This window comes from Winogradskyella pelagia (assembly GCF_017581965.1).
In the GTDB taxonomy this organism is placed as follows: Bacteria; Bacteroidota; Bacteroidia; order Flavobacteriales; family Flavobacteriaceae; genus Winogradskyella; species Winogradskyella pelagia.
The window spans coordinates 1-57,671 of the sequence record NZ_JAGEVF010000010.1 but is presented as its reverse complement, the minus strand read 5'-3'; the positions used below and the strand labels follow the sequence as shown (position 1 = coordinate 57,671).

41 protein-coding genes and 3 tRNA genes (1 of these 44 running past the window's edge) are annotated in these 57,671 nt (G+C 35.3%); 30 read left to right on the top strand and 14 right to left on the bottom strand.

The genetic code is table 11. From position 1 onward, the window contains the following. The 10 genes from J4050_RS12255 to bshA form a co-directional block, all read left to right on the top strand. Positions 1-324, top strand: partial view of an N-acetylmuramoyl-L-alanine amidase gene (locus J4050_RS12255; protein ID WP_208154880.1) — the 3' portion only. It extends 798 nt beyond the left edge of the window; the window shows 324 of its 1,122 coding nt (coding positions 799-1,122); its start codon lies off the left edge, out of view; its stop codon occupies positions 322-324. A gap of 66 nt (positions 325-390) precedes the next feature. Continuing rightward, the gene (locus J4050_RS12250; protein WP_208154879.1) at positions 391-1,332 is read left to right on the top strand and encodes an MlaD family protein; all 942 of its coding nucleotides are present in this window, start codon (positions 391-393) and stop codon (positions 1,330-1,332) included. A 9-nt stretch (positions 1,333-1,341) separates the two neighbouring features. After that, positions 1,342-2,655, top strand: a complete 1,314-nt coding sequence (locus J4050_RS12245; RefSeq protein WP_208154878.1) for a 4Fe-4S dicluster domain-containing protein — start codon at positions 1,342-1,344, stop codon at positions 2,653-2,655. 22 nt (positions 2,656-2,677) lie between these two features. Next, on the top strand, positions 2,678-3,469 hold the full coding sequence (locus J4050_RS12240) for a (Fe-S)-binding protein (RefSeq protein ID WP_208154877.1): 792 nt from the start codon (positions 2,678-2,680) through the stop codon (positions 3,467-3,469). Positions 3,470-3,660: 191 nt separating this feature from the next. After that, entirely contained in the window at positions 3,661-4,176 is a 516-nt protein-coding gene (locus tag J4050_RS12235) for a PH domain-containing protein (protein ID WP_208154876.1), read from the top strand. After that, positions 4,163-5,665 (top strand): PH domain-containing protein, encoded by a 1,503-nt coding sequence (locus tag J4050_RS12230; protein WP_208154875.1) that lies wholly within the window; start codon positions 4,163-4,165, stop codon positions 5,663-5,665. The genes J4050_RS12235 and J4050_RS12230 overlap by 14 nt, the downstream gene beginning before the upstream one ends. A gap of 36 nt (positions 5,666-5,701) precedes the next feature. Beyond that, on the top strand, positions 5,702-6,187 hold the full coding sequence (locus tag J4050_RS12225) for an ABC transporter ATPase (protein ID WP_208154874.1): 486 nt from the start codon (positions 5,702-5,704) through the stop codon (positions 6,185-6,187). A 62-nt stretch (positions 6,188-6,249) separates the two neighbouring features. Then, positions 6,250-7,470, top strand: a complete 1,221-nt coding sequence (serB, locus tag J4050_RS12220; RefSeq protein WP_208154873.1) for a phosphoserine phosphatase SerB — start codon at positions 6,250-6,252, stop codon at positions 7,468-7,470. Positions 7,471-7,594: 124 nt separating this feature from the next. Continuing rightward, positions 7,595-10,552 (top strand): serine hydrolase domain-containing protein, encoded by a 2,958-nt coding sequence (locus J4050_RS12215; protein ID WP_208154872.1) that lies wholly within the window; start codon positions 7,595-7,597, stop codon positions 10,550-10,552. An 81-nt stretch (positions 10,553-10,633) separates the two neighbouring features. Beyond that, positions 10,634-11,770: an N-acetyl-alpha-D-glucosaminyl L-malate synthase BshA gene (bshA, locus tag J4050_RS12210; protein WP_208154871.1), complete on the top strand. Its 1,137-nt coding sequence runs from the start codon at positions 10,634-10,636 to the stop codon at positions 11,768-11,770. Here the strand turns inward: bshA and thrC are convergent. The 3 genes from thrC to thrA are packed head-to-tail and all read right to left on the bottom strand — an operon-like array spanning position 11,767 to position 16,442. Continuing rightward, positions 11,767-13,062 (bottom strand): threonine synthase, encoded by a 1,296-nt coding sequence (gene thrC / locus J4050_RS12205; RefSeq protein ID WP_208154870.1) that lies wholly within the window; start codon positions 13,060-13,062, stop codon positions 11,767-11,769. The two genes, bshA and thrC, sit on opposite strands and share 4 nt — an antisense overlap. Next, positions 13,059-13,988 (bottom strand): homoserine kinase, encoded by a 930-nt coding sequence (locus tag J4050_RS12200; RefSeq protein WP_208154869.1) that lies wholly within the window; start codon positions 13,986-13,988, stop codon positions 13,059-13,061. The genes thrC and J4050_RS12200 overlap by 4 nt, the downstream gene beginning before the upstream one ends. Positions 13,989-13,991: 3 nt before the next feature. Next, the gene (thrA, locus tag J4050_RS12195; protein ID WP_208154868.1) at positions 13,992-16,442 is read right to left on the bottom strand and encodes a bifunctional aspartate kinase/homoserine dehydrogenase I; all 2,451 of its coding nucleotides are present in this window, start codon (positions 16,440-16,442) and stop codon (positions 13,992-13,994) included. Positions 16,443-16,693: 251 nt separating this feature from the next. Here thrA and J4050_RS12190 point away from each other — a divergent pair, with 251 nt between their 5' ends. Further along, positions 16,694-18,247 (top strand): NAD(P)H-hydrate dehydratase, encoded by a 1,554-nt coding sequence (locus J4050_RS12190; protein WP_208154867.1) that lies wholly within the window; start codon positions 16,694-16,696, stop codon positions 18,245-18,247. A gap of 32 nt (positions 18,248-18,279) precedes the next feature. Next, complete coding sequence (hutH, locus tag J4050_RS12185; RefSeq protein WP_208154866.1) at positions 18,280-19,815, top strand: histidine ammonia-lyase; 1,536 nt, start codon at positions 18,280-18,282, stop codon at positions 19,813-19,815. A gap of 11 nt (positions 19,816-19,826) precedes the next feature. On the opposite strand, the gene J4050_RS12180 is transcribed toward hutH, so the two are convergent. Both J4050_RS12180 and J4050_RS12175 read right to left on the bottom strand, forming a co-directional pair. Next, positions 19,827-20,195, bottom strand: coding sequence for a hypothetical protein (locus J4050_RS12180; RefSeq protein WP_208154865.1), 369 nt, complete (start codon positions 20,193-20,195; stop codon positions 19,827-19,829). Positions 20,196-20,278: 83 nt separating this feature from the next. Further along, complete coding sequence (locus J4050_RS12175) at positions 20,279-22,831, bottom strand: ATP-dependent Clp protease ATP-binding subunit (protein ID WP_208154962.1); 2,553 nt, start codon at positions 22,829-22,831, stop codon at positions 20,279-20,281. 262 nt (positions 22,832-23,093) lie between these two features. Here J4050_RS12175 and gyrA point away from each other — a divergent pair, with 262 nt between their 5' ends. After that, positions 23,094-25,628 (top strand): DNA gyrase subunit A, encoded by a 2,535-nt coding sequence (gene gyrA, locus J4050_RS12170; protein WP_208154864.1) that lies wholly within the window; start codon positions 23,094-23,096, stop codon positions 25,626-25,628. 28 nt (positions 25,629-25,656) lie between these two features. Continuing rightward, positions 25,657-26,946, top strand: coding sequence for a tetratricopeptide repeat protein (locus J4050_RS12165; protein WP_208154961.1), 1,290 nt, complete (start codon positions 25,657-25,659; stop codon positions 26,944-26,946). 55 nt (positions 26,947-27,001) lie between these two features. Here J4050_RS12165 and J4050_RS12160 read toward each other — a convergent pair whose 3' ends face one another. Together J4050_RS12160 and J4050_RS12155 are read right to left on the bottom strand one after the other, a co-directional pair. Continuing rightward, entirely contained in the window at positions 27,002-27,751 is a 750-nt protein-coding gene (locus J4050_RS12160; protein WP_208154863.1) for a C40 family peptidase, read from the bottom strand. Between the two features lie 9 nt (positions 27,752-27,760). After that, the gene (locus J4050_RS12155) at positions 27,761-28,939 is read right to left on the bottom strand and encodes an acetyl-CoA C-acyltransferase (RefSeq protein ID WP_208154862.1); all 1,179 of its coding nucleotides are present in this window, start codon (positions 28,937-28,939) and stop codon (positions 27,761-27,763) included. Between the two features lie 112 nt (positions 28,940-29,051). Between J4050_RS12155 and J4050_RS12150 the strand changes: the two genes are divergently transcribed. The 13 genes from J4050_RS12150 (at position 29,052) to J4050_RS12090 (ending at position 46,598) form a co-directional block, all read left to right on the top strand. After that, the gene (locus tag J4050_RS12150) at positions 29,052-31,100 is read left to right on the top strand and encodes an HD family phosphohydrolase (protein WP_208154861.1); all 2,049 of its coding nucleotides are present in this window, start codon (positions 29,052-29,054) and stop codon (positions 31,098-31,100) included. A gap of 119 nt (positions 31,101-31,219) precedes the next feature. After that, positions 31,220-31,306: transfer RNA gene (locus tag J4050_RS12145), tRNA-Ser, on the top strand. A gap of 79 nt (positions 31,307-31,385) precedes the next feature. Continuing rightward, a tRNA-Pro gene (locus tag J4050_RS12140) sits at positions 31,386-31,460 on the top strand. Between the two features lie 151 nt (positions 31,461-31,611). Continuing rightward, positions 31,612-31,685, top strand: a tRNA-Arg gene (locus J4050_RS12135). A 489-nt stretch (positions 31,686-32,174) separates the two neighbouring features. Continuing rightward, positions 32,175-33,020: a hypothetical protein gene (locus J4050_RS12130; protein ID WP_208154860.1), complete on the top strand. Its 846-nt coding sequence runs from the start codon at positions 32,175-32,177 to the stop codon at positions 33,018-33,020. A gap of 69 nt (positions 33,021-33,089) precedes the next feature. Continuing rightward, positions 33,090-34,712, top strand: coding sequence for a type I restriction-modification system subunit M (locus tag J4050_RS12125; RefSeq protein WP_208154859.1), 1,623 nt, complete (start codon positions 33,090-33,092; stop codon positions 34,710-34,712). Between the two features lie 3 nt (positions 34,713-34,715). Beyond that, entirely contained in the window at positions 34,716-37,700 is a 2,985-nt protein-coding gene (locus tag J4050_RS12120; RefSeq protein WP_208154858.1) for a KAP family P-loop NTPase fold protein, read from the top strand. After that, positions 37,700-38,938, top strand: a complete 1,239-nt coding sequence (locus tag J4050_RS12115; RefSeq protein ID WP_208154857.1) for a restriction endonuclease subunit S — start codon at positions 37,700-37,702, stop codon at positions 38,936-38,938. Before J4050_RS12120 ends, J4050_RS12115 begins: the two co-directional genes overlap by 1 nt. Then, the gene (locus J4050_RS12110) at positions 38,935-41,937 is read left to right on the top strand and encodes a type I restriction endonuclease subunit R (RefSeq protein WP_208154856.1); all 3,003 of its coding nucleotides are present in this window, start codon (positions 38,935-38,937) and stop codon (positions 41,935-41,937) included. Before J4050_RS12115 ends, J4050_RS12110 begins: the two co-directional genes overlap by 4 nt. Positions 41,938-41,964: 27 nt before the next feature. After that, positions 41,965-42,777 (top strand): lipase family alpha/beta hydrolase, encoded by an 813-nt coding sequence (locus J4050_RS12105; RefSeq protein WP_208154855.1) that lies wholly within the window; start codon positions 41,965-41,967, stop codon positions 42,775-42,777. Further along, the gene (locus J4050_RS12100; RefSeq protein ID WP_208154854.1) at positions 42,755-43,729 is read left to right on the top strand and encodes a hypothetical protein; all 975 of its coding nucleotides are present in this window, start codon (positions 42,755-42,757) and stop codon (positions 43,727-43,729) included. The genes J4050_RS12105 and J4050_RS12100 overlap by 23 nt, the downstream gene beginning before the upstream one ends. A 134-nt stretch (positions 43,730-43,863) precedes the next feature. Then, complete coding sequence (locus tag J4050_RS12095) at positions 43,864-44,934, top strand: nuclease-related domain-containing protein (protein ID WP_208154853.1); 1,071 nt, start codon at positions 43,864-43,866, stop codon at positions 44,932-44,934. A gap of 776 nt (positions 44,935-45,710) precedes the next feature. Then, a complete protein-coding gene (locus J4050_RS12090; RefSeq protein ID WP_208154852.1) occupies positions 45,711-46,598 on the top strand; it encodes a phospholipase D-like domain-containing protein in 888 nt (295 codons plus the stop codon). A gap of 316 nt (positions 46,599-46,914) precedes the next feature. On the opposite strand, the gene J4050_RS12085 is transcribed toward J4050_RS12090, so the two are convergent. Beyond that, positions 46,915-47,967 carry a hypothetical protein gene (locus J4050_RS12085; RefSeq protein ID WP_208154851.1) on the bottom strand — a complete coding sequence of 351 codons (1,053 nt, stop codon included), beginning with the start codon at positions 47,965-47,967 and terminating at the stop codon, positions 46,915-46,917. Between the two features lie 583 nt (positions 47,968-48,550). On the opposite strand from J4050_RS12085, the gene J4050_RS12080 reads away from it, so the two are divergent. The 3 genes from J4050_RS12080 (at position 48,551) to J4050_RS12070 (ending at position 51,375) form a co-directional block, all read left to right on the top strand. Beyond that, the gene (locus tag J4050_RS12080) at positions 48,551-49,411 is read left to right on the top strand and encodes a toll/interleukin-1 receptor domain-containing protein (protein WP_208154850.1); all 861 of its coding nucleotides are present in this window, start codon (positions 48,551-48,553) and stop codon (positions 49,409-49,411) included. A 108-nt stretch (positions 49,412-49,519) separates the two neighbouring features. Then, positions 49,520-51,142: a hypothetical protein gene (locus J4050_RS12075; RefSeq protein ID WP_208154849.1), complete on the top strand. Its 1,623-nt coding sequence runs from the start codon at positions 49,520-49,522 to the stop codon at positions 51,140-51,142. A 14-nt stretch (positions 51,143-51,156) separates the two neighbouring features. Beyond that, positions 51,157-51,375 carry a hypothetical protein gene (locus J4050_RS12070; protein ID WP_208154848.1) on the top strand — a complete coding sequence of 73 codons (219 nt, stop codon included), beginning with the start codon at positions 51,157-51,159 and terminating at the stop codon, positions 51,373-51,375. A gap of 35 nt (positions 51,376-51,410) precedes the next feature. Here the strand turns inward: J4050_RS12070 and J4050_RS12065 are convergent, their stop codons facing one another. The 6 genes from J4050_RS12065 to J4050_RS12040 all read right to left on the bottom strand — a co-directional run bounded on the left by J4050_RS12065 (position 51,411) and on the right by J4050_RS12040 (position 57,521). Further along, a complete protein-coding gene (locus J4050_RS12065) occupies positions 51,411-51,989 on the bottom strand; it encodes a DUF6624 domain-containing protein (RefSeq protein ID WP_208154847.1) in 579 nt (192 codons plus the stop codon). A 91-nt stretch (positions 51,990-52,080) separates the two neighbouring features. Continuing rightward, positions 52,081-52,596 (bottom strand): GNAT family N-acetyltransferase, encoded by a 516-nt coding sequence (locus J4050_RS12060; protein ID WP_208154846.1) that lies wholly within the window; start codon positions 52,594-52,596, stop codon positions 52,081-52,083. Between the two features lie 177 nt (positions 52,597-52,773). After that, positions 52,774-54,120, bottom strand: coding sequence for an amidohydrolase (locus tag J4050_RS12055; RefSeq protein WP_208154845.1), 1,347 nt, complete (start codon positions 54,118-54,120; stop codon positions 52,774-52,776). A gap of 242 nt (positions 54,121-54,362) precedes the next feature. Further along, entirely contained in the window at positions 54,363-55,118 is a 756-nt protein-coding gene (locus J4050_RS12050; RefSeq protein WP_208154844.1) for a hypothetical protein, read from the bottom strand. Positions 55,119-55,286: 168 nt separating this feature from the next. After that, a complete protein-coding gene (locus J4050_RS12045; protein WP_208154843.1) occupies positions 55,287-56,621 on the bottom strand; it encodes a serine hydrolase domain-containing protein in 1,335 nt (444 codons plus the stop codon). Positions 56,622-56,858: 237 nt separating this feature from the next. Further along, the gene (locus J4050_RS12040; protein WP_243878633.1) at positions 56,859-57,521 is read right to left on the bottom strand and encodes a hypothetical protein; all 663 of its coding nucleotides are present in this window, start codon (positions 57,519-57,521) and stop codon (positions 56,859-56,861) included. Positions 57,522-57,671 lie beyond the last annotated feature (150 nt).

Below are 57,671 nucleotides of genomic sequence, written 5' to 3'. Positions count from 1 at the left end.
CTTGGTGTAGACTCAAATGCTTCAGAAGCATCTGAAGGCGCTTCAACTATTTATAAAGATATTACCTTCAAGGTGCAAATTGCAGCGAGTTCTAAAAATCTTCAAACGAAGGCTTATAATTTTAAAGGTCTCAATACTATTTCAAAACAGAGTGCAGGGAACCTTTATAAGTACTATTACGGAAACACTTCAGATTATAATGAAATCAAACGTTTGCAGCAGCAGGCTAGGGAAAAAGGTTACCCTTCAAGTTTTGTTGTCGCTTTTAAAAACGGTGAGCAAATAAGTCTTTCAGAAGTACTCCAAAATGATGCCAACAAATAACTTCTGCCTACAGTAAAAGGAATTAAAATTTATTCCTAATTTTGTTTCTAATCAAAGCAACAACGATTGAAAATTTCAAGAGAAGTTAAAACAGCAATATTGGTGCTGTCTGGTATTGCCCTTTTTATATATCTTTTCACATACCTCAAGGGAGAAGACCTGTTTACAAACACAGACACTTACTACACAGAGTTTGATTATAACGCTTTGAGTATGTCCTCCTCCGTTACCGTAAAAGGAAATAAAGTAGGCAAGGTAGAAGATATTAAATACGACTTCGAAACTGGGAAAACAATTGTTTCATTCTCCGTGAACCCAAAATTAGAATTTTCAAAAAACAGTATTGTTAGATTATATGAAACTGGAATCATGGGTGGTAACGCTTTGGCAATTGTAGGTGTCAATGACGGAGAGATTGCAAAACCTGGTGATTTTTTAAAGTCCGAAGTTCAGCCTGGCTTAATTACATCCTTAAAGAAGAATTTCTCTGGTCTTAGTTCTGATTTAGATGGTGCTATAAGAACGGCAGATACTTTAATGGGGAATCTTAATGAAATGGTCGTAGATGATTCCAACGAGGGTATTAAAGCGACCATTGCAGAATTAAACGCAACCCTAAAAGCATTTAAGAGTTTATCTGGTACCATTGAGGGAATGGTAAAACAAAACGAAAATAAAATAGCCTTACTGCTAGATAATTTTGAAGAGACCAGCAGTAATCTCAATACATTGTCTGCAGAATTAAAAGAAGCGGGACTTTCTAACACATTAAATAATCTAGATAATACTTTATTGGCTTTACAGGAAACTCTAGCCAAAGTAGATAATCCCACAGGAACTGTTGGTAAGCTGCTTAACGATGATGCACTGTATAATAATTTAGAATCAGCCACCAAGGAATTGGAGATGTTGCTTTTAGATATAAAATTGCACCCAGCACGATATAGGAGAATTTTATCGAAAAAAGAAATTCCCTACGAAGAACCAACGGAACAACAAAAGAATTAGAATTTCAATATGGAATACTTACCAAACATACTTTTTGCAATAGCCCTAGCATTGGGTGTTGGTTACTTTGCCAGAAATGTAAAAAAGCTAATAAGAAATATTAAACTTGGACAAGAAGTTGATGCCAGTGATAATAAACCGCAACGATGGCGAAATATGGCACGTATTGCCCTTGGACAAAGTAAAATGGTTAAAAGACCAATTGCAGGGTTGCTTCACGTAGTAGTCTATGTTGGATTTGTAATAATAAATATAGAAGTATTAGAAATTATTCTAGATGGCCTGCTTGGTACGCATCGGTTATTTTTAGATCTTATTGGGGAAAGTGTTTATGGTTTTTTAATCGGGACTTTTGAAATCTTAGCTGTACTGGTTTTAGTTACAGTAGTTGTCTTTTGGCTTCGAAGAAATGCAATCAAACTCAAGCGTTTTATGAGTGCAGAAATGACAGGGTGGCCTAAAAATGACGGTAATATTATATTGTATTTTGAGGTGGTATTGATGTGCTTATTTCTTACTATGAATGCTACTGATATTCCGTTTCAAGAAATGAATTCTGGAAATGTGATTTCTCAATTTATTGCACCTTGGTTTGATGGAATAAATCAAAATACTGTAACCATTGTAGAGCGTACCGCTTGGTGGCTTCATATAATCGGGATTTTGGTTTTTCTAAATTATCTTTACTTTTCAAAGCATTTACATATTCTATTAGCCTTTCCAAATACCTATTTCGGAAATCTTAAACCTAAGGGACAATTTAATAATCTTGAAGCGGTCACCAAAGAAGTGATGTTAATGATGGATCCCAATGCGGATCCTTTTGCTGCACCTCCAGAAGGTGAGGACGAAGAGGAACCTTCTAAATTTGGAGCAAGTGATGTTATGGATTTAAGCCGTATTCAGTTGTTAAATGCCTATACCTGCACGGAATGTGGCCGTTGTACAAGTGAGTGCCCTGCGAATCAAACAGGTAAGAAGCTGTCGCCACGAAAAATAATGATGGATACTCGCGACCGTTTAGAAGAGGTTGGTAGAAATATAGACGCTAATGATGGCGAATTTAAAGACGATGGAAAGCAACTATTAAACGACTATATCACTGCAGAGGAGCTTTGGGCCTGTACGAGTTGTAATGCATGTGTAGAAGCTTGTCCTGTGAGCATAGATCCCTTATCCATTATAATGGAAATGAGACGCTATTTAGTCATGGAGCAGAGCGCTGCACCTATGGAATTAAATAACATGATGACCAATATTGAAAATAATGGAGCACCTTGGCCTTACAATCAAATGGACCGATTAAACTGGGCTAACGAATAAAGAAATAAATCAAAACAAAAATATGAGCGAGCAACTAAAAGTGCCAACAATGGCAGAATCTATGGCGGCAGGAAAACAACCGGAGGTATTGTTTTGGGTGGGCTGTGCAGGAAGTTTTGATGACAGAGCCAAAAAAATAACAAAAGCTTTTGTTAAGCTATTAAATAAATCTAACGTTGACTTCGCGGTGTTGGGCGCCGAAGAGAGTTGTACAGGCGATCCAGCAAAACGTGCGGGAAATGAGTTTTTGTTTCAAATGCAAGCGGTGACTAACATCGAAGTTTTAAATGCCTATGAAATTAAAAACATTGTAACGACGTGTCCGCATTGTTTTAATACGCTCAAAAATGAATACCCATCACTTGGAGGTAATTACAAAGTAGTCCACCATACACAATTTTTAAGAGATTTATTGGAGGAAGGACGATTAACAATAGAAGGTGGTCAGTTTAAAGGAAAGCGCATCACTTTTCACGACCCGTGCTATTTAGGTCGTGCCAATAATGTGTATGAAGCGCCTCGTGAGTTAATCCGTAAACTAGATGCCGAATTGGTAGAAATGAAAAGCTGTAAGAGCCGAGGATTATGTTGCGGTGCAGGTGGTGCACAGATGTTTAAAGATGCAGAACCTGGAAATAAAGAGGTGAATATTGAGCGCACAGAACAGGCTTTAGATACAAAACCAGAAATTATCGCTGCTGGTTGTCCGTTTTGTAATACAATGATGACCGACGGTGTTAAGAATAAAGAAAAAGAAGGACAAATAGCTGTTATGGATGTGGCAGAGCTCATTGCTAACGCCGAAGATTTATAGTGGAAGCCTCAAATAGAAAGGCAATACTAATATCGGCACTTAAAAATGGATTGTTCTGGTCTTTCGTTTTATTAGTGCTAACCTATTTTAAAAATGGATTATTAAACTGGAATTACGCTCCGTTTTGGTTTCTGTTTTTTGCTGTCACAGGTGGGTTTAGAAGATACTACCTTATAAATAAAAGGAAATAAATGTTTTCTAATAATCAAATAGATATTAATACCCTTCCTAGTCTGGAGGAATTAGAATTAATTCCAATCCATAAAAATTTTCTCTATATTTTAATAATAAATATTGGCACCATATTCGTCGGTGCAGTTGGAGGTTTAACTTTTGCGAGATGGGTGTCAGAAGATGATGGCTTTAGTCATTTTGCATTTTATCTACAAGGGGTTTTGGTTGTTGTTGGGCTCATAGTCATGTTGATTTATTATTTAGGTTTTAAGAATCGTAAATATGCAATTCGGGAACAAGATATGACCTATACACATGGTTATTTGGTTACCAAAATCATAACATTACCATACAATAGAATCCAGCATTTAGAAATAAGGCGATCATTTTTAGCCAGGAAATTCGGTTTATCTACTTTGAAAATATATTCTGCAGGTGAATCAGGTGGAGACCTTGCCATTCGTGGTCTACCTATGGACATAGCAGAGCGTCAATATGCACATTTAACGCAAATCATAAATGACCGCGTTTAATTTTAACAATCCGTCTAGGCAATCTGTCAAGGGTATAGTTGTTATTTTTGGAGTAAGTGTATATAAAGTAAGTAAAGGAATACTTATTGCGAGTGCTGCCTTACTTCTAAAATACTTGCAGTCTGGTAAGGGCCCCGATTTTACACAGCCAAAATTTGTTTTATCTATTGCAGCTATAGTAGTTTTCTTTCTGTTTATAGCAATTTTACGTTTTCTGAATTTTAAGTTCTATATAAGGGAAGAGTATTTCTTTCTTAAAAAAGGAATTATCAATAAGGAGGAAATTTCAGTATCCTTTTCTAGAATTCAGAATGTATATATAAAGCAGAACCTGCTGCAACAGCTAATAGATGTAGTTTCACTATCCATTGAAACAGCTGGCGATGACAAAACAGAAATTGAAATTACAGCCTTGTCTAGACCAAAAGCTTTGGCGCTTAAAAAACTGCTATTGGTTGGGGCTAAAGAACAAGGTTTAACTGAAAGCAGTGAAGATTCTAATGTAGAAGAGGAAGTATATTTTAAAGCTTCCATAAAGAAATTATTGTTAGAAGGCATTAGTGAAAATCATTTAAAAAGCTTTATACTGATTTTTGCATTCTTAGTTGGGATATACCAAGACCTTAAGGAGTTTGTTGATAATGTAGAATTTGCTGAGCGCTTCAGAGAGTGGTTTCAGTTAGAAAGTGAGTCCATGATGGCACTTTTGCTTTTTAACCTTACGCTTCTAGGCATTTTGTTAGTGGTATCCTTTTTCTTTTCGATGATAAGAATGTTTGTCCAAAATTTTAATTTAACTGTATTGCGCAAGGCTAATGGATTAGAAATATCAAAAGGACTATTTAACAAAATAAATTTAGGTCTTACATCTAGTCGTATTCAGACAACGACAGTATCAACCAACAAGTTAAAAAAGGCTCTTGGATTGTATAAGCTCTCCTTTACTCAGGCGATGGCAAACAAAAAGCAGCAACTTAAGTTCAGTATCGTTGGACTTAATCACAGCCAAATCTATGAGTTGTTAGAACAGTTTTATCCTAAAGGTCTTAATCGCCTAGTAAGGCACAAGCCAAATATTTATATTGTATACAAGAGGTTATGGATAAACTCAATAATTTTACTTGTAGTCAATATTGGACTTTATTTTCTCCCTGCAGAGTTTTTACTTCTCAACCTTATATTTCTGCTTTACATTGCGTTGAATACCTACTATATGTATAAAAAAACTTACTACCACGTTGACGAAAATTATATCGTCCTTGGCGGTGGTGGATTGATAGAGACTATCTCAAAATATTTAGAGGTTCATAAAACTCAAGCTGTTGAAATTAAGCAGACTATTTTCCAGAAACGAAGACGACTGGCCTCGTTAACGGTGCATTCAGCCTCTAAGTCTATAACAATCCCACATATTGATAAAACAGAGGCTGTAGAAATTTCTAACTTTATCTTGTATTTGGTTGAGTCTCAAAACAAAAATTGGATGTAAATCTGTATTTTTGACGCAAATATTTTCTTCTTAATTATGTTAGTAGATTTTGAAAAATTACCGCTCGAGTCTAGAGTTTGGATTTATCAGTGTAGCCGTTCATTTACTGATGATGAAATAAAAGAAATAACAACGCATCTAGACGATTTTATAGCATCTTGGACTGCACATGGAAAGAATTTGCAGTCAGGGTATAAAATTGTTTATAAGCGTTTTATAGTGCTGGCATTAAACCAAAACTTAAATAATGCTACTGGTTGCTCAATTGACGCTTCGGTGCGCTTTATTCAAAACTTGGAACATAAATATAATGTGGATTTAATGGATAAAATGAATGTGTCATATAAACAAGGCGAGTATGTGGCCTACAAACCATTGAAGGATTTTAGAAAGATGGCCAAGGATAAGGCCGTTTCTAAAAACACCATTGTTTTTAATAATCTAGTAACAAATATCGCCGAGTTTAATGAGAATTGGGAAGTACCTGCGAGTCAGAGCTGGCATGGGCGATTTTTAAATTAAACTGGCTAATTTTTTTATATGTATTACGGAACACTCATTTTCATACTTCAAAAAAAATAATCTTGGGTACTGACATCTTTTTATTAAATATTTCCGGTCAAGATAAACCTGGCCTAACCTCTGGTTTAACAAGCGTTCTGGCTGAATACGGTGCTAAAGTTTTAGATATAGGCCAAGCAAACATTCACGACACCCTGTCTTTGGGTATTCTGTTTGAAATTAAATCCGGGAAAAAATCAGCTTCTGTACTCAAAGATTTACTTTTTAAGGCCTATGAATTAGGTATTACAGCAAAATTTACACCTATTAGCTCCGAAGGTTATGAAGATTGGGTTGGTCTTCAGGGCAAAGACCGTTATATAATTACTATTCTTGGAGAGCGCCTTTCTGCAGAGCAAATTTCCGAAGTCACTAAAGTAGTATCTGAAAAAAATCTAAATATAGACTCCATAAAAAGATTGACGGGACGTTTATCTCTAATAAAGCCAGAGGAATATCCGCGTGCTTCAATACAGTTGTCAGTAAGAGGAAGGATTGAAGATAAATCTTCTTTTACAGCAAGATTTGTTGAAATATCTAGAGAATTAGATGTGGATATTGCGTTTCAGGAAGATAATATCTTTCGAAGAAACAGGCGTTTAGTTTGTTTTGATATGGATTCCACCCTAATTCAAACAGAAGTCATAGATGAATTGGCCGAGTTGGCTGGAGTAGGTAAGGAGGTAAAAGCAATTACGGAAATGGCTATGCAAGGTGAAATAGATTTTAATGAAAGTTTTAAAAGGCGCATGAAACTTTTAAAGGGTCTTAGTGAAGATGTTCTTCATCAGGTTGCTGTTAATTTGCCAATTACTAAAGGTGCAAGGCGCTTAATAGATACTTTACATAATTATGGTTTTAAAACGGCTATATTGTCTGGTGGGTTTTCATATTTCGGAAATTATTTAAAGGAAAAATTAGATATAGATTATGTTTACGCCAATCAATTAGAGATAAAGGACGGTGTATTGACTGGCGGTTATGTAGGCGATATAGTCAATGGAGCCAAGAAAGCTGAGTACCTGAGGTTATTAGCAGAAAAAGAAGGCATTGATATTGCGCAGACCATAGCTGTTGGTGATGGGGCCAATGACCTCGAAATGCTTGATGTAGCAGGTTTGGGTATAGCATTTCATGCAAAACCTAAGGTTAAGGATAATGCTCAAAGTTCTATCTCGAGTATTGGACTAGATGGTATTCTGTACCTTCTAGGTTATCACGATCGGCATATCGATTTGTTATAAAAGCATAACCAGCTAAATTCTGTTGGTTACACGGTTAATAAAACATTCTTAAAGGTTTTTTACTTCCTCTTAAATATGCTAATTTGGCATTATATTCGTTAACCTACGTATATCTATTATGTCAATGCGTTACACAGCCCTCATTCTGATTTTTTCGTTTATCCAGTTTGGTTTTTCTCAAGAGAAAGCATTTAATCCGTTGTTAACCGACGATAATGTGGAACAGCAAAAATGGGTAGACAGTTTATACAATACTATGACCTTGGAAGAGCGTATAGGTCAATTGTTCATGATTCAGGCTTTTTCTAACAAAAGTGTTAACCATAAAAATCAAATTGTAAATCTTATAAAAAATAAACATATTGGTGGTATTATATTCTCAAAGGGAGGGCCGTATAGACAGGCTAAATTAAATAATGAATTTCAAGCTGCTTCAAAGGTGAAATTACTCATTGGTATGGATGCAGAATGGGGATTAAGCATGCGCTTAGATTCTACTTATGCCTTTCCATGGAACATGACATTAGGAGCTGTGACTGATGCTAAGCTCATTGAAAGAACAGGTCAGCACATAGGTGAGCACTGCAGGCGGTTAGGTGTGCACTTTAATTTTGCTCCTGTTGTTGATATCAATACCAACCCTAAAAATCCAATTATTGGTAACCGTTCTTTTGGTGAAGATAAAATTAATGTTACCCAAAAATCCCTAGCCTTTATGAAGGGGATGCAAAACGCTGGAGTTTTGGCAAATGCAAAACACTTTCCCGGGCACGGCGATACAGAAGATGATTCCCATAAAACACTTCCAACAGTTTCATTCAATAAAGAACGAATAGATTCCGTAGAACTTTATCCTTACCGCACTTTAATACCAAAGGGACTATCGAGTATCATGGTAGCTCACCTTAACGTACCTAGTTTAGAGACAAGAAGTGGTTTTCCTTCTTCATTGTCTAAGTATATAGTTACTGATATTTTAAAGGATAAACTTGGCTTTAACGGTTTAATCTTTACAGATGCATTAACAATGAAGGGCGCTGCAGATTACATAGAAAAGGATGTTGATGGTTTAGGAGCTAAATCACTCAAAAAAGGTGGTGAGATTGATTTAATGGCATTTTTAGCGGGAAATGATGTTATGCTTATGTCAGAAAATCCAGAAAAAGGAATAAACGCATTCATTGAAGCTTTTAAAAGTGGCGTTATTAGCGAAGAGCGCCTTTCACATTCTGTAAAGAAGATTTTAATGGCTAAATATAAAGTTGGCCTTAATGAGTACAGTCCAATTGGCTTGGCTAATTTGAGTAAGGATTTAAATCGTCTTAAAGACGATATTCTTTATGAGGAACTCATGGAAAATGCAATAACAGTGGTAAAAAACAAAAGTTCTTTGTTACCGCTCCGAGAACTAGAAACCAAGAATATTGCCTATGTGTCGTTAGGAGATGACGATGGGTCTATATTTTATAATGAACTCAAAAAATACACAAAGGTTCACCATATCAAAGCGGAACAGCTAGATGGTTTGATTACAAAATTGCAAAATTATAATACAGTGATTATTGGATTTCATAAATCAAATGAATCACCTTGGAAAGGTTATAAATTCACCCGTAAGGAAATGGGTTGGCTTTATGAAATTGCAAGAACCAATACTGTGATCCTTGATGTTTTTGCCAAACCTTACGCATTAAACGACTTATTGTCTTTAGAAAATGTAGAGGGTATTGTAATGAGCTATCAAAACAGTCCTATGTCGCAACAGAAGTCTGCTCAGCTTTTATTCGGTGCTATTGGAGCAAAAGGGAAATTGCCAGTTAGTGTTGGTCAGTTTTTCCCTGTCGGTTCGGGTGATTCGTTTACGGCAATAAATGCCTTAGGTTACACTTTGCCAGAACGTGTTGGAATGGATTCTAAAAAGTTAGCGAAACTAGATTCTGTTGCCGATTATGCGATTTCAAAAAAAATGACTCCAGGTATCCAGCTCTTAGTAGCAAGAAAAGGAAAGGTTGTCTATAACAAGAATTTTGGATTCCATACTTATGCTAAAAAAAACAAGGTTGATTTTGATGATGTTTATGACGTAGCATCATTAACTAAAATATTGGCCACCTTACCCGTATTGATGGAGTTGGAGCAACAAGGGTCAGTGTCCTTGGATTCCAAATTGGGTTCATTGATGTATGACTACAAGAACACCAATAAAAAGGACATAACATTAAAAGAAATGTTATCGCATTACGCACGTTTAAAGCCTTGGATTCCCTTCTACTATGCAACTTTAGATACGGTAACTAAGAAACCTGACGTAAAATATTACCGACAAAAACCTTCTAAAAATTTCAGTATTGAAGTTACAAACACACTCTTCATGCGAAATGATTACCAAGATTCTATTCAAAAAATAATTAGGGAAAGCGACCTTCTCTCAAGATTGAGGTATCGTTACAGTGATTTACCTTATTACATTTTAAAAAACTATCTAGAAGGATTCTATGATAAATCACTACACGAAATAACTCAAGATCGTTTTTATAAGTCGCTTGGCGCAAATTACACCACCTATAATCCAAGGGACAAATTTAGTTTAAGGGATATTGTTCCAACAGAGGTGGATAATTACTACCGATATAAAAAGGTGCATGGTTATGTGCATGATATGGGAGCGGCAATGCAGGGTGGTATTGGCGGGCATGCAGGAATATTCAGCAACGCCAACGATGTTGCAAAAATTATGCAAATGTATTTGCAAAAGGGATATTACGGTGGTAAGCGCTATTTGAACCCAGAAACTATAGATAAATTCAACGAATGCCATTATTGCCATGCAGATAACAGGCGTGGTGTAGGTTTTGATAAGCCTCAGTTGGGAGAGGAAGGTCCGACCTGTGGATGTATTTCAATGACAAGCTTTGGCCACTCTGGCTTTACAGGCACATATGCTTGGGCAGATCCAGAAGAACAAATTGTATATGTTTTTCTCGCCAACAGAACATTTCCTGAAGCGGGTAAAAACTTGCTGCTAAGAGAAAATATAAGAACTGAAATACAAAGAATGATTTACGAATCGGTGATTGAATAGCGAATAAGAATATTACGTTAAAATTTACTTGGTTTGTCAACATTTAAATAACTTGCTTCCGCATACACAGTAATAATTATTATGAAAATAGGTATTGTTTGCTATCCAACATTTGGAGGAAGTGGCGTTGTTGCTACAGAACTTGGACTTGAGTTGTCTAAGCGTGGTCATGAAATCCATTTTATAACCTACAGTCAACCCGTTCGTCTAGAATTATTGGGTAATAACGTTCATTTTCATGAGGTGCACGTGCCAGAATACCCTTTATTTCACTACCAGCCCTACGAATTAGCTTTATCTAGTAAATTAGTGGATATGGTAAAGCTTCATGGTATTGAACTTTTACATGTGCACTATGCTATACCTCACGCTTATGCGGCTTATATGGCACAGCAGATGTTGTTAGATGAAGATGTTTTGGTGCCAATAGTTACCACCCTTCATGGAACTGATATAACACTTGTTGGAAGTCATCCATTTTATAAACCTGCTGTTACTTTTAGTATTAATAAGTCAGATGCAGTGACCTCAGTATCACAGAGTCTTAAGGAAGATACAATGAGGCTTTTTGAGATAGAGCGGCCAATCCATGTGGTACCTAATTTTATCGACTTAGAAAAGCATCTGGGTAGTTTTACAGATTGCCAACGTGCCATGATGGCTGAAGATAATGAACGCATTATTACGCATATCAGTAACTTTAGGGAGGTTAAACGTATTCCGGATGTTATCAAGGTATTTAATGAAGTGCAAAAAAAGTTGCCTGCTAAATTGATGATGGTAGGAGAGGGTCCAGAAAAGGAAGCCGCAGAATTGCTAGTTGATGAGTTGGGCATAACGGACCGCGTAGTGTTTTTAGGAAATAGCACCGAAATTGATAGAATACTCTGCTTTAGCGATTTATTTTTATTACCATCTGAAACTGAAAGTTTTGGTTTAGCAGCATTAGAAGCCATGGCAAGCAGTACACCTGTAATTTCATCCAACACAGGTGGTTTGCCCGAGGTTAATATAAACGGATTTTCTGGTTTTTTAAGCGATGTTGGAGATGTTGAGGCAATGTCAGCCAATGCTGTTAAAATCTTAAAGGATTTAAAAACACTGGAAAAGTTCAAGGGCAACGCTAAAGCACAATCTTCCAAATTCGATATTCATAGAATAGTTCCTATGTACGAAGCTATATATGAGGAAACCTTAAAAAGTTTTCTTGTGGTTTAGCTTTCTAAAAGAAGAGCCTTTAATTCTTTGTATGTAGCAATTTTAATACTTGATTTAGGCTTATCCATTATTGCCCTAATTTGTACAGGTATTTCAACTTTGTTTTGTATAACACGTTTTACAACATCTAAAAATTTAGTTGGGTGTGCTGTTTCTAAGACAACGGTATGAGCTTTTGGATTCTTTTTTAGGTAAGCTTTAGCTCCTAAATAACCAATGGCGCCATGAGGGTCTGCGATGTAATTATGAGCATTAAATAATTCTAATATTGCTCCTTCGGTTTCAGTATCCGAAAAACTAAAAGTGGATAAATGCGATTTTAAATCTTCAAATGAATTGTTATATAATTCTTGAATTCTAACAAAATTACTTGGATTACCAACATCCATGGCGTTACTAAGAGTTGCCATTGAAGGTTTTGGATTGTACGTTTTTGTATCCATATACCTTACCACAGCATCGTTGGCATTATTGGCTGCTACAAAGTGCTCTACGGGTAAGCCAAGTTTTTGGGCCACCATGCCGGCGCAGATATTACCATAATTGCCACTTGGCACACAGAATACAATATCATCGTATTTTGGTTTTAATGCTTTATAGGCAAATAAATAATAGAATAATTGAGGTAACCACCGAGCGATATTAATGGAATTTGCTGAGGTTAATTGCATGGTAGAAGTCAGGTCTGTATCAACAAAAGCACGTTTTACCATATCTTGGCAATCATCAAATACACCATCTACTTCTATAGCGGTTATGTTTTTACCCAGAGTGGTTAATTGTTTTTCTTGAATTTTACTGACCTTACCACTAGGATAGAGAATAACAACATTAACTCCTTTTACGCCTAAAAAACCATTGGCAACAGCACCGCCTGTGTCGCCTGAGGTAGCAACTAACACAGTGACTTCATTATTGTTATTTCGGTTAAAAAAGCCAAGACAACGCGCCATAAATCTTGCTCCTACATCTTTGAAGGCCATAGTTTGCCCATGAAATAACTCTAAAATAGATATTTGGTCGTTAAGGTTTATGATTGGGAAATTAAAATTTAGGGTTTCTTCAATTATTGATTTGAGAATAGGTTCGGGTATTTCTGTACCAACAAATTGCTTAATAGCTTCAAAGGCTATTTCATGATTAGTTTTATGTGCAATAGTTGCGAAGAAGGCTTTAGGAAGAGGACTGATTTCCTTAGGGAAATATAAGCCTTTGTCAGGGGCTAATCCTCTTATAACTGCATCTTTAAATGTAGTTTCTGGTGCTTTTCTATTTAGAGAGTAATAGGTCATTTTATAATTTTAATTCCTTCCGTATTGATTTTTGAAACATGGGTATCAAATGGAATTGATGTTGATTCATATATCATAAACATAGCATCTTCCACTTTTTCTGCAACTTTAATGCCTTGGCTTAGTGTATAGATTGATGGCCCAGAACCAGATATACCGCAACCCAAAGCACCTGCTTTAATGACTTTTTCCTTTAGAGTGTCAAAATCAGGGATAAGAGACTTACGGTGAGGTTCAACGATGACATCGTTTAAACTCAAAGCGATTAAATCATAATCTGAGGTATGCAACGCATGTACTAAACTTCCGAGGTTGGCCCATTGGGTAATACTATCACGTAATGGTACTTTTTGTGGAAGTAGAGCTCTCGCATCGGAGGTTTTAATTTCAATTTGTGGATGAATTATAGTAGCATATAAATCTTTTGGTGTCGGCAGTTCAATGATATGAAGAGGATGTATTGATTTTACTATGGTAAACCCTCCAAATATTGCAGGAGCCAAATTGTCAGCATGTTCTGCTTTGCTCGCAAAAGCTTCCCCTTTCATGGCAAAAGATGTTAGCTCTGTTTTATTTAACGGATCTCCTAAGAGTACATTCATGCCAAAAACACTACCCGCTGCACTGGCAGAACTGCTTCCTATACCACTGCCAGGCTTGATTTTTTTATGTATTTCAATTTCAAAACCACATTCTGGTTTAAGTGTGTTATACATGGCTAAAGCAGATATACCCGCTACATTTTCTGTAACCTTATAGGGTAAATCATATCCTGTTATTTTGGTAATCCTTATACCTCTTTCGTCAGTTTTTCTTATCACCATTTCATCACCAACGGTATCTAAACAAAACCCTAGGACATCAAAACCACAGGACACGTTTGCCACAGTGGCTGGAGAAAATAGTCTTATCTCGTTAAGCTCCATTATTTAGTTATTAGCAATTCTAATAATATCTGCAAATAAACCAGATGCCGTAACATCTGCTCCGGCACCAGCACCTTTTATTATCATCGGTTGTTCAGGATAAAGTTCTGTATAAAACATTACAATATTGTCTTTTCCCTCTAAATTGTAGAAAGGATGTCCTTTAGCAATTTCTCTTAGACCAACTTTTGCTTTTCCATTTTTAAATTCTGCTACAAATTTAAGTTGTGCATTGTGGTTAACGGCAGAATGGTATAAGGCTTGATAATGCCCTTCATCTTCGATTAGCGTCTTAAAAAAGTCTTCGACACTGCTAGCGTCCATAGCATTTTTTGTTAAGAAATTTTCTAAACTAACATCTTCCAGCTCCAACTCATAGCCACTTTCCCGGGCTAGGATTAATATTTTTCTAGCTACATCAACACCGCTTAAGTCAATCCTTGGGTCTGGTTCTGTGTAACCTTCTTCTTTAGCTTGTTTTACGACATCATGAAAAGCGGTTGTGGCGTTGAAATTATTAAACACAAAATTTAAGCTACCAGATAAAACCGCTTGTATCTCATTTATCCTATCTCCTGACGTAATTAGATGATTAAGGGTATCAATTACCGGAAGGCCAGCTCCTACATTTGTTTCAAATAAGAAGGCTGCATTATATTTTAAAGAAAGTGCTTTTAAGCTTTTGTAGTATTGTAATTTTCCAGAGCATGCAATTTTGTTACATGCAATTACAGAAATACTTTGCCTTAAATAATCAGGGTAAATTTGTGCTACTTCACTATTTGCTGTAATATCTATGAATACTGAATTACGCAGATTTAATTGAGTAGCATAATCTAAAAAGCCTTGTAGACTTGCTCGTTGTCCTTGATCTAGTTGCGTTTTCCAATCCTCTAGTTTTATTCCATCGTCATCAATTAGCATAGTTCTAGAATTTGATAAACCAACCACACGAAGGTTCAGTTTAAGATGTTTTTTAACGTAACTATGTTGTTGCTTAATCTGGTTTAAGAGTCTTTCTCCAACATTACCGACTCCAGTTATAAATAAGTTGATCTGTTTTGTTTTAACTTCAAAGAAGGTTTCATGTAAACTGTTCAGTGCCTTTTTTACATCAGCCTTAGCAATTACCGCTGATATATTTCTTTCTGAGGCACCTTGTGCTATTGCTCTAATATTAACATTGTTTTTACCTAATGTACTGAACATTCTACCGCTAATGCCCTGATGGTTTTTCATTTTATCACCAATAAGGGCAATAATTGACAGATCGGTTTCTACAATTATAGGTTCAAGTTTATTAAGTGCAATTTCATATTCAAAGGCTCCGTCAATAGCTGTTTGAGCTTGGTCTGCATCCTCATCTTTAATACCAAAACATATAGAATGTTCTGATGATGACTGCGTAATTAAAATAATATTTATTTTTTCTTGCGCGAGTGTTTCAAATAACCGCTTGCTAAAGCCTGGTACACCAACCATGCCGTTGCCTTGAAGAGTCATTAGTGCGATTCTATCAATATTGCTGATACCTTTTACGGGCAAACCGTCATTTGCAGAATTGTGCGTAATCGTTGTACCAAGAGCTTTTGGCTCAAAGGTGTTTTTAATGGCTAAAGAAATTTCTTTCTGAAGTACGGGCAATACCGTTGGAGGGTATAATACTTTGGCTCCAAAATGTGATAATTCAATAGCTTCTTGATAGGATAATTCCTTAATAGGTTTTGCTTGTTTTACCAATTTTGGATTCGTGGTGTACATGCCACTAACATCGGTCCATATTTGTAACTGGGTTGCATTTAGTGCTGCGGCTAAAATAGCTGCAGAATAATCTGAGCCTCCACGACCAAGGGTCGTAGATTCTTTATGTACTGATTTGGCAATAAAACCTGGTAGTACAGTAATATCTGCTTTATTTCTTTTAAAACAAAGGTCTATATTTAAATTTGTGAGCTCAAAGTCTACATTAGCATTAGTAAAATTATCATCGGTTATGATGAGCTCTTGAGCATTTTTAAATTCAGCGTTAAAGCTTCTTGATAAAAGGGTGTGATATATTATTGTAGATGATAATAATTCGCCAAAACTCAATAATTTGTCAGAGGTTTTTGGTGAGATTTCATTTATTAAAAATATACCATCAAGTAATTGTTTGAGTTCGTTGAGCTTAGCATTTACCAATTTTTTAATAGTGTCGCTGTCCTTTTCCTTTAAAAAAAGTTCTTCTACTACCTTGTGATGAATACTTGAAATTTCAATAAAGTCATCTTCATAAGACGCTTTACCGTCACATGCCTTTTGAGAAGCACGTATTAATTTATTGGTAATTCCACCAATTGCAGAAACAACAACCACAGTCTGAGTTGATGGACTCTCTAATTTTAAGATGTCTAAAACCTTATTGATATTTTCTGCGGAACCTACTGAGGTCCCACCAAATTTGAGAACTTTCATAAGAATAATTTAAAAAAAATACGAATAGAAAAGGGAACGACGGCAACTTAACGAATAACCCATCGGGTTGTCATGGTCGTCATAAAATACATCAAATCAGTAGAAAAATTTGACGTAGTAATGGTATTGAAGGTTATGTTTATTTTTTTCTGCATTACCTGTCAAATGTATTATTTTTACGAGAATAAAAAAATATTTCTGTACCTAAAGTTTCAACTTTATTACCAGCAATTTAGAACCTTATTTCTTGCATGAAAGTATTCTCAAAAGAACAGATTTACGAAGGAGATCGATTAACTACAGAGCGCCAAAATATTTCCTCTACCGACCTTATGGAAAGGGCAGGAACTCAGATTTTTAATTGGATGCATTTGAGGATGCAAGGAGCTCAGGTCCCTATCCATGTCTTTTGTGGTATTGGTAATAATGGAGGGGACGGACTAGTTTTGAGTCGTCAATTAATTATTCATGGCTACAACGTAAAAACTTACATTGTAAACTACAGTGAAACACGATCTAAAGATTTCTTAATCAATTATGATCGAATAAAGAATACAACTAAGGATTGGCCGACGGTATTGACTTCTTCCAATGATTTTCCGTTAATCAATCAAGACGATATTATTGTAGATGCAGTATTTGGTATAGGCTTAAATCGTCCGCCAGCCGATTGGGTCAAAGACCTCTTTCTTAAGTTTAGGGCATCCAAGTCTTTTACCTTGTCCATTGATATACCTTCTGGTTTATACACAGACAAAGTCGTTAATGATACTGAAGCCGTAGTCTATGCCAATTACACCTTAAGCTTTCAATCACCCAAATTAGTTTTCTTTTTGCCCAATACGGCCAAATATACAGTACAGTGGGAGGTCTTAGATATTGGTATAGATAGAGATTACTTAATCCAAACAGAGGCAGCTGTTGAACTCATTTCTAAATATGAAGTTTTACCCTTTTATCAACCAAGGGATAAATTTTCACATAAAGGACATTTTGGCCATGTTTTAATGATTGGTGGTAGTTTTGGTAAAATTGGTGCCGTACATTTAGCAAGTCGCTCGGCATTAATAGCCGGTGCAGGCATGGTTACGGCGTATTTACCTACTTGTGGTTATACAAGTTTACAGTCTGCTTTACCTGAGGTTATGGTAGTCTGCGATAAAGGCGAAAAGCAAATAGAATCTATAACATATGACTTTGATGCAACAGTTGTTGGAATTGGAGTAGGTATAGGAACCTCAGAGGAAACTATGAAGGCTTTTGAAGCTTTTTTAAAAACCAACAAAAGACCATTGGTAATAGACGCTGATGCTATTAATTTATTGGCGCAAAATAAAGCACTACTAAAATATCTACCCGTGCAGACGGTATTAACACCACATCCCAAAGAGCTCGAACGATTAATAGGAGAGTGGCATGATGATTTTGATAAGCTCAACAAAGTTGTTGAATTCTCAAAAGCACATAAGGTCATAATCGTTATTAAAGGGGCACACACAATAACAATAAACGGAAATAAAAAATACGTTAATACCACTGGTAATCCTGGAATGGCAACAGCTGGAAGTGGAGATGTCTTAACAGGTATCATTTCAGGATTAATAGCTCAAGGCTATGAGCCTTTAGCGGCTACCCTTTTCGGTGTTTACTTACATGGAAAATCAGGAGACATAGCTGTTGAGAGTTACGGTTATCAAAGCCTTATTGCGGGACATATTATTGATTCTTTAGGTGAAGCTTACATAGACCTATTTAAGCAACCAGAAGAATCTTCTGAATCGGCTGAAAACGACGAAAACAATTAATAATAATATTGAATAACTAAATCAATCGTATAATGGATAATTTCCATAGTATTTCATCAGAACCGTTAGATATTGTAACCATATATAATATTTTCAACGAGAACAAAAAGCTGAGATTGTCCGATGAGCTTACTAAAAAAATAAAAGATTGTAAGACTTATTTAAACAATAAATTAGCTAATAGCAAAGATCCAATGTATGGTATAAATACAGGCTTTGGGTCTTTATATAACGTAAAAATATCTAATGAAGATTTAACTAAACTTCAAGAAAATTTAGTGATGTCGCATGCTTGTGGCACAGGTGACCGAGTGCCTGAATCTGTTGTAAAGGTTATGCTTCTTTTAAAAATTCGTTCTCTGAGCTTTGGTCATAGTGGCATACAGTTAAAAACTGTGGAGCGTCTCATTGATTTTTTTAATAATGATATTTTTCCGTTTGTTTTTAAGCAAGGTTCCTTGGGTGCTTCTGGAGATTTAGCGCCATTGGCACATTTAGCTTTACCGTTATTGGGAAAGGGAAGGGTAGTGCACAATGAAACCGTTTATGAGGCCTCGGAAATTTTAGAGAAATTTGGATGGGAACCAATAAAATTAGAAGCCAAAGAAGGTTTGGCATTATTAAACGGTACCCAATTTATGAGCGCCTATGGTGTGTATCTTTTATTAATGTCACATAAAACCTCATATTTGGCTGATATTGTAGCTAGTATTTCATTAGATGCTTTTGATGGTAGACTCGACCCTTTTCACGACTTAGTTCATGCTATTAGGCCTCACCCTGGTCAGCGAAAAGTTGCACGTAGATTTAATGAATTGCTAAAGGGAAGCGAATTAATTGCAAGGTCAAAGGAACATGTCCAAGATCCTTATTCATTTAGATGTATCCCTCAGGTTCATGGAGCCACAAAAGATACTTTAGATTTTGTTGAGAAAGTTATTTTAACGGAAATCAATTCTGTAACTGATAATCCTAATATCTTCTTTGAAGAAGATTTAATACTATCTGGAGGTAATTTCCATGGGCAACCCCTAGCGCTGGCCTTGGATTATTTAAAGATTGCGATGGCAGAAATTGGTAATATATCTGAGCGGAGGATTTTTCAATTGGTTTCAGGTTTAAGAGGCTTACCACCTTTTTTGGTTGATAATCCTGGATTAAATTCGGGATTTATGATTCCACAATATACTGCTGCAAGTATAGTTAGTGCCAATAAGCAATTAGCGACTCCTGCAAGTGTAGATAGTATAGTTTCTAGCAATGGACAAGAGGATCACGTTAGTATGGGAGCCAATGCTGCAACCCAAGCTTTTGATGTTATTAGAAATGTAGAGCGCGTCATTGCTATTGAGTTAATGAATGCTTCTCAAGCTATAGAATTTAGAAGACCTCATAAAACATCACCTTTATTAGAATCATTCATAGAAGAATACCGAAAATTAGTTCCTTTTATCAAAGAAGATGAAGTTCTTCATGATGCTATTGAAGCTTCTATTCAGTTTTTAAAAGCTATAGATATTGAAATTGAAGAATTGTTTCTAAATAATTATGGACTAGACTGTTATTAAAAGAGAGATGCTTATTGTTTTACTAAGGCCTCTGCCCATTGTTTGGCCTCATCCAAGTCTCCGAAGATTTCAAAAGGTTTGCTAAAGAACATTTTTTCTATTTCAGCGTTGACTTTTGCCTTATAATCCTTTGAGACTACAGCAAAACCTCTTAAGTTTTTAATTTTTGCTGTTTCAAAATAGATTTTAGGATTAACAGAATAGGAGTTTATTCTATGTGTAATATATACAAATGGTGTATTCTTAAAATATTGATTAGTAACATCTACTAAAACATGGTTATGTTCTGGCGTAATGTCAACCCCCTCTTTCATAACTACAATGACGTAATTAGTATGAATGGTCATTTCGCAGAAATCATATGTTAGGGTTTTTTCCATGATTTTAGCCTTTAAAACTATTATTAAGATAAAAAAAACTCCTCATATAAAAAAGAGGAGTTTGAATTTTATTTTTATCTGTTCTAAGATTCTGTGGGTTTACTAGAACTTTTTACCTTAATTTTCAGTTCTTCATTTTTAGAATCAAGGTCCATGGTTATGGTATCACCTTCCTGGATTTTAGAATTAATAATTTCTTCAGCAAGTGCATCTTCTACGTACTTTTGGATAGCACGTTTTAGAGGTCTTGCACCATATTGTTTGTCAAATCCTTTATCTGCAATATATTCTTTGGCTTTAGCTGTTAATTTAAGCTCGTAGCCAAGGTCTTTGATGCGTTCTATTAATTTAACTAATTCAATATCAATAATTTTATTAATATCTTCTTTTTCTAAGGTATTAAAAACAATTACATCATCTATTCTGTTTAAAAACTCTGGTGCAAATGCTTTTTTGAGAGCATTCTCAATAATCCCTTTCGCATGATTAGACTCTTGAGCTTCTCGTGCAGCAGTACCAAACCCAACACCAGTACCAAAATCTTTCAGTTTTCTAGCACCAATATTGGACGTCATAATGATTATAGTGTTTCTAAAATCAATTTTTCTTCCTAAGCTATCCGTGAGATAACCGTCATCCAATACTTGAAGCAACATGTTAAAAACGTCGGGATGCGCTTTTTCAATTTCATCTAAAAGTACCACGGCATATGGCTTACGTCTAATTTTTTCAGTTAACTGTCCGCCTTCCTCATAGCCTACATAACCTGGAGGTGCACCAATTAATCTAGATATAGCAAATTTTTCCATGTATTCGCTCATATCAATTCTAACAAGCGCATCGTCACTATCAAACAATTCCTTAGCTAGAACTTTAGCGAGTTGTGTTTTACCAACGCCAGTTTGACCTAAGAAAATGAAAGATCCTATGGGTTTATTTGGGTCCTTAAGACCAGCTCGATTTCTTTGAATGGCCTTTACAACCTTAGCTACTGCTGTATCCTGACCAATAACCTTGCCTTTGATTAGCTCTGGTAACTGTGCTAATTTATTTATTTCAGTTTGTGCAATTTTATTCACTGGGATTCCTGTCATCATAGAAATAACATCAGCCACATTGTCTTCCGTGACAATTTCTCGATGTTGTTTTGTTTCTTCTTCCCATTTTTCTTGGGCAGCCATTAATTCTTTCTCTAAACGCTTTTCGTCGTCACGGAGTTTTGCCGCCTCTTCGTATTTCTGTTTTTTTACAACACTGTTCTTAGTTTCCTTTACTTCCTCTAACTTTTTCTCTAGTTCTATAATCTGTTTAGGAACATCTATGTTAGTAATATGAACCCTAGAGCCTGCTTCATCGAGGGCATCAATGGCTTTGTCCGGTAAGAAGCGCTCCGTCATATACCTGTTTGTCAATTTTACACAGGCTTGAATTGCCTCGTCTGTATAATCGACATTGTGGTGCTCTTCGTATTTACTTTTAATATTGTTAAGGATTTCTATTGTTTCTTCAACCGAAGTTGGTTCTACTATTACCTTTTGGAAACGACGTTCAAGAGCGCCATCCTTTTCAATATATTGTCTATACTCATCAAGAGTTGTGGCACCTATACATTGAATTTCACCTCGTGCAAGGGCAGGTTTAAACATGTTAGAGGCGTCAAGACTTCCTGTGGCACCACCTGCACCAACTATGGTATGAATCTCATCAATGAATAAAATGATATCGTCATTTTTTTCTAATTCGTTCATTACCGCCTTCATGCGTTCCTCAAACTGACCTCTGTATTTTGTTCCGGCTACCAAACTTGCCAAGTCTAAAGTTACCACACGCTTATTAAATAATGTACGTGAGACTTTACGTTTTACAATACGCAGGGCTAAGCCTTCTGCTATTGCGGATTTACCGACACCAGGCTCGCCAATCAATAAAGGATTATTCTTTTTACGCCTGCTGAGAATTTGGGATACACGCTGTATTTCTTTTTCTCTTCCCACTACAGGGTCTAATTTACCCTCTTCGGCTAAAATGGTTAAATCCCTACCAAAGTTGTCTAAAACTGGAGTCTTAGATTTTTTATTCGATTTACCTGTTTGGCTTCCGCCAAATGGGTTTTGCTTCGCATCATCTTCGTCATTTATATCATCGTCTGAATATGATTCTGATTTAGGTGCTTCTAGATAGTCGTCTTCGCTTGTTATCATTGATTTAAATTCTTCTTTTACATTATCGTAATCCACTTTTAATTTATTTAAAAGTTTTGTTGTTGGGTCGTTCTCGTTTCGCAAGATACAGAGTAATAGATGTGCCGTATTTATTGATGTACTCTGAAATAATTTAGCCTCAAGAAATGTTGTCTTGAGGGCACGTTCTGCTTGTCTTGTGAGATGTAAGTTCTTTTTTTCATTTGAGGCGGTAACAATATTGGGATTAGCAGGACTTAAAATCTCAACTTTACGTCTTAAATGGTTTAAGTCTACATCTAATGCACCTAAAATATCTATTGCTTTACCACTGCCATCTCTTAAAAGGCCAAGCATTAAATGCTCGGTTCCAATAAAATCATGGCCAAGTCGCAACGCTTCTTCTTTGCTGTACGCTATTACATCTTTAACTCTTGGGGAAAAATTATCATCCATATCTAAATTGCCTTTCTGCATTAAAAATAATAAAACATATGGTACTATATGTCAAAAACTATACCTTAAATATAAGGATGCAACTAATAGACTAAAAAACCTAAGTAAATCAAAGTGATTTAGCATTTACTTATTAACTAAAAAGATATCAAAAATTGTTAATAAAAAGTCTTAAAAAGACGGGTATGAGTTCCCTTAAACACTACTAAAATAAGTATATTAGCACGTTATGAAAACCTATAAAAATTAATATAATTAATATATGTCAGAAGGAGAGAAACTGATTCCGATTAATATTGAAGATGAAATGAAATCTGCCTACATTGATTATTCAATGTCGGTCATTGTGTCACGTGCTTTACCGGACGTAAGAGATGGTTTAAAGCCAGTGCATAGACGTGTACTTTACGGAATGCATGAGCTAGGAGTAAGATCAAATACAGCTCACAAAAAGTCTGCAAGGATTGTTGGTGAGGTCTTAGGGAAATATCACCCTCATGGCGATACCTCTGTTTATGATACTATGGTGCGTATGGCGCAAGAGTGGAGCTTAAGATACATGTTAGTTGACGGTCAAGGAAACTTTGGTTCTGTTGATGGAGACAGTCCTGCAGCTATGCGTTATACAGAGGCCAGAATGCGAAAGATTTCTGAGGATATGTTGGCAGATATCGATAAGGAAACCGTAGATCATAAATTAAACTTTGATGATACGCTAGAAGAGCCTACGGTGCTACCAACAAGAATTCCTGGATTATTAATCAATGGAGCATCAGGTATTGCAGTAGGTATGGCAACCAATATGCCACCTCATAACCTTGCTGAAGTTGTAGATGGGACAATTGCTCTAATTGACAATCCAGACATAGAGATTGATGAATTAATGCAACATATCAAGGCGCCAGATTTTCCTACCGGAGGAATTATTTATGGTTATGATGGGGTAAAGGAAGCATTTCATACAGGTCGCGGCAGAATTGTGATGCGCGGAAAAGCAAATATTGAGGAAGTTAATGGTCGTGAATGTATAATCGTTAATGAAATTCCATATCAGGTTAATAAGGCTGATATGATAAAGAAAACGGCAGATTTAGTTAATGATAAGAAACTAGAAGGTATTTCCACAATTCGAGATGAGTCAGATAGAAAAGGAATGCGAATCGTATATGTTTTAAAGAGAGATGCTATACCTAATATAGTACTTAATAAGCTTTATAAATATACGGCATTACAATCTTCCTTTAGTGTAAATAATATAGCACTTGTTAAAGGAAGGCCAGAACTTCTTAATCTTAAAGACTTAATTTATCATTTTGTTGAGCACAGGCATGATGTAGTTGTAAGACGCACAAAATACGAATTACGTAAAGCAGAAGAGCGCGCACATATTTTAGAGGGATTAATAATTGCCTCTGATAATATTGATGAAGTCATTGCCTTAATAAGAGCGTCTTCTAATGCAGATGAAGCACGAGAAAAGTTAATAGAGCGCTTTAAACTTACTGAGATACAGGCTAAGGCGATTGTCGAAATGCGATTGAGACAATTAACCGGTCTAGAGCAAGATAAATTAAGAAGTGAATATGAAGAGTTGATGAAAACCATAGAAGACCTCAAGGATATTCTCGATAAAAAAGAGCGTCGAATGGATATCATCAAAGATGAACTTTTGGTGGTTAAAGACAAGTATGGTGATGAGCGTCGTTCAACAATTGAATATGCTGGTGGTGATTTAAGTATTGAAGATATGATACCTAATGAGAAAGTAGTAATTACCATTTCTCATGCTGGCTATATTAAACGAACGTCACTGACTGAGTATAAAACACAAAACAGAGGAGGGGTTGGTCAAAAAGCCTCTACTACTAGGAATGAAGATTTCTTAGAGCATTTATTTGTTGGTACAAACCATCAATATATGTTGTTCTTTACACAAAAAGGAAAATGTTTCTGGATGCGTGTTTATGAAATCCCAGAAGGCGCTAAAACATCTAAAGGGAGAGCGATTCAAAATCTAATTAATATTGAGCAAGATGATAAGGTAATGGCCTTCATCTGTACTCAAGACTTAAAAGATGAAGACTATATTAATAGCCATTATGTCATTATGGCAACTAAGAAAGGTCAGGTAAAGAAAACTTCGTTAGAGCAGTACTCTAGACCTCGCACCAACGGTATTAATGCAATTACCATCAAAGAAGACGATACTTTATTAGAAGCTAAGTTAACAACTGGAGAGAGTCAAGTAATGCTTGCCTTAAAATCTGGTAAAGCCATTCGTTTTGAAGAAGCTAAGACAAGACCAATGGGACGTAATGCATCTGGTGTAAGAGGAATTAGATTGCAAGACGAAAAAACTGATGAGGTTATAGGTATGGTTGCTGTTGATGATATGGAAAGCAATATCCTTGTAGTCTCAGAAAATGGTTATGGAAAACGCTCTAGTTTAGAGGATTACAGGATTACCAATCGTGGAGGAAAAGGGGTTAAGACCATTTCTATTACCGAAAAAACAGGTAATTTAGTGTCCATTAAGAATGTAACGGACGAAGATGATCTTATGATTATCAACAAGTCTGGTATTGCCATTAGAATGGCAGTGTCTGATCTTCGTGTAATGGGAAGAGCAACTCAAGGTGTTAAACTCATTAACCTTAAGGGTAATGACTCTATAGCTGCTGTTGCAAAGGTTATGAAGGATGATGAAGAAGATTCTATTGAAGAAGACGGATTAAATGACAATCCTACTTCTGAAAAAGATGGCACAGCTATTGATACTAACGAAACTGAAAACTAAAATTAACATATAAATTATTATTAAAGTGATGAGAAAATTAATGACATTAGTGTTACTCTTAACCGTCACAGCAATGTCCTTTGCACAAAAAAAAGAAATTAAGGCCATTGAGAAAGCTATTAAAAATTTGAATTGGGCAGACGCACAATCTGCGGTAGCTGAGGCGGATAAGTTAATCGGTAATATGGACGACAAGACTAAAGCAAATTACTACTATGTGAAAGCTCAAGCGTTGTATGCAAATGGTGCAGGAACAAATGATAATATTGACAAGGCCATTGAAAGCTTAGACCAATTAAAAGAGGTAGAAGCTAGTATGGGTAAGTTTAGATATACTAAAGATGCCAATGAAATGAAGACTACAATGGTCAATAACTTTTTAACCAAGGCAAACGCAGCTATTGGTAGAAAAGATTATACAAGTGCAGCTTCAGGGTTTGAGAAGGCTTATAAAATGTCTCCAAAGGATACGACGTATCTGTATTATGCAGCATCCTCTGCCGTAACGAGTCAAGATTATGATACGGCTCTAAATTATTACACGGAACTTCAAAATTTGGGCTATACAGGTATTAAAATGAATTATTACGCCACAAATAAAGAAAATGGCCAAGAAGAATCCTTTAACGATAAGAAGTCTAGAGATTTTGCAGTAAAAACTATTAAAACCCACTCCAATCCAAAGGATGAAAAAGCGACATCTAAAAGAGGAGAGATAACTAAGAATATAGCCTTGATCTATGTTTCTCAAGGAAAAGATGAAAAGGCTTTGGCAGCGATGTCAGATGCGAGAGCAGAAAACCCAGATGATATGGGATTAATTCTTTCTGAGGCCAATGTTTACTTAAAAATGGGCAATAAAGAGCGTTTTAAAGAATTAATGGAAGAAGCTACAGCTAAGGATCCAAATAATGCCGAGTTACAATATAACTTGGGTGTTCTAGCAGCAGAAGGAGGAGACCAAGAGCAGGCAATGGCGTATTACAAAAAGGCTATTGAGTTAGATCCTAGTTATGTTGATGCTTATACAAACATAGCGGTTAGTATATTAGACGGCGAAGCTTCTATAGTTGAAGAAATGAACTCTTTAGGTATGAGTGCTGCAGACAATAAACGATATGATGAGCTTAAAGGTAAGAGGTCACAGATTTACAAAGACGCTATCCCGTATCTTACTAAAGCGTTGGAGTTAAATAAGAATAACATCCAGGCGGCGAAAACATTGATGAATATCTACAGTCAATTGAATGACATGGATAATTACAACGATATGAAAGCTAAAGTTGAGGCTATGGAAGCTGCTGCTGGAGGTAACTAAGGTCCAAAAAACCATAAAAAATAATAAAAAAAGCGACTTACATAAGTCGCTTTTTTTATACGATTTTCTTTATAACCCTTAATTTATGGGTATGGAGTTTTTTATCTATGTTGTAGATCCCACTATGGTCCAATCTGTCAATTCTCACTTTACCATGGGCATGGATGATATAGTTGTCTTCCATTATAATGCCTACGTGGATGATTTGCCCATCCTCGTTATCAAAAAAGGCGAGGTCACCTGGTTCGCTCTCCTCAATAAAACTTAAAGCTTCGCCCTGTGCAGCTTGCTGCGAGGCATCTCTATTTAGTGCTATTCCATTTAGTTTATATACCATTTGAGTGAAGCCAGAACAATCTATTCCAAACGGTGTTTTTCCACCCCATAAATAAGGCGCATTAAGATAAAGAAAGGCTGTTGGGATAATATTAGTTTTATCCTTTTCTGTAAATGCAGAATGACCTTCAAAAGAATGGTCTAAAACGTCTAATATATTTAAATCACACCCTATAGGTATTGGATATAGGTTATTAGACTTGTCTGACACATATTGTATCAAATCCTTAGATAAATAAGGTTTTGCATTAACTAATTTGTCATAGGTTTCCGCGTTGATTTCAAGATATTGCTTGTTGTCAATCCAGCCTTCATATTTGTCAAATGCTATACGGATACGGCTCCATTTCTTGCGCTGTTCCAACACCTTAAATTGGTCACCATAAAGAACTTGTGTAACCATTTCAGATGAATCCTGAGGTTCTAGCCTAATAGGAACAATACCTAAATTACAAATACCGTATCGCATTGAAATGCTTTAAACGCGTTCAATCACCATTGCAGATGCGCCACCTCCGCCGTTACAAATTGCCGCGGCTCCAAGCTTAGCATTGTTTTGATGTAGTACATTAATTAAAGTTACTAAAATCCTCGCCCCAGAGCAACCTAATGGATGTCCTAGAGAAACAGCGCCACCATTGACATTGACATTGTCATCTGAAAGTCCCAAGATTTTCATATTTGCCAAGCCTACAACTGAAAAAGCCTCATTAAACTCAAAATAGTCAATATCATCTAGGCTTACTTTAGCTTTATCAAGGGCTTTCGGCAAGGCTTTAGCTGGTGCTGTTGTAAACCATTGTGGCTCTTGCGCAGCATCGGCATAACTTTTTATTGTTGCAATTGGACTTAAACCAAGTTCTTCTGCTTTTGTTTTACTCATTAGTACTAAAGCAGCTGCACCATCATTAATGGTCGAAGCATTGGCAGCGGTTACGGTACCGTCCTTAGTAAAAGCTGGGCGTAAAGAAGGTATTTTTTCCATCTTTACATTAGAGTATTCTTCATCCTTACTTACAATAACAGGTTCTCCTCGTCTTTGAGGAACCTCTACTGGCACCACCTCATTATCAAATTTTCCTGAATCCCAGGAGTTTTTGGATCTATTATAGGATTGTACGGCAAAAGCATCTTGTTCTTCTCTAGAGAAATTGTGTTCTGTCGCACATAAGTCTGCACAAACGCCCATGGCATTTTTGTCGTAAGCATCCACTAATCCATCTTTCTGCATGCCGTCCTCCAGGGTTGCAGGTCCAAATTTGGTTGCAGAGCGTGCATGGTAATAATGAGGTATGGCGCTCATGTTCTCCATGCCTCCTGCAACAACAATGTCGGCATCACCTAATTGTATAGCTTGTGCAGCTTGCATAACGGCTTTCATACCAGAAGAACAAACTTTATTAACGGTAGTGCAAGGCACTGTATCTGGAATGCCAGCATAAATGGCAGCTTGTCTTGCAGGAGCTTGACCTGTTCCTGCTTGAACAACATTACCCATTAAAACTTCATCAATCAATTCTGGATTTAGGCCTATCTTGTCTAGAGCACCTTTAATAGCGCTAGCCCCTAATCTTGGTGCCGGTACACGAGATAAACTTCCTAAAAAACTCCCTATTGGAGTACGCACGGCAGATACAATTACAACCTCTCTATTCATTGTGTTTTAGTTTTATTTAGTTCCGCGAAATTAACGATTTTTTGAGAGATTTAGGAGGTATTTAGGTATTATGCTGTTCTATTTTTTCTTTATTTGTTACATTTGATAGCATATGAGTAAACTTCTAAATAAGTGGTACAAGAACCATTCGCTGGTCTATAAAATTCTCCTATTTGCGGTAACCACTTCGTTTATCGTTTATTTATTTCCTAAAACTGGGAAATTCCGTTATTCCTTTGAAAAGGGAAAACCCTGGCAATCGGAGAACTTATATGCACCGTTTGATTTTGCCATAAAGAAAAATCAAGACGAAATAGATGCCGAAACCAAAGCGTTGAAGGATAATACTCCTATTTATTTTAATATCGACCCTACTGTAGAAGAGAAAGTTATTTCAGATTATGTAGAGCGGTTTAAATTAGTATTTGGAGATAGTTTGTCCTCACTAAGCCGAACAAAGTTCTTTAATATTGGGCAAGATTTAATTGAAGAACTCTACGAAACAGGAGTTGTGGATTCTAAGTATAATTATAGTCCAAATAGAACCGTTAATATCATTGAGTCCAATACAATCAAAAAGGAGGTTGAATTTGGCTTACTTTTTGAAAAATCCGAATTAAAATCTAAGTTAAATTCAGCCTATGAAGCCATAGAGGATGGTCAAAGTAAAAATAGGCTAATAGCACTTTTCTTTGACATTATAGAATCTAACCTCACCTTAAATTCAGAATTGAGCGAAAGTGCTCTTAAAGAAGCCGTAGACAATATATCCCTAACAAGAGGCAGTATAGAAAAAGAAACGCTCATTGTGTCTAAGGGCCAGGTCGTTGAGCAAGAACAGTATAATATTTTAAATTCTTTAAAGTCAGAGTACGAATCTCAGGTTTGGAATTCTCAAAATTACAATCTTGTTGTGCTATCCTATACACTTCTGGTTGCACTGGCTTTGTTAATGCTATTGCTGTTTCTGCAAAAATACAGGAGAGAAGTTTTTGAAAACAATACCAAGGTTACGTTTATATTTTTCAATATCGCTTTAATTATATTGTTAACCACAATAGTTATTAATTATAATTCACAATACATTTATGTCGTCCCTTTATGTGTTTTACCCTTAGTACTAAAAGCATTTTTCGATGCTAGACTTGGGCTTTTTGCACATGTCCTTACGGTATTGCTGTTAGGCTTTATAGTACCCAATAGTAATGAATATATATTTCTTCAAATTATCGCAGGAATTGTAACTATATTGACGGTTTCAGAACTGTATAAGCGTGCAAATTTATTTATCTCTGTTGGTCAGATCACCTTCATCTATATCATTGCATATTTTGCATTTTTCGTAATTCATGAAGGGCAAATCAATAATTTAAAATGGGAGACTTTTGGGTTATTTATCTTATGTGGTTTGGCCACTTTATTTGTACAGCCTCTTATTTATATTTACGAGAAACTCTTTGGCTTGGTTTCTGATGTATCCTTGCTGGAGCTTTCAGATACTAACACCAAATTACTTAAGGAATTATCAAATAAGGCTCCAGGTACATTTCATCACTCATTAAACGTCGCAAATTTGGCAGAAGCTTCAGCGAACGAAATAGGAGCAAACGCAATGTTAGTGAGGGTAGGTGCGCTCTATCACGACATCGGTAAAATGAAGAATCCCACGTATTTTACAGAAAACCAAAGTACCGGAATTAATCCGCACGAGGAATTATCAAGTAGGGAAAGTGCAAAGATCATTATAGACCACGTTATAAATGGTATTGAGATAGCAAAGAGGAATAATTTGCCAGATCGGGTCATAGACTTTATTAGAACGCACCACGGCACCAGCGCTGTTTATTATTTTTACAGGACTGAAAAGGCAAAAAATGATGATGTAGATATCAAAGATTTTTCTTATCCTGGGCCAAAACCATTTAGCAAGGAAACCGCCATACTAATGATGTGCGATTCTGTGGAAGCCGCATCAAAGAGTTTAAAAGAACCTACAAGTTCAAAGCTTAACGATTTTGTTGAGAACATTGTGAATAAGCAACTGGAAACAGGCCAATTTTTGAATGCAAATATTACGTTTAAGGAAATACAATCCATAAAAAAGGTCCTTAAGTTAAAGCTTGCCAACATCTATCATCTTAGAATTGAGTATCCTGAATAAACTCTAGTTTTAAATTAGATTATTTACTTCCAAAAAACTGTTTAAATTGTTGCGTTCTTTAATATGATAAGTTACATTTGCATCCGCAAAATTTGCGAAACGTTCATTTAATTTGAATAGGAGAGGTGCCAGAGTGGTAATGGAGCAGATTGCTAATCTGTCAACGCGTAAGTGTTGCCCGGGTTCGAATCCCGGTCTCTCCGCCAGAATGAGAATAGAAAGGCCAACACGCCGGCTGGCCCTTTCGCTAAAAATGTCTACCAGACATTTTTTAAACGCTCAGTCCGGGGTGTAGCGTAGCCCGGTTATCGCGCCGCGTTTGGGACGCGGAGGTCGCAGGTTCGAATCCTGCCACCCCGACAAACAAGGCAAATGAGAATTTTTCGTAGAAAGCTCGCTTTCTTAAGAAGAATAGGAGTTTGCTTTAATTGGCACCGCCAATAAAGGATCACGGAGCGTAGCGACGTCATCCTACAACATTTTTCAGGATAAACAACGTTAATCCTTGAAGGGTCGCGTAGCTCAGCTGGATAGAGCATCTGCCTTCTAAGCAGACGGTCACAGGTTCGAATCCTGTCGCGATCACGAATAAATAAAAAACCCGTTCGTAAAATCAAGCTCGCTTGAATTTTTTAGAATGGGTTTTTTATTTTCAGCACGGAGTGCTATCAGGATATTCAATCCTGAATTATTTTCAGCACGGCGAGCTGCCAGAAAATTTAATCCTGAAGAAGTTCTGTTTTGCAAAGGTTTAAGTTCTCAGCAAGACCAGCTTGAATTTTTTAGAATGGGTTTTTTATTTTCAGCACGGCGTGCTATCAGGATATGCAATCCAAGTTTGATCTTCAACGCGGAACGCTTTTGCATATCTTGTTAATAAACAATGACTTTCCATTTTGAATCTTTTAGTATAATTTCTAACTTTACATTAATTCACGTATTACCGACTCCTTAAACGGTAAGAATTACATAATTCGTTGTTGACTGCACGAAACCATTGCAAGGTCTCTTATTGAGAGAGAATACCTTATGTGGTTTAAATTAAGCTATTAACCAACATAAAACCAGCGGATTATGAATAGAATTATTTCAATTACCCTTGTGGCTTTTGTTTCTGCCCAATGTTTTTCACAGGTTAAATTATGGAATAAAGACAGGGATAAAATTAAAACTAAAGGAACCTACCTTGAACTAGAATACAATGAACCTGTTGACAGCTCTAATAATAAGTTATTAAATATTGGATTAAACACAGTAGCCGGTGCCTTAATACCTTATGCTATAAGTTATGGAAATTCAATTCTTAAGAATATCACGTCTGTTGACGAAAAAGATTACAACTCTTCAAACCACTCTATTAACAGTGTAAGTATTCCTTATTCAAATCTTGATAAAGAGAGGAAGTTTTCAGCTGTTCTGCATTACTTTGGTAGAGGTAAAAGTAAAGACGCTATAGCAAGTAGATATGGCTTTAATTTAAATAAGAGCGATAATATTCTAAAAATCAGTCTTGATACAGTTACAATTCAAGAAAAATATATCCCTGTAAAAATCAAGAAAAAGTATGATTTCATTCTAGAAACGTTTGAAGTAACTATTAAGGCTGAAATGTCAACAATAAAAAAAGATTCTACTAAAGTTTTGGAAATTAAAGAATTAGGGACAGCAAAAATCACAAGACTTGTACCAAGTTTTATAGCGTCCAAAACTAGAATTGTCAACGAGTCTGCTTTTATATTACCCCAAGCCACTGCTAAAAATGAAAAAATAACCATACATAATCTTTTGGTTTCTACAACGGTCACATACTTAAATCCATATGGATTAACACAATCTAGTTTAAACCAATTCTTAGAGTCAAATACAGACACCAATGAGGCGCTGTTAAAAGCAATTTTCTTAGAACCAAGTGAGGAATAGTCCGCAGATTGTAGAATTTTAATTAGGGTTCTTTATATTTATCCAAGTTAATAACCAATAGCTAAATTAATGCCTAAAACCAAAACCAAAGCCGACATCAACTTCGAACAAGAATTGTGGAAAGCAGCAAATGAACTGCGCGGAGCCGTTGCCGAAAACCAATATAAAGACTACGTCTTACCGCTTATCTTTTTAAAGCACTTATCAGAGCGTTACGAAAATCGAAAAGAAGAATTGCAACAAGCCTTCAAAGATGAAAGTTCTGATTATTATACCACAGACCAAGAAGAGCAAAACTACGTTTTAGAAGACCCAGACGAATATCTTTCTAAGAATACTTATATCATCCCAAAAGAAGCGACTTGGCAATATCTACAGGACAATGCCGAACAAGACAATATCAAGGTCTTGGTCGATGATGCCTTTGATGTATTAGATGATACACTTGCACAATACCGACCAGACCTCAAAGGGATTCTACCACGTATTTTTGTAAAAAGCCAACTCACACCAAAACAAGTCGCTGGACTCATCAACCTCTTAGCCAATCCAAAGCTTTCTGAAAAAGAAAACCCAGGTTCTGATATACTTGGTCGTGTTTACGAATACTATATTGGCAAATTTGCCATTGCCGAAGGCTCTGGTGCAGGACAATTCTTTACACCAAGTAGTATTGTACGCTTAATGGTAGAAATGATTGAACCCTACCAAGGTAAAATCTTTGATAACGCCTGTGGTTCTGGTGGTATGTTTGTACAATCCTTAAAGTTTTTACAAGCGCATGGTGGCGATAAAAAGAACATTTCCATTTACGGACAAGAACGCTACGATGGCACGTTGCGACTCTGTAAAATGAACCTCGCATTACGCGACTTATCCTTTGATGTAAGATTAGGCGACTCGTTACTACAAGACAAATTCCCAGACTTAAAAGCCGATTATATTATCGTAAATCCACCCTTTAATGTGAGCCAATGGCACCCAGAGGATTTACCAGAAAACGACCCAAGACTGTTTGGACCTAAAGAAGAATTCACCACAGATGGCAATGCTAACTTTATGTGGATGCAAACCTTTTGGAGTCATTTAAGTGATAAAGGAACCGCCTCTGTGGTGATGGCAAATGGCGCGATGACCTCAAACAATAAAGGCGAAAAAAACGTACGCCAACATATGGTAGATAATGGTATGGTAGATTGTATTGTACGTTTACCAGACAAGCTCTTTTTAACCACAGGAATCCCAGCCTGCATTTTTATTTTGAGTAAAAACCGAGATGGTAAAGATGGCGAACACAGAGAACGTTTAAACGAAGTCTTATTTATTGACATGTCCAAACTCGGACGTATGGAAAGCCGTAAACTGCGTGTTTTTGATGAAGTCGATTTAGAAAAAGCAACCGACACCTACCACGCTTGGCGTAATGTAAAAGACAATGTCACCCTGAGCGCAGTCGAAGGGCCACAAATATACGAAGACCAACCAGGCTTCTGCTACAGCGCCACCATAGAAGAGGTAGCCAAACAAGACTACAAACTCACACCAGGTATTTATGTTGGTACCGAAGCCGTAGAAGACGACGGCATCCCATTTGAAGATAAAATGGAAACCTTAAAAACGCAATTACAAAAGCAGTTTACCAAAAGCAATGAATTGCAGAAACAGATTTTGGAGAATTTTGAAAAGTTCTAGATAATGACAGAACAAAATCAATACAGTCATATTAAAATCGAGGTTGGTGTTTCACCAGTCAAGTACAATGTTGCATTTACTTCTATCAATTCAAGAGGTGGTTTAGGTCAATTGAATTTATATGTCTTAAAAGAATTAGGTTATGATAATGCTGAAATTGAAAAAATAGATGTATCAAATGGTTACTATCTATTAAATAATGGCAGAAACAAGCCTATACTCTTTATTGTAACTGTTGGAAATAATGAGTTTAGTGGTATTACATTACAACGAAATTTAAGATTAGCCTTAGAAAAACACCAATCGTTTTTGAAATCAAAAAACGTTTGGGTGCCGTTAATGGCAACAGGAGCTGGTGGATTAGATTTTATTGATAGCTTTAATACTATAAGAGGGCAATTAAAGAATTATCCTAATACTAATTTTACAATTGCTGTTCCCAATGATGATAGAGGAATGGAATTTATTAGTATTAACTCTGGTCAAGGTCAACAAAATGATATTGATATAGACTTTATATTAGAGCTATTAAATTTAGAATATTCAATCGCATTAGAGAAGGAAGTACCAATAAGTAGTGGAAATAAAAAGTATTTTTTCGATTTAGCAGATTTAAATAATTTAACTTTTGTTGAATTTAAGGAGCAAAAAAGTGCAGCTGACAGAGCTAATCTTCGTAAGGAAATAAATAGTTTAATATCTAGTTTAAGTCAAATAAGCCCGAAAAAAAAATCACGACTTGTAGTTGTAATAAATGGTTTATTAACAAATAACGATAGAAAATTTTATGATACAAACCTTAGGCTATTAAAAAATGAAAAGGTTGTTCTTTATGACAAAACGGATATTGAGACCTTATCTAATAAACATAATTTAGATAATAATAGTTCAAAGACAATAAGTGATTCAGATGTTATTTTCAATGAAAAATACAGAATACATCGATTTGTAAGAGATGTTCTAAACCAAGAGTATAGTTTAAATCTTGTAATAGAAGAAACAAGAACACAAAATGGTTTTAACATTCGAATAGACTTATCAGATGAGAAAGAAAAATCATATGTAAAAATTATTAATAAGGATGATTTAATAATAGAGGCACAGAGCAGAGGTGTAACTTATGGTAAAGTAGTATCAAAAATTGCCTTTGATATAACAACAGAACTAAAGTTATTAGGCTTAGATAATTCTTTTATTAAATACTTTGTGTTCTTTGATAGCTCTTTTGATAATGAGGATATTGAATTCGTAAAGAACAAATTATCGGATTATGATACCGATATTTTTCAAATTTTGACAATGTCAGATATTACTCTTTTGGCTGAAAAACATAGTATCAAGTTGATAGACTATTTTGATGTTGAAAACAGTTTAAATAGACAAGTTGAAGATTCTAATAGAACTGATAATGGTAATGACAAAATTCCATTCCACCTAGACCAAGTCGTAGATGAAGACAAATTAGGAAGAGAACCCGTTGCCATGGCATTTGTTAGATTAATTAAAGAAGACATTTTCACAGAAAAACTCAATCATTCATTTATGGTGCATTTGCAAGGTAAATGGGGCTCAGGAAAATCATCTTTTTTAAATTTCATAAAGAAGAATCTAAATGCGGATGATGAAAATTGGATAGTTGTAGAATACAACGCATGGCAAAACCAACATATAACACCACCATGGTGGTCTTTAATAGACCAAGTCTATTTAAAGTCAAAAGAGCAATTAAATTGGAGAGCCTGTTTTCATTTATGGCGCAAAGAAGTATTAAGACGTATTTGGCGTTATAGCGGTTGGCAAAAAATTACTGCTTTTTTTCTTTTCACACTATCTCTAGTTTGCATCTTTTACTTTGGAGAGGATATAATTAATTTATTTCAAGAGACTACACAAGTAATTGAAAATGATAATGATATCAGTAAAAAGAGTTTTGCAAGCAAATTAGGTGATTTTGGTAAACTTATATTGACCATTGCCTCTCTTCTTGGTACGCTCTATGGATTTACTAAATTCATTACTATTCCATTCTTTATTAATTCTAGTAAAGATGCTGAGTCTTTTGTCTTGAAGGCAAGCGACCCAATGAATCAAGTAAAGCGACATTTTAATGACCTAGTTGATAATATTAATAACAAGGATAAGAAAAGACAACTCGCTATTTTCATTGATGATATAGACCGTTGTGATAAAGGTTTTATTGTGCAATTACTAGAAGGCATTCAAACTTTATTTAAAGATAAGCGAGTTTTATATATAGTCGCAGGCGATAAAAACTGGATTTCAACTAGTTTTGGAAATACCTATGAGGAGTTCAAAACTAAAAGTGTCGATAAGAAACAACTCGGCGAGTTCTTTATACAAAAGGCATTTCAACTATCCTTTCGACTTCCTAATATTTCAGAGGAATCTAAACAGAATTACTGGAATCATATTTTAGGATTAAAAGATGAAGGTGAAAAAGATAAAATTGAATCTATTGAAGAACTATCAGAAGCCCAACAGACTGAAATCAAGTCCGTTTTAAAACAATCTAAATCTGAGCTTACAAATCCTGAATTCGTACAGAACATACAAGAAAAATATAACTTAACTGGAGATACAGCTACTAACATCGTAATTGGAGAAAAAAATAAGGATACGGAAGAATTAAAACATTTGCTACAAGATTATCATAAATATATAGATACAAATCCAAGGTCAATTATAAGATTAGCTAATAATTACACAATGGCACGCTCAATTTTAATGGCTGAGCGTGTAAAATTTAACGAACATGTTTTGTTTAGATGGTTGGTTATAGAAGACTTATGTCCAAAAGTAAAGACTATTGTTACAACTATCGAGAAAATTAGTGACTTTACAGAAATAATAAATACTAATAACGATGTCATTAAACGCAACAACTGCCTCAAATTATTAAAAGGCGAAGAAGAGTTTATGGAAGGCGAGATAACAATTGCAGACATTAAAACCATAAAAGGACTCTAATGCCCAAAAACTGGAAAACATATAATCTAGGAGATTTAGTAGATTTAAAGCAAGGACTTGCTATAAATAAAAAGACTAAACATTTACTTACAGAAGACACTTCAGAATTACCACTTTTCAAGATTAATGATTTAATAAATAATACTGTAAAGCATTATGTAAAATCTGATGAAGTACCAAAACAATGTATTGCGAAGGAAGATGAGTTGATATATACTAGAACTGGTCAAGTTGGCTTAATTTTTAAAGGTAAAAAAGGGTGCATTCATAATAATTGTTTTAAAATAATTCCAAATGAAAATCTTTTGAGTAAAGACTATATCTATTGGTTTTTGAGACAACCGCATATTATTGAATATGCCAATAATATTGCTTCTGGTTCTGTTCAAAAAGATTTAAATCATAAAGCCTTTAAATCTATTGAGATTGATTTGCCTGACACATTATATGAACAAAAAGCCATAGCTTCAATCCTCTCAGCCATAGACGACAAAATAGAAAACAACCTAGCCATAAACAAAACCTTAGAAGACATGGCCATGGCACTCTACAAACATTGGTTTGTAGATTTTGGACCCTTTCAAGACAGCGAATTCATCGACAGCGAACTCGGACCCATCCCTAAAGGTTGGGAAGTGAAACGGTTGGCTGATTGTAATAAATTAGTTTTAGGCGGAACACCTGCACGTAAAAATGAGTCATTCTGGGAAAATGGAACTATTGGTTGGTTAAATTCTGGTAAAGTAAATGAATTTAGAATTGTAGAACCAACTTCAATGATAACTTTAGAAGCGGTATCAAAATCTTCAACTAAATTAATGAAGGCAGGTACAACGGTAATAGCAATTACTGGTGCTACTTTAGGACAAATAAGTCGAATAGAAAAAGAATTTTGTGCAAATCAATCAGTAATTGGTGTTTTAGGAAATGAAATATTTTCTGATGAGTTTATTTATTTATGGATGCATCAGGCAATGGATGAATTAATTAAACAATCAACTGGTGGAGCACAACAGCATGTAAATAAAAATGATGTTGGTGAACTAAATATAGTTGAACCATCGGTTAAAGTAAAAGCTGAGTTTCAGAAAGAAATAATTGATTTATTTGAAACTATCAAATTAAACTGTTTTGAAAACCAAACTTTAACCCAACTACGCGATACACTTTTGCCTAATCTCATTAGCGGAGAAGTACGTTTGAAAGAGTTTCAAAACCAAATCGAAACCGTTTTATGACCACAGAAGCAACCATAGAACAGGCAACAATAGACTGGTTAGACGATTTAGGCTATACCCATAAAGATGGTGCTAAAATTGCACACCAACCTGCAGCTGTGGTGCTAAAAGACCAGTTGTTGGCTTTTATTAAAAAAACTTATCCGCAACTACCTGCCGATATGCAAACTTTGGCTGTGGCAGAGTATACCAATAATGTCGGTGCAGATCTGGAGCATCGCAATCGTAGCTTCCACCTTAAATGCACCAAAGGCATCGACCTTAATTATGAGGATGCCCAAGGCAACGAAAAAGCGGTGCATGTCTATCCTATAGATTACGATAACCCAGAAAACAACAGCTTTTGGGCCGTTAATCAGTTTAGCATTACAGGCAAAAACAAACGCCGGCCAGACATTATCATTTACATCAACGGCTTACCGCTTATTGTGTTTGAACTCAAAAACTGGTACGACGAAAACACCAACCTAAAAGAAGCCCATAACCAAATACAGCACTACAAAAAAGACATCCCGCAGTTGTTTGAGTACAATGCCCTCACCATCATAAGCGATGGTAATGAGGCACAACATGGTATGTTTAGTTCGGGTATGGAGTGGTTTGCCCCTTGGAAAAGCATCAATGGCAAGGACACGGTTCAGGAAGACGATTTCCAAATGCACACGCTCTTGTTTGGGCTCTTCCCAAAAGACCGTTTGCTCAACTATATCAAGAATTTCATCTTTCACGAAGACCATAACGGCACACTCATTAAAAAAGGCGCCAAGTACCACCAGTTTTTTGGGGTCAACTTTGCCGTAGCAGCTGCTAAACAATCGGTTCGACCTTTTGGCGATGGTCGTATTGGTGTCATTTGGCACACCCAAGGCTCTGGTAAAAGTATTTCCATGGCCATCTATACAGGCATTTTGCGCAGTTTACCAGAATTGCGAAATCCTACCATTGTGGTGCAAGTAGACCGTAGCGATTTAGACATGCAACTCTATGAGAATTTTGTCCTCGCGAAAGATTTGGTAGGTGATGTGCACCATGCCGAAAGTACTAACGATTTAAGACAGCTCTTATCCGTAGGTGCTGGTGGTGTGATTTTTACCACGATTGAAAAGTTCCGTCTCAAACAAACCACAGATGAAGCCTTAGGTGAACTGGAACACCCTGTCTTATCCGAACGTGAGAATATCATCGTCATGGCAGACGAAGCCCATCGTACCCAATACGGCTTACTCGATGGATTTGCCTCTAACTTGCGAAAAGCCTTACCTAAAGCATCCTTTATTGGTTTTACAGGAACACCAGTAGATTCTAAAGATGCCGATACGGAAGAAGTCTTCGGAAATGTGATTCATACCTACGATATCAAACAAGCGGTTGAAGATAAAGCCACAGTAAATATCTATTACGAACCACGTTTAGCCAAACTACACCTTTGGAATGAAAACATAGATGATGAGGTTGATACTATTACCGAAGGTGAAGAAGATACAGGCAACCTTAAATGGGCCGCTATTGAAGATGCCGCAGGTAGTGAAGACCGTGTAAATAAAATCGCCAAGGACATTTTACAACATTTTACCAAACGTATTGAAACCTTAGATGGTAAAGCCATGGTTGTTTGTATGAGTCGTCGTAATTGTGTAAAAATGTACGATGCCTTAACGGCTTTAGACGATTGCCCTGAAGTGGCAGTGGTAATGACAGGCAACATCTCAAAAGACCCCATCGAATGGAATCCACATTTTAGAACTAAAGATGCTCAGGAAGCCTTAAAAAAACGATTCCGCAAAGAAGAAGACCCATTAAAAATTGTGATTGTCCGCGATATGTGGCTCACAGGTTTTGATGCACCTTGCGTGCATACCATGTATGTGGATAAGATTATGCGAGGACATAATTTAATGCAAGCCATCACACGAACCAACCGAGTATTTAAGGACAAAGAAAACGGCGTGATTGTCGATTATATTGGTATTGGTGACAACTTAAAATCTGCAACCGAAAAATATACACGAGGTGGTGGAGAAGGCAAGCCAACCATCGACATGGAGCAGGCTTTAGAACTGTTCTTTAATCAGGTGGACTATTGCAAGACCATGATACCAGACACTATTGATTACAGCAATTGGAAAGCCTTACGTGATGCAGATAAAGTTCTATTAGTTAAAAAGGCAGTCAATCATTTGGTGAAGTACGATGAGGATGCCAATAACTTTATGAAAGCGGAGAAGAAGCTTTCAGGCTTATTGTCCATTGTAAAAAGTCAGCCAGCCATTCAAGAATTTGCTATCGATGTGCTATTTGTTCAGCATGTTTCGAAGGCTGTTCGTAACGCCAAGTCTGTAAAATCATCTCGAAGTGAACAGCAAAAACAAATCAAGGAATTGATTTCTCAAAGTATAGAATCCGATGATATCATTGATGTTTTTGCTATGGCAGGCATTGAAAAACCAGACATTTCTATACTGGACGAAACATTCTTATTAGGTGCTAAAAAAGAAAAAGATGGCAATGCCTTAAAAATTGAAATCATCAAGAATATTCTTAAGGATGAAATCAAACTGCGCTTGCATAAAAACATAAAAAAATACACCTCATTAAAAGAAGAATTAGAAAAGGTAATTGAGCGCTATCACAACAACGCTTTGGATAGTTATGCCACTATTGCAGAATTGGTAGAACGCGCTCAGGAATTACAACAAGACGATAAGCGTACGGAAGAATTAGGCTTATCAGAAGAAGAATTGGCGTTTTACGATATCCTTGCGGCAAAAAAGGACATCATTAAAGAAAAAGGCCCAATGCAAGACATTGTACATGGTGTAGTAAAAGCGGTAAAATCCAATCTGCAACTCGATTGGACAAAGAAAGAAAATGCCAAAGCTGCTATTCGACTAGCTGTTAAGAAAGAATTACGAGGAAAAGTATCCATAACAAAGCTCAACGACATACTCGCCGAAATCATGGAACAAGCCGAAGGTCAGTTTAGTGATTGGAGTGCTTAACTAAGTTCTAATAGCCTAATGTTGGATATGGGTAATGTTATAATTATAATTTTAGTTTCAGTTACGATTGTTATTTGCCTTGCTTGTTCTTATGTTTTGTTCACTTATGTTTTGTGCTCGTGGGCTAATAAAGAGAAAATATATAGTAAAAAGGATTTTCCATTGTATGCGGTTATCAAAGAAATGGGTTTACAGTGCCTCATTTTTTTTGCTTTTCCTTTTGAGTTTATTGGTTCATGGAGACCTTATGATGCCCAAACTAATAAAACTGCTATAATCTTACCTGGATATACACTTACACCTATAGCCTATAGAAAGTTGTTTTTAATGTTAAGGAAGCATGGTGTTGGATATAAGATAATTAGGTATAAACCATTTACTGGGGATTTAAATTTACAAGTAAGTACTTTAAATAAGGTGGTAAGCGAATTGGTTAAAAAAAATCCTCATCATAATATTACATTAATAGGGCATAGTATGGGAGGGTTAATTGCTAAAAAAGCTATGACAGCTCTAGAAATGGAGAAAAATATTAACTTGATTACATTAAGTACACCTCATAAAGGCACTAAATTTGGAAGATTTGGATTTGGTGTGAGTTCAAATCAAATGATTCCAAATAGCAGCTTTATAAATAGTATTACGGAATTTGAAAAATCAAGGAGACTCAATATTTTTTCGAATGGTGATAATTTAATTTGTCCTAAGGAAAGTTTACTTACTTGTTCGAAAAACATACTAGTTAGAAATGTAACCTTACATAATTCAATTCTTTTCGATGATGAAGCACTTTCTTTAATTAAAAATAACATTATCTATGGACGTACAGAAGTTAATTGATGCCTGGTTTTTAGGTAAAACAAGGAATATTACAGTATATCTTGTGTTGTTAATCGTGAGTTCACTGGCATATATTATATTACAATATTCTAGCATTCAAAATGTTACAGATTCTATTTTTATTGGACTTTTATTAGGAGGTACCTTTGTTCTTATTTTAGGAGTAAAATGGATTCAAAACTACACAAGTAATAATTCAATTCAATTTATTGAAGCCTTATCAGATTTTGATCATTCTTTTGTAACTAAGTTATATAGAGCTGTTTTTAACAAGTCCAAGGTTGCAATAATTGGAGTAGGGTATGGCCTTTTAATAGGCCTTTCTCCATTTTATTTCAATTTATGGGACGATAATTTTAAACTCAATTTATTCCTTTGTTTTTTCCTGTTTTTGGTTAATTTTTTGACTGGAGCAAGTATTTATGCCCTTTCGCAACTCTTCATATTGCTTTATAAGACGTCGAAGAATATTAAGGCTAAAATTTATGACAGAACCGATATTACCATCAGATATGTCACAGAACTGTCAAAAAAAATGAGTGTCGTGGCAGCATTTTATGTAGCGTTTTCAATGGGAAGTATTTACTTTTCAAAATACCCTCTCAATTCACTAATAATTGGATATGGCATTTTTGCGGCAATAGTCATTGTGTCTGCATATATAATTCCAATGATTCCAATTCGTAACAAAATCCAAAAACAAAAAAGTAAATTAAAAGATGAGGTTTCTGAGCTTTTACAACAGGAATTTGAGTCTATGCTAACTAAAGCAAAAAATGATCAACCTATTTCATCGGAGAAGTACCACTCTTTGTTAGAATTAAGAGGGAAAATAGCAAACATTCCTTCGTTACCAGTTGGTATGAAAACAGTTTGGAATAGCTTAAGTTTATTTGGAATAACCATTTTGCCCATCATTGTTCAGATTATATTAGAAAAGTTATTCAATTAATAGTATTCTTAAATGCAATATTAATTTGGATTATGAATTGATAGAGGCAATAGGATTTAAAGATATTCTATCTCTGTGTAAGAAAAAAACATGTATAATTGTTTCCTGTTAATTATAATTTTTAAAGTTCATAAATGGCAAAAGTAATTGGCCAAATAGAGTCCTTAAAAACCTTAAAAAAAGAATTAAAATATAAAGGCCTTACCCAGTTTTCCTCAGTAGGCGACATTAAGGCGTTTCTGTCGAGTCACAAGGCCAAAAAACAGCATATAAAGCAGCAAGCAGAGCAAGAACTTGAACAAGAATTAATACAGTTCAAGGAAGAGCTGCAAAGAACGGAACAGACCTATGAAAAACAAACGCTGTTCACTTCAGAACAGTTAAAGTTACAATTAGAACAACTTAAAGAAAGACGTAAATCCCTAAGCGATAACAAGCCAACATTTTTTTTGTGGCAATTATTTCACACTATAAAATTGTCTCGTGTAAATCGCCAAATTGACCAATTCGAACATAATTTCAATGCTGTGCTGAGGCAAAAAATGCAAGGTGTCATTGTAAAGATGACCCATTTAAATAAGAAGATCAACCATTACACAGACCATAGAACTGAGGTCATTGCCCAAAAAGCACAACCGGAAATCAAAAAATTGGAAAGAACAAAAACAACCCTCGAAAATCTTAAGCCCTTAATGTATGGCGCTATTGGAGAGCATAAAGTTCAAAAGGAATTGGAAAAATTGCCAGAGGATTTTATTGTAATCAATGACTTCAATGTGCACTTTCAAAAACCACTCTTTTATAAAGCCGAGCGAAGCTATATTTCCAGCATTCAGATAGATCATTTGGTGTTAGGACCATCAGGGATATTTATCATTGAAACAAAAAACTGGAGTCAAAAGTCCATTAATAATCTCGACTTGCGCTCACCAGTGGCACAAATAAAACGGACCAGTCATGCTTTGTACAGAATGGTACATACAGACACCATAAGCGACCATGTGTTTTTAGGCTACCACCCTTGGGGTGAAAAGAAAATACCAATAAGAAACCTCATTGTGATGGTCAATAATAAACCTAAGGAAAATTTTCAGTACGTATCAATAAAAACCCTTAAAGAAGTCAATGGCTATATTCAATACTTTGAACCATGTCTAAGTAAAACAGAACTTCGAGGGCTTAAAGGATTCTTAAGGTCACTCTAATCTTAGCTATAAACCAGAAAACCCAATTCCGACAACGTCGGAAACCGCTGAAAAGCAGAAATAATGAGCAGTAGAACCATCCTTGAGAAGAAAACCAAGGATTGAAATCTTATACTAAAATGGAGTTAAAATTACCCAGGTACTAGAGCGAATGGTACGAAGGAAAATGCTTGGCATTTCCTGAGTAATTTCCTTTTTTCAGCAAAGACGTTTTGGTTCGTTTTTGGTCTCTCAAAAATGAACATTAAATAACCCAATTCCTGCGCAGAAAGAAACCCGCGGCCTCAATTCCAAGTCGTGGTGAAACCAAACCCCATTCCGACAACGTCGGAAAAAACCGGCTTTATGATAGCTTCGGTGTTGAAAAAAATGAAAATTCTATTCCAAATTACGGGTTGTATACGGCACCAACTAATTTGGTCTATTTACCAACAAGTTTGATTCGACCTTCGGATTTTTCAAATGTTCTTCGAAAGATTTTAATAGAAAAGGCTAACGATTTATATGGTCCATATTGTTCTATTTTACCTCCAAAATTCAAAATTGAAAATGAAACTAAGAACAAATGGCATTTTTCAAATTTTACGTGGGGAGAACCTGTAGGAGACACCAAAAATGTAGAATTGTTTATAGATTTCCGCCGCGAAAAATTAAGTGGATTTCTAAAACAATAGCGTATCAATTAATAATTAATTAATTCAGGTTTTATTAATTGGAAATCCCTATTATATTTGAAAACTTAAATTAGCCATTACCCCAATTATCAAACCTACATCATGTTCTTAAATAAATCCAATTTTGTTAATCACTTATTTCGTCTTTTTGATGACGCAAAAGATGAAATCGTGCTTGTTGTACCTTATATAAAAACGTCAGAAGAAGTCTATAAGGCACTTCAAAACTGTGATAAGAGAGGCGTTGAAATATTAATGGTATGCCGCGAAGATGGTCTAACGGACAAGGAATTCAATAAGCTTAATCAGTTAAAACATCTAACGCTACTATCACATCCTAATTTACATTCTAAGATATACCTTAATGAGCTTCATATTATTATCGGTTCTATGAACTTATATGAATACTCCGAAAAATTCAATAGAGAAGCGGGCATTAAGCTTTCAGTAAATGGAGGCAAACATAAGTCAGATGATAGCTCAGAGAATTGCAAACAGGAAATACTAGAGATTATTAATGCATCCACAGTTATTAAGCTTTCAGATTTTGTTTCTGCGAATAGCTTACGATTCAATTGTCTGCTCTTAAAAGAGGATAAGAAAGAAAATAAGGTAAAAAAGCTGAATAAGCTTTTCAAAACTAAAAGCTTTAAAATCATAAATACAAAAGAAGGTAATCATCCAACGTGTTTGTCATATTATGATAACATAGGTGTTGCAATCTCAAATAGGATTTCAATTATGCCAAATTATGAGCAACACGTTTTAACAATGGTTTTTGATGAACTATATAATATGAGTTTTGATTCCTTTTTACCATATAGGATATATTTAAACGATTACAATAAGATGTTAACTATATATCCACCTTCTGGTGATTCTTTAGAGGCTTTACTATTTCATAATTCATCTATGGCTAATGAAATTGAAGATGTAGTGACAAAAGTTTGTGAACGCTTTGACAGACTGTACAAATCTTGTATGCAATAGTACACCGGTACTGTAAAGTCCCCATCAAAACCTTATCAATAATCTTTCACAAAACAGAACGCACTAAGATATGAGTTATGACTCCCGTAACTTCACCGAAATAGGGTAATGGTCGCTATAGCTCAGTTCACCATCATAATTTGCAATAGCTTTACCTAAACCGCCATAGTGTTTGGGGATAGGTTACGACCCCTTCTTTACCATTTCAGGAAACCGATTAATACAAACAAAATAGAAAATCCCTGAGGATTTTAGTTAGCAAGTTTTTACCGGATTTAATTTTCTGTATTCTCAGTTATTTTCCATATTTAGGAGCCTATAGGAATGCTTTTTTATGCTTTTCATTCAATTCATCAAAGAATGGCTTTTCAATCATATTAACATACCAACCTTCCTCTAAATTATCATTAAGGTCAAAAAGGTCTGGGTCGAATCGCGGTGTGACATTGCCTCCTTCAATTTTGCATGTATAATTTGAAATAGAAGTGTCATATTGAACAAAATTCCAACCTTTAAAATCTACCAATTCTCCATCCTTATAGGATACACTACAGTTGGATCGAGCTGATGGGAATACCAGACCATTTACACTAGCCTTTCTTAGAATAGTTCCTATTCTTGAAGTGATTATATTTCCGCCATGAATACTATCCATAATCAAGCTAAGAGCATAAAACCAATCGTATTTTTCACAACCTTTGAATTTTGAATTCAAAATATCAAAGCATCTTAACTCGTCTACTAGCCACTGTTGAGCTTTTCGCTGCCTAAGGTCTAAGATATTCTTGCAAAACACTTCTTTAACTGTATATGGAAAGTGCATAATAGCAAACCTTAAATGTGGATATTTTCTAGAATTTACAATGAACATTCCAGCTTCTATCCATTTTTCAATAAAAGGTGATTTTTTTAGACCATTATCAACGGCCAATATATATATACCATCATGATGCGCTTTATAATTTAATTGTTGGCTCAAAAAACTGTTCTTTGACTCTTTAATTGCAAAATCACATATGCTTATTACTCCGCTTGTTTCAAAATGATTATAACCAAATAATTCATTGCGAAGCGTGTATTTATCGTTACCTTTTCTATCGTTACATACTGTGGAGTAGCAGTTATAGTCAAGGGTTTCTCCACCATCGAACCTCCTTCTGTATTGAGTAGAGAAGGTAATACCCTCAGGAACTAAAAGTTCAGAATTTGATTTAATCTCTCCAAATAAGCGCCATTGAAAATCTTCGAAACTAATAATAGGATCAAGAAAACTAGGGAATAATAACTTTAAGACATCTAATCCACCATAGTTTCTATTGGTAATATTTAGTTGTTTTAAATAAAGTCTAGAGTCGGTAACAGGAATCATGTTTGATTTTAAGTTTAAAAGCTAATACTCTTTAAAAAGCAATTTAGTATTAGAAATGAAAAGATATTAAATTATGCAGTAATATTGATGGTTTAGTTTAGACCTTCATGTTAAGAAATGATCATGATTCATCGAGATTTCACAAATCTAAACTTTTTGTTAGTTTTCGCTTTTACTCCAAAGAAGTAGCGCATATTTTATCCATTTTACTAAACCAAGGCTATAAAGAACCATTTTCACCCTAACAGCTTCAAGACCGTATTTAAATTCATAGAGCAATATTTTTTTACTTTTTTATCTTCAAAAACATCGTAAATGTTTTTTGCAATACCATAGGGGTATTATCTTGTTTAAGTTGTCCATTAGAGCTAGGTGTTGGGCGTTCGATATAAACACTTTACATTTTTGATTCAAACTTGATTTTAAATTTTCAAATCTCCTATTAGAGCCAATAGACAGATACTAAATTCTCATTTTTATATTAAAATGAACTAATAAATTGCTTGAATTATTCAATAAGGAAATGGAAATGTAATTTCAAACCAAATTATATTTATTAATTTCAAGCAAAATAGTTTTAAAAATGAATTCTGATGATTTTCTAAACCTAATGATTAACACTAGGGAAGCTTGGTTTTCAGGAAAGCTCTCGCCCGTAAGTTCAAAACACATGGAAATTGCTGATAAAAATGAGCATCTTCCTATTCATGAATTCATGGGAGATTTTTCGGGAATGCAAATGAAATTAAAGGATGTGCCAGCTATAAGGGGTGAATGGATATATGGCTTCGACGATGAAAAGAGTCCACATTTATTATTAACTAGCTATCGATTTTTTATTAGAGGAAAAAGGTCTAAATCCTTCGATATTTATGACCTAAAAGACATGTCTTCATGTCAAGAAAGCGGATGGTGGACAAAAACTGTTAAAGTGATATTAAAAAGTGGCTATACTTATACCTATAAGGGCTTAGATTCGTCAATAAGTCTAGAGTATATTATGTTAGCAATTTCAAGAGCTAATGACCAACTTAAATCAGAGCCTGTTATGGATACTCCTGAATTAAACGATGGCTTTGTTTTCATAAGTTATACCAAGAATGATTACAATAAAATAAAACCATATTTAGACCATTTTGATAAAGTAGGTATTAAATATTGGTTTGATCAAGGGATTCCTGGTGGTGCAGATTGGCATAATGTGATTGAGTCTAAGATTCGCTCCTGCCATCGTGTGGTAGCATTTCTTTCTGATGAGGCAATTCAGTCAAAATGGGTAAATCGTGAAATAAAATATGCTGATATTAAAAACATAGCAATAACACCAGTTAAAATGGATAAAGGTGATTTAATCAACGGTCTTGATTTAATTTTAATGCAATACCAACTGGTGGATTTTAATTCACCCAATTGCTTAAATGAAATTTTAAGGTCTTTAGAGTAAAGAATATAGTTTCAAATGAAATAAATCATTTGGAGTAGAGCATACCTGTTTTATGCTGGATAGTTTCATAGTATTAATCAATTGTTTATCTTCAACAGTATGAATAAAATGCCCATCACAGTAGGGATTATTGGCCACAGGGATGCGGTTATTAAAAAAGACCACGAGAAGGCCTTTTTAGATTTATTAAACAGCATCTACAATAAATTTCCAAACTCACCTATTACACTTTTTTCTCAATTGGCTGCAGGAGCAGACATGTGGGCGGCGCGGTTATTTGTAAAACATGGTGATGAAAATAATAGAGATTATAGACTATTTGTACCTCTACCTATGCCAATTGAGGACTATATGAAAGATTTTTCTCCTGAAGAGCGCATTGAATTTGAAGTATTAGTTCAAAAATCGGATAGATGTTTTGAACTAGACAATTCAGATAATAATCTAGATTTAAAATACAGGAATGGAGGAAAATTTGTTGCTGATAGTACAATGATTTTAGTTGCATTATTTGATGGTAAGGAAAACAACCTTACAGGAGGCACTGCTGATATAGTCTACTATAAAAAGAATGGAGTGTTTAAGAATGACTTGGATAAAACCTTGTCAAGCAGCACTGGAATTGTGGTTGAACTGTGGTGTAGCAGAGAAAAATCATCCAATGCTGAAAATATAAGCCTCCAATTAGCAAATGTTTATAAGAATTACATTAAGGGTAGGGTAATTGAAAAAACCCTGAAAAAAGTGGATTTTGGAAATAGGATATATTCAAAATTGAAAACAAAAATCGAGGCAAATAGTAATACATTGTACCCCAATGAACCAACTTCAAAAAAACAGAATTTTTTAAAGTTATCTTATGGGCTTTGGGATAGCTGTGCTGAATACTATCAAAAAAAATACTTTTTGAACTTGAAGTTACTCTCAGTTTTTGGATTACTCTTATTAGTTTTTTTTGAGATCTACAGAAAAGAAACAACGGATGAATTTTATCCATTGGTTATCATTGCTTTGGCGATTGCAATATTTGTTATTTATCAAAAAATAAGAGGTAAAAATGAACATCTCTATTATATAGAAAACCGAATATTGGCTGAATCAATCCGAGTTCAATTTTTCTGGAATAAGGCAGGTATTCAGGAGCAAGTAACGAAGTATATATTAAGGATTCATAAAAAAGAGTACAATTGGATTAATGCCATTTTAAACGCCATTCAAGGTTTGTCTTACCAACCTAGTACCAGGGACTCCATTGATTTTGATGGAATTGAAAAGTATTGGATAACTGACCAAAAAGAGTTTTTTCATAGTGCACTCCTTAAGTTGGATAAAAGAAGAAACTTTCATAGGTATTTAACAGGAAGTCTAGTAGGCTTTTCATTGCTCATATTCATAGCAATATTTAGTATTGAGCTGACAGGGGATTACAGGGCAATAGAACCATCATTAATTATGGTGATTAGTATATTAATTGGCTGTTTTATTCTAATTAAAGGTTATTATGAAAAACGTGGTTTCAATCAAATTTCCAACCAGTACGAATTAATGCTTAATGTCTTCAAGGCCACTGAAAGTAAAATCAATTTGATTAATAAATCAGATTTACCTAAAGATGAGAAGGAGAAAAGAATCAAAAACTTGTTCTTCTTGGCAGGGAAGGAGGCTTTAGTAGAAAAAGGCAATTGGTACAGTATCTTTAAAGATAAGGAATTGGAACTTGAAGGGATTTAATCATCAATAAATATATGAATAACGTTTACTATGCAGATAAAAAGATAGACATTGTTATTCTAGGGGGTATGGGTAAGGGAATCGAAAACCATTATAACAATTTTCATAGCATGACCTTGCGCCAAGGCATACAGCTCACCATTCACCATCGCTTCACCAAAATAAGCAAGCAGGAGGGGAGTGTCTCGTATTTAAAGGCAAAGCATATAGGTTCACCTTCTTTTAGAGTTTAGATAGCTATTTCTTTTGCACATTGTGTGTGGTAGTTTTAATCAGTATCAAATGAGATGCCAAATCTCTTCAAATAATCTTCAATGGGTTCTAATCCCATCTCTTGCCTTCTCTCATTAACAGTTTCAGGCGAGTCTAAATCATATAATTTACCGTTCTTAATTTGACTCCCAAATATTTGAGCTTTCCCCTCATCCATTAACATTCTATCTTTCATTAAAGCATATTGCTGTTTGCTTAAGTCGCCATTTTTGACAGCCTTCTCAATCAGCGGAAAATATTTCAATCTATATTTATTTTCAGCATTATGTTGCAAGCCTAACCAAATCGCATTCATTTGCTCCTGCGTTACCTCATTCAACGTTGGCATACCACATGTTTCAAGGATACTTATAACTAATTCTTGATTCCTGTGATCTTCTTTTGCGTACTTAATTAGGTTGTTCTCTCGTCTAATTTTTATATCACTTCTATAAACCTCACTAAGAATTTCACTTTTTTTATTGCAGTCCACTTCTACATAGTCAACCGAACCAACGTAAGCAAATTTGTCTCTATTTAGAAATAAGAATATAGACACTATCAATAATAGGGCTATCAAAATGGTTAGGAACACTTTAGTCTTTTTAATGGGAATCTTTTAATATTACAATAATACGCTTAAAATGTCTGGTAGTCTGATGCAAGACCAAATAACAATAACGCATTTAAATGGTTAAGCGTAAAATATAGTTGGGTTGGTAATTGGTCTTTGAGACTTCAAAATCATAGTCGCCAACCTTCTCAAAACCCATTTTCTCGTAAAAGCGAATGGCCCGTAAATTTTTTATCCAAACTAACAACCAAATTCCTTTTTGGTTGTTTTCTTTGGCAAGTTGTACATTAAAATCGAAAAGTTTTTTAGCTAAACCTAAACCATGATATTCGGGCAACAAATACAAACGTTCCATTTTTGTATTTCCTTCTTTAGAAATGTTTTGAAACGCCGTATTAAAAATAATTTTAGAAAACCCCACCAATTGATTTTGGTAATATAATAAGTGATACTCAAATTTTGGGTTGGCAATTTCTTTGACCAGATTTTCTGGGCTAAAATTTTGAAAAATATAATTGCCCATTTCTATTGCAGAACCTGCTGAGCCGTGTGCTACCAAAAATGCTTTGGGAATCATTTGGGCTAACTGTTTAGCATCTGATGGTATGGCTTTGATGATTTTATGCATAAAGCAAAAGTATTATTTCACCGAAATCCAGCCGTTTGATTTATACTTTTATTTTGATGTGGTACAAAACCATGATGGATTAGGGCCATAGTTGTACTTCTGGTATTTAATTTACGTATCAAGTTGTATTAAAATATGATTATCCAGTCATTCTACTAAATTAGTTGATTCGTTTTTTTATTGGCTTTTCAACGCCATATAATCAAACACCAAATTACACATGGCTTTTACACCTGTTTTAAACGAACTGTCATCCATGAGAAACTGTGGTGTATGATGGTCTCCAACGGTTTTTATATCTGTACCGATGGTAGTTGAACCAACAAAAAAATAAAGACCTGGTACCTTTTGAGCGAAAAAAGAAAAATCTTCAGCTCCAGTGATGGCAGGTATCAGAGTAACATTCTCTTTTCCTGCAGACTTTTCTAAAGTTGGTAACATCATTTCGGTTAATTTTTCATTATTAAAGGTTACCGGATAACTAGCTGAGTAAGGTGCTTCTACAGTTGCAGTTGCTCCTGCAGCTTTTGATGTATATTCTACAATTTCTTTTATCCTTCTAATCACAAAAGCTTCGTCTTCTTCGGTGAAGGTTCGGATTGTCCCTAGCATTTCTACTTGCTCAGGTATGATGTTACTGCGATTTCCACCATTTATAGCACCTACAGTTACAACTGCAGCATTGTCAGTCAACGCTACATTTCGGCTTACAATGCTTTGTAGGTTAGTAATAATTTGAGCTGAAACTAGAACTGGGTCAACTCCAAGCCAAGGTGTTGATCCATGGGCGGGTTTTCCTTTAACGGTAATTTTCATGTCATTGACGCCAGCCATAATCCCTGCAGGTCTGTAGGTGATTTGTCCAACTTCGGTTAAGGCATCCATGTGCAGTCCAAAAATGACGTCCACTTTAGGGTTTTCGAGCACACCTTCCTTTGTCATTAATTCAGCACCACCTTCTTCGCCTTTTGGCGCACCTTCCTCTGCTGGTTGAAAAATAAACTTCACTGTTCCTTTTAAATCACTTCTCATTTCCGAAAGTATTTCTGCAACTCCCATTAAAATAGCGACGTGCCCATCATGTCCGCAAGCATGCATCACATAAGTTTCTTTGCCGTTATAGGTGGTTTTAACTTTTGAAGCAAATTCCAGGTCATTCTTCTCTTCAACAGGTAAGGCGTCCATATCTGCCCTAAGGGCCACTACAGGACCAGGTTTATCTCCTTTTAAAATTCCGACAACGCCGGTTACACCAACTTCTTTTTGTACGTCTATACCAAGAGATTCTAAATGTTTAGCTACGAGTGCTGCCGTACGAAATTCACGATTTCCCAATTCTGGATTTTGGTGGATGTCGTGTCTCCAAGCGATAACTTTCTGCTCTATCTTGTCAGCTTTTTTATTAACAGCTTCACTATGGTCTTTAATTTGCCCAAAAGTTAGGGTAGTAAAAAGGGTTAAAAAGGACAATAACACATGTTTTAATAGGGCTTCAAACTGACACTTGTTGGTTTTGATTTTCATTTCTTTATTTTATTAGTGGTTAGTTGTTTTTTTAAAGGTAGAACAATTAATTAATTTGAGTGAGATTATGAAGCACAACGGTCACTGCTATGGGTTGTTGCGTGCGTTAGCACTTAACTTCGCAAGTAAAAACACCAAGTTGGAAATTCCGCAAGACACGAGTACGAAGTACGAACTGTGCGTTAGCAAATTTCCAAAGTATTGGAGAATAGGCAATTACTTATAGGTATCGTTGCCAATGGTTAATATTCAATATTTAAACTTTCAGAACTTTCTAAATCTAATTCGATTATTTCTTGAGATTGAATGTTATTTTTCCTTTTGCTTATTATTAATAAATTTGACAGGTTTTTTCCACCTACTAAATCTAGAGTGAAATTTTCTTCATTAAAATCGTTCCTTATAGAAAAACTTGATTGCGAATTAAAATTTGAAGAAGGAATTCCTGATTGTATTCTATTTGAAATTTCTAACTTGTCTGTTTCTAAAGTAGGTTCAAAGTTTGTTATGTTAAGTGAAATAATTTCTATTTTAGGAATAATAATTTCATAATTAATAATTGTGTCTCTTGTCGAGATTTCATTTATTCTTAATTTGTTGTCAATAAATTGAGTAGGGAAGAGACCCTGTTCTAAAACAACGGTTTCTTTGCTTTTAAAATATTCATCCGTTAAAGATTCATCTACTATGTCGATTATAAAACTTCCCTCCGAATAGGCCTCTATTTCATCATCATTTATAAACCCCTCAAGAGTAAAGTCTCCATTATTATCTGTAAAAGACCTCGCTATAATTCTTTCGTTTGATGAGAATAATCCATTTCTTTTGAAATAAAAAATGACTTCAACATTTCCTATTCCATTAAGATTTTCACTCGATAGTATTTTACCTTCAATTACTGTGCAATTTTGAAAGCACTCTATTGAAGAGTCATCATCTGTTGATGTACAAGAGTAAATTAAAATTACTATTATCAATTTAATGTATATTTTTTTCATAATTATTGCCAACGGTCTCAGCTATGAATAGTAGCGTGGTTAAGAACATAATTTAGTAAATAAATCACAATTAGACACAAGCTCGCGAACTGTGCGGAGCAATTTTCGTAAGTCGGCATTGACGGCGTCATTAATTATACATGGTATTAGGCTCAGTATTTGACCAATTTATTCTTTAAATTGTTCAAGTAATGCCAAACTACGTACAAGGGCTGTCATATACATGTTTTTATTTGTCTCATCCTTTTTTGTACTAAAAAAAGCAATAACCAATCTTTTTGTTGGTGATATGTAAAGACCCTGACCTCCAAACCCAGTTTTAAGGAAGTCGCCATCTTCAAAAATCACATCCCAATGATAGCTTTGAAAATCTGCACCTTGTCCTTCAAAATACTTTTTCCTCAAATGCTGATCTGTTCCTCCTTCAGATCTAAATAATGCGCTATCTCCAGTATGAATTTGATTTATATATCGTGTCGATGCTATTTTTGTACTGGCATCATCTGTAAAAGCCAGTCCATATCTGCCAAGATCTCTCAGGCGCATTAGCATTGGACCGTAACTTCCGGCAACACCAGTACTTGATAGTGTTACCCTTGCATCATCTTCAGCTCCGATTCTTGTCCATATATAGTCCTGAACCAACTCATGAAAAGGTTTAGAGGAAACGCTTTCAGCAATGGTAGTCAGAATAACAGAATTGGCGGAGGTATAATCGAAGGTTTGCCCAGCAGGTTCAATTTGTCCTGAATTAGCCAATAATTCTATTAGGCTTTCTTCAAATCCAGGATTTGGCTCTGTATAAACCGCCGAATGCTGAAGTAATTTATAAAAACAATGGTTTGGGTCGGTAAAGGACCCCTCATCGCTTTCTCTGCAGTTGATTCCTGAGGTCATCCTTAACAAATTTTCAATAGTTACATTCTCCAATGGCTTGCCTTTAAATTCTGTAAGATACTTCCCAATCGCATCCTGTTCGTTAAGTTTTCCTTCATCTGCCAAGTGTGCGATTATGGTTCCTAAAAATGTTTTACTCACAGAGCCCAAAAAGTGCTTGTCAGAAGGTTCCATTTCGGGATATCTTTCATAAACCACTTGCCCTTTGTGAAGAACAATTACACCATTAATTTGTTTTTCATCGCAAATTTGGTCAAGTGACGTTTCCTTTTCAAAATAGGCACTGGTGAGAATCTCTTGACCGAGAGTACGACTGATATTTTCTGGAAGCTTCGTTGTTTTTGTATGTCCTTTTTCTATGAGAATCGTAGGAATATAGTTTTCCATGTGCCTAAATACTTCTGTTATCTGAGGTCCTCTTCCAATGAGTGATTCAGGAATTGTAAAGTTTATTTTTTGGTCTTTTAATGCAGGAATTTTTCTTGATTCTATAGCTAAAACAATTTTTTCTTCTAATGTAGGCTCTTTGACTTGTTTTTTGCATCCAACGAATAGAAGCAAACTGAGAGTGAAAAGTACCTTTAATGACAGTTTATAGTTTAACATATTTATTGTTTTTTATTGAGTCTAACGTAGTTGTATATGATTTACTTCGTCAGTTCGAGACTGTGCCTCTAATGTCGTTGCGTGGTTAAGAACGTAATTTAGTAAATAAATCACAATTAGATAAGAGCTCGCGAACTGTGCGGAGCAAAAGTCCGAGAAGATTTTCAGAAGTAGGCGAAAACCAGTAATTACCAATAGCCATTGTTGGCAATTGGCTTTTTTGATTAGTGTATAAAATTAAACCGGTCTTTCAGGAATATAAACAACATCAACCTCAATATTATCTCCATATTTTATTTGTATCGAACATAATACAGAAACATTTTCTCCATTATTAGTAGCGGATTTCATAACTGGTATTTTTCTAAGCACTCTTAAGATTTCTGCCTGAACGGTGACTTCTGCCTCTCTTACTTTCATGCCTATCAAATCTCCGTTTTTATTGATTATAAAAAATGCATCTACCTGTTTTGGTTCTGAAAGGTTTAAATCTTTAGATACACTCAAATTGAATTCTTGTTCAATAAATTTGGATATCTTATCATGAAAACACTCTCTGGTTTCTTCCACAGAGAGGGCTTCACAACCATCATACACTGGCGCAATTTCTACATCTTTCAATATTATGCTATCGTCAGATGTATAGATGGCCATACCATCATCCTGCGATACTATACTGCATAAACTTAATAATGCCTGTTCCTCTTTTGCAGTCACATTTCCTTGCGCCATCACTTGTTCCTGAACAGCGTTAATTTTCAGCATTAAATCACTTTCTGTATTTTTAGCCGAGTTGGATTCCTCCTTACAAGAGGCCAATAACATAATTACAAAAATTACAGACAAACCCATTAAAATTTGGAATTCAAATTTTGTATTTCGTTTAAAATTGTATTTCATAAGTTTTGATCTTTTTGCTTATGGCCAACGTGATTGTGTATGGTTGGTTGCGTGGTTAAGCAACTAATTTAGTAAACAAAAACGAACGCGAGAAAATTCCGAAGGAATTTTCCAAGTAGGCAACGACCAAAGCAATTAATTATACACGTT

Bases quoted from the DNA above. Each gene is read 5' to 3' on its own strand.
- J4050_RS12155 (WP_208154862.1), bottom strand. From the start codon at position 28,939: ATGAATAGAGAGGTTGTAATTGTATCTGCCGTGCGTACTCCAATAGGG.
- J4050_RS12130 (WP_208154860.1), top strand. From the start codon at position 32,175: ATGAATAGAATTATTTCAATTACCCTTGTGGCTTTTGTTTCTGCCCAA.
- thrA (WP_208154868.1), bottom strand. From the start codon at position 16,442: ATGAAAGTTCTCAAATTTGGTGGGACCTCAGTAGGTTCCGCAGAAAAT.
- J4050_RS12075 (WP_208154849.1), top strand. From the start codon at position 49,520: ATGCCCATCACAGTAGGGATTATTGGCCACAGGGATGCGGTTATTAAA.
- J4050_RS12200 (WP_208154869.1), bottom strand. From the start codon at position 13,988: ATGGAGCTTAACGAGATAAGACTATTTTCTCCAGCCACTGTGGCAAAC.
- J4050_RS12080 (WP_208154850.1), top strand. From the start codon at position 48,551: ATGAATTCTGATGATTTTCTAAACCTAATGATTAACACTAGGGAAGCT.
- J4050_RS12120 (WP_208154858.1), top strand. From the start codon at position 34,716: ATGACAGAACAAAATCAATACAGTCATATTAAAATCGAGGTTGGTGTT.
- J4050_RS12245 (WP_208154878.1), top strand. From the start codon at position 1,342: ATGGAATACTTACCAAACATACTTTTTGCAATAGCCCTAGCATTGGGT.
- J4050_RS12055 (WP_208154845.1), bottom strand. From the start codon at position 54,120: ATGAAAATCAAAACCAACAAGTGTCAGTTTGAAGCCCTATTAAAACAT.
- J4050_RS12040 (WP_243878633.1), bottom strand. From the start codon at position 57,521: ATGAAATACAATTTTAAACGAAATACAAAATTTGAATTCCAAATTTTA.
- gyrA (WP_208154864.1), top strand. From the start codon at position 23,094: ATGTCAGAAGGAGAGAAACTGATTCCGATTAATATTGAAGATGAAATG.
- J4050_RS12110 (WP_208154856.1), top strand. From the start codon at position 38,935: ATGACCACAGAAGCAACCATAGAACAGGCAACAATAGACTGGTTAGAC.
- J4050_RS12105 (WP_208154855.1), top strand. From the start codon at position 41,965: ATGGGTAATGTTATAATTATAATTTTAGTTTCAGTTACGATTGTTATT.
- J4050_RS12090 (WP_208154852.1), top strand. From the start codon at position 45,711: ATGTTCTTAAATAAATCCAATTTTGTTAATCACTTATTTCGTCTTTTT.
- J4050_RS12060 (WP_208154846.1), bottom strand. From the start codon at position 52,596: ATGCATAAAATCATCAAAGCCATACCATCAGATGCTAAACAGTTAGCC.
- J4050_RS12115 (WP_208154857.1), top strand. From the start codon at position 37,700: ATGCCCAAAAACTGGAAAACATATAATCTAGGAGATTTAGTAGATTTA.
- J4050_RS12225 (WP_208154874.1), top strand. From the start codon at position 5,702: ATGTTAGTAGATTTTGAAAAATTACCGCTCGAGTCTAGAGTTTGGATT.
- J4050_RS12095 (WP_208154853.1), top strand. From the start codon at position 43,864: ATGGCAAAAGTAATTGGCCAAATAGAGTCCTTAAAAACCTTAAAAAAA.
- J4050_RS12125 (WP_208154859.1), top strand. From the start codon at position 33,090: ATGCCTAAAACCAAAACCAAAGCCGACATCAACTTCGAACAAGAATTG.
- J4050_RS12240 (WP_208154877.1), top strand. From the start codon at position 2,678: ATGAGCGAGCAACTAAAAGTGCCAACAATGGCAGAATCTATGGCGGCA.
- J4050_RS12175 (WP_208154962.1), bottom strand. From the start codon at position 22,831: ATGGATGATAATTTTTCCCCAAGAGTTAAAGATGTAATAGCGTACAGC.
- J4050_RS12045 (WP_208154843.1), bottom strand. From the start codon at position 56,621: ATGTTAAACTATAAACTGTCATTAAAGGTACTTTTCACTCTCAGTTTG.
- hutH (WP_208154866.1), top strand. From the start codon at position 18,280: ATGGATAATTTCCATAGTATTTCATCAGAACCGTTAGATATTGTAACC.
- J4050_RS12190 (WP_208154867.1), top strand. From the start codon at position 16,694: ATGAAAGTATTCTCAAAAGAACAGATTTACGAAGGAGATCGATTAACT.
- thrC (WP_208154870.1), bottom strand. From the start codon at position 13,062: ATGACCTATTACTCTCTAAATAGAAAAGCACCAGAAACTACATTTAAA.
- J4050_RS12150 (WP_208154861.1), top strand. From the start codon at position 29,052: ATGAGTAAACTTCTAAATAAGTGGTACAAGAACCATTCGCTGGTCTAT.
- J4050_RS12050 (WP_208154844.1), bottom strand. From the start codon at position 55,118: ATGAAAAAAATATACATTAAATTGATAATAGTAATTTTAATTTACTCT.
- J4050_RS12165 (WP_208154961.1), top strand. From the start codon at position 25,657: ATGAGAAAATTAATGACATTAGTGTTACTCTTAACCGTCACAGCAATG.
- J4050_RS12215 (WP_208154872.1), top strand. From the start codon at position 7,595: ATGCGTTACACAGCCCTCATTCTGATTTTTTCGTTTATCCAGTTTGGT.
- J4050_RS12160 (WP_208154863.1), bottom strand. From the start codon at position 27,751: ATGCGATACGGTATTTGTAATTTAGGTATTGTTCCTATTAGGCTAGAA.
- J4050_RS12100 (WP_208154854.1), top strand. From the start codon at position 42,755: ATGGACGTACAGAAGTTAATTGATGCCTGGTTTTTAGGTAAAACAAGG.
- J4050_RS12070 (WP_208154848.1), top strand. From the start codon at position 51,157: ATGAATAACGTTTACTATGCAGATAAAAAGATAGACATTGTTATTCTA.
- bshA (WP_208154871.1), top strand. From the start codon at position 10,634: ATGAAAATAGGTATTGTTTGCTATCCAACATTTGGAGGAAGTGGCGTT.
- J4050_RS12180 (WP_208154865.1), bottom strand. From the start codon at position 20,195: ATGGAAAAAACCCTAACATATGATTTCTGCGAAATGACCATTCATACT.
- J4050_RS12235 (WP_208154876.1), top strand. From the start codon at position 3,661: ATGTTTTCTAATAATCAAATAGATATTAATACCCTTCCTAGTCTGGAG.
- J4050_RS12085 (WP_208154851.1), bottom strand. From the start codon at position 47,967: ATGATTCCTGTTACCGACTCTAGACTTTATTTAAAACAACTAAATATT.
- J4050_RS12230 (WP_208154875.1), top strand. From the start codon at position 4,163: ATGACCGCGTTTAATTTTAACAATCCGTCTAGGCAATCTGTCAAGGGT.